Genomic DNA, 57,671 nt, shown 5'->3' on the forward strand with positions numbered 1-57,671 from the left:
AAAGGACGTTTGGAAGGAAAGCCTGGAAATCCATAAACGTATTTCTTATGTGCCGGGAGATGTCGCGCTCTGGGGAAGTCTGACCGGGGGAGAAATTATTGATTTGTTTATGAAGCTGCATGGGGGCGGAGATAAGCAAAAACGTGATTATTTAATCAAACGTTTTGAACTGGATCCGAAGAAAAAGGCCAAGGGGTACTCCAAAGGAAACCGGCAAAAAGTTGGCTTAATCGCTGCTTTATCTGTGGAATCCGATTTATATATTTTTGATGAGCCGACTTCTGGTCTTGATCCCTTGATGGAAGCGGTCTTTCAGGAAGAAGTAGAAAAAATCAAGGAAGCAGGAAAGTCCATTTTACTGTCTTCTCATATTTTGAGTGAGGTAGAGCGTTTAGCTGACAGGGTCGTTATTATTCGTCAGGGGGAGATTGTAGAGTCCGGGACATTAGATGAATTAAGGCATTTGACTCGCTCTGCTGTCACCTTATCAACCGAAGGAGATGTTTCGCAAATGGAATTTGTAGAGGGTATCCATGATTTTACACAGAAAGATAACGAAGCGACATTTTCTGCTGATAATAAATACATCAATGCTATTTTAACGGAGGCAACGAAGCTTGGTGTGAAAAAGTTTGAAGCGGTACCGCCGACACTTGAGGATTTATTTATGCGGCATTATGAGGGATAAAAGCTGACAGGGAGGTGAAAGGCAATGAAGGAAAAATTTGCACGTTGGGATACCTTGTTTTTACAGTATCTAAAGCGTGATTGGAAAAAGATTATTTTTTGGATTTTGGGAGTAGGTTTATTTTCAGGAGGCTTTGTTCCTGCGTTTGAAGAAATAGCAAAGGGGCAAGGGTTAATAGGAATGTATGAAACACTGCAAAACCCTGCGATGATCTCCATGGTCGGTCCCACACCAATTGAAACGGCAGCGGAATATACATTAGGAGCGATGTATGCACATGAGATGTTATTATTCTGCGGATTATTTGCGATGATTATGTCTGTTCTGCATATTGTAGGTCACACACGTAAAGAGGAAGATCTCGGGCTGACGGAGCTTGTACGCTCTTTTCAAATTGGTAGACAGGCAAATTCGCTTGCAGCAATGGCAGAAGTGATTGTTATTAATGTATTATTGGCGCTTTTTATTAGCGGTCTGTTAATGATTTTTAATGTTGATACGGTTTCTGTCCACGGCTCCATTCTATTTGGAACGTCGATTGGGGTAGCCGGCGTGATTGGAGCAGTCATTGGACTGGTGATGGCGCAAATCATGCCGGCTTCATCCAGTGCCACAGGCTCAAGCTTAGGTTTGGTCGGGCTGCTCTATATTATTCGTGCTGGAACGGATGTATCGAATGTGGATTTATCCATGTTCAATCCGCTCGGCTGGACGTATTTGACTTATCCATTTACAGAGAACAACTGGCTCCCGATTATTTTTGCCCTGATTTTTAGTGCAGTGATGGTAAGCCTTGCTTTTGCACTGGAAGGCGGGCGTGATATGGGTGCGGGTTACTTGCCTGAGAGAGAAGGCAGAGAGCATGCAAGACGGTCTCTATTATCGGTGCAGGGATTGTTTGCCAAACTGAATAAGGGAGTTATTATTGGCTGGCTGATTGGCTTTGCAGTGATGGGCGCAGCGTACGGCTCCATTTATGGGGATATGCAGACATTTCTGGAAAGTAATGAAATGATGGCGCAAATGTTTGCACAGTCAGGCGTTTCTATTGAAGAATCTTTTACAGGAACAATTATGATGGTCATGATTGTTTTGGTATCTATTCTGCCAATCGTTATTGTGAATAAGCTTTTTGCGGAAGAGAGCCGTTTGCATTTAAGCCAGCTTCACGCTACAAAAGTCACGCGCGGTCAATTTTACTGGACGACAATCGGGTTAGCAATTTTGTCCGGGTTAATTGGAACCTTGCTTGCTGCCGGAGGTCTTGGAGGTACGGCTATCTCCGTTATGGGCGACCATGGTGCGCTCAGCATCGGCGATTTTCTGGCTGCGGGCTATAACTTCTTTCCATCCGTCTTATTCTTTATCGGACTTGCAGCTTTAGCACTTGGATGGGCACCGAAGTTAGGGAAAATAATTTATGCGTATCTTGGTTATTCCTTTATCCTGAATTATTTTGGAGGTATTTTGGATTTACCGGGCTGGTTCTCGAAAACAGCCATCCAAAGCTGGATTCCGCAAATGCCGATGGACCGTTTTGATGCTCCAGTTTTTATGGTTATAACGGGCATTAGTATTGCTTTAATGATAATTGGTTACCTCGGCTATAATAGGCGGGATATGATAGAAGGAGCTTAACCTCTAAAAAATTCATTTAATCTTTGAAAGTCAATTTGTTCCATATGCGGATGGGATAGATTGGCTTTTTCCTGTTTTGTAAAGTTTCTGTAAATTTTTTAGATGATAGATTGAACTGGTTGCGCTTTAATGGTAAATTAATAACGAAATTCGATATCAGGGTTCGATATCAATACTTCAGGGGATGAATCAAATTGGAAGAAAAAATATTAAGAAAGTTATTTTTGGGATTTATTCAAATCCATATACTGCATCATGCAATGGAACACCCGATTTTTGGTGTATGGATGCTGGATGAATTAAGGGAGCATGGATACAAGATAAGTCCAGGAACCTTATATCCGATTCTTCACTCGATGGAAAAGGATGGACTATTGAGTATGGAAGAACGTAATGCAGGCGGGAAAATAAGAAAATATTATACGGCTACCGATAAAGGGCGGACCGTGCTGGAGGAAGCTCGAGAGAAAGCATATGAACTGTTTAAAGAAATTAAAGACTGACAGGGAAGGGTGTACTGGGTGAATCATATTACAACATCAAAAGAGAAATTCAAACTACTATTCGAAATTCTGCTTATTTCTACACGGCTGGGATTGACATCTTTTGGCGGACCGATTGCGCATCTTGGATATTTTCATGAGGCATATGTCCGGAAAAGAAAATGGATGGATGAAAAAAGTTACAGCGACTTAGTTGCACTGTGTCAGTTTTTACCTGGGCCAGCAAGCAGCCAAGTTGGTATTGGTATTGGTGTCATGCGCGGAGGCATCCTCGGGGGGATAATATCTTTTATTGGCTTTACGCTGCCTTCTGTCATAGCGTTGATTATTTTTGCTTTGATCTTACAAGGTTCAGCTATGGAAGAGACTGGGTGGATTCAAGGGTTAAAAATCGTAGCAGTTGTTGTTGTAGCGCATGCGATTTTAGGAATGGCTCAAAAATTGACACCGGATTTAAAGCGCAAATCCATTGCGCTGTTCGCGTTAGTTATCACTTTATTATGGCAAACAGCCTTTACTCAAGTTGGCGTTATTTTATTAGCAGGCCTCATTGGTTATTTGGTATATAAAAATCATGCTGAGAACGAAGAATCGAAATTCGTTTTTCCGATTTCTCGAAAGCTGGGGGGCATTTGTTTATCGCTTTTTTTCGGATTGCTTATTTTGCTTCCGATTTTAAAAGAAGTGACATCTCTGAATTGGATTGCTATGTTTGATAGTTTTTACCGCTCTGGTTCACTTGTTTTCGGCGGCGGACATGTTGTTTTGCCGTTGCTGGAGCGTGAATTTGTACTGACAGGCTGGATGGACGAGACCTCCTTTTTGGCCGGCTATGGGGCGGCACAGGCTGTGCCTGGACCATTATTTACATTTGCTGCATATATTGGCGCTGTTATTAACGGATGGACAGGCGGGGTGTTGGCAACTGCAGCTATCTTTTTGCCGGCATTCTTATTGATTTTAGGTGCGCTGCCATTTTGGAATCAAATCCGTCAAAATCAAAAAATGAAGGGAGCTTTGATGGGAGTAAATGCAGCTGTCGTAGGGATTTTAATTTCGGCTTTTTATCATCCTATTTGGACAAGTGCTATCCTGGGTCCGATTGATTTTGCTTTTGCGGCTATCCTATTTAGTATGCTGGTCTATTGGAAGCTGCCCCCTTGGGTGATTGTTGTGTCCGGGGCGGTTGGAGGCGCATTCCTATCGCATCTATAATGTCCGCAGGAATTTTTAATCCGTATAATTAAAAGTGAAAAAGAAAAAACACATCAAGCATGTCAGCTTGATGTGTTTTGCTGTTTACCTTGACCCCACCAGCCTGCTTTCTTGTAAATCATAATTACAATAGCAGCGCCAAGCAAGAGAACAATTGGAATTACCCAGGTAAACCCAAGTGCGAAAAGAATCGGAGCAAAGGTAACAATAATAATATCAACAGGTGCAACTCCAACATACCCCAGTGCATAGTCTTCCGGTGTCCGGCTTTTCAGTTCCGGATCAACAATTCGTAAAAGGGCAAGTCCCATCGCCACAGTACCTGTACTCCATCCCCAGCCGAAAATAGATTTCTCCAGCCAAAAATCTCTAAATATATTTGGACCGACAAAACGGAAGAGAATATATGCCCAAAGTATTCCAAAGGCAAACAATAAAATCAGCGGCAATGCATAATCCATCACGACCGTAATATTGATTGAAGCAATACCAAAAGCAACCAGGAAATCAGTAGCTGTTCCGCCGATACGCTCCATTACTCGCCCGTCAATATATTTATCAGCCTTTAACTGCCGGCTGATGCCCTGAAAGACTAAGCCCAAAATGAAGGCGACGCTGAATAGCGGTATGGACACAGCTGGTATCCATTCTGTCAATAAATTGGTTAACCAGTAAGATATGCCAATTAAAAAAGCGATAATTGCCAGATGGAGAACAAGCGGGTCAATCGAATTGGATGATACCGTTTCTTGTCCCATTGCAGAACGTTTGGAAGCCGGCATTAAACCAGATTTTAGTTCAGAAGGGAGATCCCTAAAGCTTGAAATAAATGTGGTATGTCCGTTTTCCGTACTGCGTTTAATAAGAAAAAGACCTCCTAAAACAGCAACCAGAATTCCTACAGTAGCAGAGGTCATGCCAAGATCCATTGCTTCTTCCCAGCCGGCATGTGCTAACCCTTCTCCTATAGCAGCTGCAGTACCATGCCCTCCTAGGAAACCTGCTCCTAAAATAAGTCCAAAACCATCAGGCAAGTCCCTGAAGATAGGGTTTAATAGAAGTAAAGCAAATAGGACGCCTGCTCCCCACATGGATAATGTTAAGATAATGGAGTAGGAGAACATATCACGAACGCGGTGAAATACCTCTGATAATCGCACTTTCGCAGCGCCGATTGGAATCGCTCCAAAAATAACTGCAATCAGCAATGTAGGGTAGCTGCTGAATTGCTCTGAAAAGGGCAGAATACCAACCCCGCTGGGACCAAATGCAAGTCCGAGAAATCCGGCAATCATGCTGGCCGGCAAGAATAGCGATTGAATCCATTTCACTTTTGCCCGTAGGATTGTTCCTGCTAATAGTAATCCTGAAATAATACTAATATCTATCATTAATGACCAAATTGTAAAGTTTTCCATTTCTAATAAAATTCCTCCTTCATTGATGTATATTGAAAAAATAGTTAGGGTTTTGTGCGAAATGTTCGCAAAAAGATGGCTAATTTTTTGGGGGCAGAGAAATAATGTACAGATTTATTATTGTACCATATAAGCAGATTTTTTCCATAGCTAACAGAAAAGAAATAATCTTGATTAAAAGGTAATAAATGGTTTGGATAGGATGTGGTTTTGTCTATGAAGTAAAAAGAAGAGGGTATTATTTAATTAGTGAGTACAGTTAAACAACCGTAACAACGCTTGCTTCAAAGTAGCGGGTGAAATAAATACAATTAGGCGGGTTAACGACTTGAATCACTCAACTGACAGGTCTTTACGATGGGACGAGGAATACCAATAGTTTTCGTCAGGACTGAAATCCCTCGTTCCAACGAAAACTATTGATTTTTTTTTTGGAACATAACCTTGAACCGCTTATTGGGTATACATTTCATACAACTGATCCAGTTTTTCTTCTAATTGTTCAAAACGGACAAAACGGTCCTCCCGGATATATTCTTTGCCGTCTATAATCAAAAGCATGATTGGGACAGTAAAAATCAAGAACTTTTCTGCTACTTCTTCCACCTTGGAAGCATCAATATGTCCCAGGTGGATAAGAGGGTAGTCATCCAGCATTTCGGTTAGCTTTGGCAAAATGGCATGGCATACACTGCAATCCGGTCTGGAAACGAAAAGGAAGCTTAACGCATGATTATTCAAAAATTCTTCAGCCATTTCTATGGTAGTCAGTTCGTATACCTTTTTCATTCTGCGCCTCCTTTGTAACGCTATTTAGGACTTATACGTTTTCTAATATAATTCAATCAGGTTGATAAAACAAATGCTTTATTCAGTATATAATAAATTTCAATTTTTACGTTTCTATATTTCAATATTAATGGGCGATTTGGCCGCCATCAATCACATAGGTTTGAGCCATCACAAAGCTCGCTTTATCGGATGACAAGTAGAGCACGGTTTCTGCAATTTCATCTGGTGTTGCTGCCCGGTCTGCAGGAACGTTTCCTATCATTTCCTCACGTATTTCGGGATCTTCTAATTTTTCCTTAGCTAGTGGTGTTGCAGTTACTCCGGGTGCTACAGCATTAACGCGTATGCCTTTATCCGCATATTCAATTCCGGCAGCCTTTGTTAACCCGACAACACCGTGTTTAGCAGCAACGTAAGGGGACATATCGGGATCAGCAATCAATCCGGCAACAGAAGCCGTATTGACAATACTTCCGCCGCCTGCTTTAACCATATATTCGAGCTCATACTTCAAGCAAAGGAAAACGCCTTTTAAGTCAACGGCAACCGTTTGGTCAAAATCTTCTTCTGTAGTATCAATAAAAGAAGCAATTTTAGGCAGAATCCCTGCATTGTTAAAGGCACAATCTATTTTCCCAAAGTGACCGGCTGTTTTTTCTACAAGTGATTTTACCTGATCAGCATTGCTCACATCTGTTTTAAAGAAAACCGCATCTCCGCCATTGGCTTTAATTTGTTGAACGACTTTATCGCTATCTTCGTTTATATCGCCAATCGCTATTTTTGCTCCGCGTTCAGCAAATTTTACCGCCGTCGCTTCTCCAATCCCGGAAGCTGCTCCGGTAATTAATACAACCTTGCCTTCAAAATCTTTTTCCTGAGCCATACGTATCCTCCTCAAAAATTCGTTAATCCTTTATAAATTCCCGTTTTTCTTTAAAGTTATGCATCGTTAAATGAAAGACTGTACATGACATGCAAAACGCTTCCCCTGTAAAGACGGAGGAAGCGTTTTGTAATGCTGATATAGGATTTTTCGCAAAGAATTAATTCTTTATTTTTTAGTAAGTTTTTTAATCTCTTCTTTGCTTAATTTTGTGATCTCTGCGATTTGGTTGAACGGCATTCCTATTGCTATCAATTCTAAAGCTATTTCTTGATTTCGCTTTTTTATCCCTTCCTCTATTCCTTCCTGCTTTCCTTTCTCCAATCCTCTCTCAAAATAAGAATTCGGCAGCTGCAAAACCATGTCTTTTTCCTCCTCCGGTAAGTTCTCCATTTGCTCCATCATTTGTGCTTCCTCCTCTTTGTTTAGTTTTAAATAAGTCTCGAAATAACCATACAGGAATTCCATTTGTGCCGGGTTGATTTTCATCCGGGTGATCATGCGCAGAAACTCCAGCTTTACCTGAACCCGCTCATGCGCTTCATACCCCATTTGACTGAGCAATGCTGCGGCGGCCGGGTTGTCTGATTGAATATATGCTCTCCAGTCTTTCTTGATTAAGTGTAATTGTAAAAAGTTAAATTGAAGTACGTCTTGGGTGGGGGTATCGATTCTGAATTGCGTCGGTTCTTCTTTTTCCCTATTATAACTCAAAACAGCGATGGGTTGAATGGGTTTGCGGTGTTTGGCGTAAAGGTAAGAAAAATAGAGAAACATTCTTTCAGGGAAGTCCGCTTCATGCGTTGATTGTGCTTCGGTATGAATATGCAGGATTTTGTCTTCGTGATTCAGCTTTACTTCGGCGAGGACATCTATTTCCTTCTTGCGGCCATTGATATAGTCCAGATATACTTCTTGCTCAAGGAAGGACACGTTGGAGAAGTCAATGTGAGGGTGGAGATTGGGGAAAAACGCTTCGATAAACTCTTCAAAAAACTCTTGTATCAGCTTTTTCGTCAGCCGATCATGCTTCATGTAGTCTGCTTCTTCTTCGTAAATAACCGGGAATGTAAACAATAGGACACTTCCTTTCTTTGAATTGTCTTTATTTTACCAATCATTTACAAATAAAGCTATATAAATTGAAATTAATAGCTACCGCTACAGAAAAACACTACGCTTTCCGTGGGCTTGAGCTCAGCCTCCTTTAAAGAAGACTTGCTGATTGGCAAGCCATCAGGCGCAGACAGAAGCAAAGTCGCACTTATGCCCCGCGGGTAGAAAAAAAGAAGTTCGCTTTTTTTCTGCGGGGTCTTCCCTCCGCGCTTTCCCACGACGGACAGGACGTCCTAGTGTCGGTCGTTGGTCACAGGACGTGACCGTTCTTAGCCGACCAGGAGTCTCCGTGTTTTTCTTCCGGGACTGGGACTGCGGTTACTCGCCCCACCGAAAACCATTGCGATTACTCGCCCCATCAAAAACCGTCGCTGGTTACTGTTTTCAATCATTATTTCGTGATTTTTATAAGAAAAATAAAGTGAATTTCTTACTTCAATTTATATAGTCTTATTTTAGATGATTTTCAGCTAAACTGTAATAAACCTTCATTTTATCAGTACTCTCGCAAGTCCCGTAAAATGAAGGTTTTCATTATATAAAACACCTATAGTTTTTATTTTATTATAGATAACGGTTTGGAAAATTACTATGCAAGTTTCATTGCAGGCCATTATATTTTCCGCTCCAACAGCATCGCAGTCAATTCATACAAGGTCTTTTTATAATCCCCGACCGGCAGTTTGTTTAAGGATTTTAATGCCTTGTCTGTATACTTCAGAGCAAGCCACCTGGATTTTTCTATGCCTTTTGTTTTTTCGACAATAGCTAATATCTCCATTAATTCTTCATCTGTTAAATCAGCTTTCTTATCTAAATAAGGATGTAATTGCTCTGGCTGTTCACGTAATGCGTAAATCAGCGGCAGGGTATACACGCCTTGACGAATATCCGCAAGCGTAGGTTTTCGCATGGTGTTGAAATCACCTTTAAAGTCTAGTATGTCATCGATAATCTGAAAGGCCATGCCAATATAGTGCCCCATATTCCAGGCGAGCATGGTCTGCCTTCGTGTTGCTTGACTGGTCACTGCTCCTGAATAGCAGCTGACAGCAAAGAGCTGCGCGGTTTTTCCGGAAATACGCGTTAAATAATCTTTGATGCTGGTTCCCTTTTGGTAGCGCGCATGGAGCTGATCCAGTTCCCCTGTGAGAATCTTTTCCATACTGCGCGCATTAAACTCAAGATGTGCTAATGTGCGCGCGTACTTAGATAAAATAGTAAAGCAGACACAAAATAAATAATCACCGGAATAGATGGCAAATTGATTGCCCTGCTGGGTATGGATGGTTGGATTTCCGTGGCGGAAGTCTGCTTCATCAATGACATCATCATGGATCAGAGTGGCCATATGCAAGGTTTCCAGTGCTGCGGCAACGGCTATCGACCTTTCTTTTTCCTGATGTGTTACGTCCCCAATCTGGGAACATAGAAGCGTATAGGCAGGACGCAATAATTTTCCTCCTGAATAGACCAAATCCTTAATTGTAGCTTCGATTTGTTTATCGTGGATTTGCAGGTGAGATTCAATCACCTGTAAAACGGATTGTAAATCAGATTGTAAACGGGGATAAGGTTCCCACATTGGATGAACAGGAATAGTTGGAATCGCCATCATGATAACCTCCATTTAACGAGCATAAGGATTTTTCTGTAGCCAAAGCTATGATACTTGATTGGGTTGCGTATATTTCATTTCTTGCAGGTCCCGGTAATAGTCCAGTTTTTCTACGTGATTTAATAAATAATTAGCTGCCAGACCCATGGCAATGCCTGATAAAATCCCGAAAAAAGATAAAACTGGGAGGTAGAGAAGTACCGTCCATGTTTGGGCAATCCAGCTGGCAATCGTTAATTGTCCAATATTATGCATAATAGCGCCGGCTACGCTGACTCCAATCAAGCTGATTCGGGATGGTCCGAGCTTTTTTACTCCACACATGCCGATAAAGCTTAATATGGCGCCGGCCGCACTATACATAAAAGAGGAGAGTGTACCTCCCAAGAGGGTAGCAAGGATAATCCGTATCATCACAACCTTAGACGCATCTTTTGTAGAGAGCGTGTATAACGCCATGCACGTAATAATATTCGCTAAACCGATTTTTGCACCTGGAGCGATGGCAAAAGGGGAGGGGATGGCTCTTTCTACTAAACTGATAATGACTGCCTGCGCAGCTAATAATGCAATGTATACAAGACGCTGGTTATTTGTCATCGCCAGACCCTCCCAATCTATTTCCGAACGTGTATATAAGCTGCTCAAAATCGATTTAAGAGCTGATAATCATATCTTCTGTTTCCCCGCTGTCTGATTGAATCTCGACTACAAGCTTATGAGGCAGGCAGACAATCGTCTGTCCCGGCATGGAAATATAGCCGGTTCGCACACAGATTTGGTCAGAGCAGGTAGCACTTTTGATATGAATGCGTTCATTGTCTACTTCAATAATGTTATTGTCATGATCGGATACCTCAATCTCAATTTCTCTGGTTTCGGTATTCCCTGTCAGCTGGATTTCTTCTACAATTTCATTATCTACTGTAATCACCGCAACGTTTACTGAATCTTCTTCAGCATATTGTGACTGCTGTAAAACAAAGATGCCAATAGGGAGAAAAGATAGAAGAACCAACAGGATAACAAGAATAACATCCCAAGGTTTCAGCATATGATAGAAATCCTTCATGCCCATCCCCCCCTTATAGCTCATTCAGTAAATATTGACTCATCTCCCCGGCAAAAGCCGGGCTGCCCGATGTTTTTATTCACGATCTTTATAGATAGCCTGCTCTTTTCCATACCAGAATCTTCCCAGTGTTCTTTGCAGCCATGGAACAGCCCAGTAATCTAAACCAATGGAACGTCCGGAACCATTCATTAAGGCGATAGAAGCAGGGAGTGCCCAGATTTGATCCCAGCCGAGCATTGCGGATAAAGTAAACATCATCAGGAATCCGGCACTTGCAGCACTGGCAAGCCAAGTGAAAAGGCCGAATACAATAGCAAGGCCGATGAATAACTCAATGAAAGCCATAACCTTCTGCATAAAGATAGCTACTTCCGGTGTCGGCAGCATAATCTGCATAAACCATTCAAAAATACCTGGCATATCACTTAAAATAGGAGTGGCCCATTCTGCACCGCCATCTACCGCTTCACTTGCACTGCTGGTGGTTGTTTGCAGCCATTCAAATGGCATGTTCACGCTGTTCCCGGTCAGCCAGGAATCTTCTCCGAGTCCCTGAAATAATCGAGAAATACCTGCAGAGCCTGAGGTGACTTCACCCCAAACAGATTCTCCCCAAATTTTAGAGGCTGCTTCATCGAGCCAAAAACCGCCGACAAATAATCGCAATGGCAAGCTCCACAAAACATTTCCATATCTGGTAATTGTATCTCTGAAAATGTTGCGCTTATCCTTGGTTTGGAAAAATTCATGCATAATATAATGAAACATATAATAGCCGCTTCGTATCCCGAAGAAATAATACAGGTTAACCAAGTGCTTCATCAGATTAGCCAGCCAGCCGCTTAAACGCAGCCCCATTAAATTCGCCACACCATATCTGGCTCCGATGGAAACCATCGTGCCATGGTATTTCCCTTCAAATGCTTCTTTTTGGCCATTATCGATTTCCGCAATAATGGATTTAGCTGCTGTCACACCTGTCTGTTCGGCCGCTTCGACAATTTGCGGCGTCGGCTTGCCTTCCTCTTCTTCAAAATAGGCTAAGTCGCCGATAACATAGACGTTCTCCAAGTTTTCTGCTTCCATATATTCATTTACTTTCAGACGTCCTGCTCTGGCAGTCGGGATACCGTAATCTTCTGTATCCGAATTTGCCTTGACCCCGGCTGTCCAAATCAATGTGTGTGTGGAAAGGGTTTCACCTGATTTAAATACGACGGCGTCTTCTTTCACCTCCACGATTGGTGAATTTTTAAGCAATGTCACGCCTTTTTTATTTAAATACTTTTCTGCTTTATCTGCACTTTTTCGGTCCAGCATATTTAAAATAGAGGAGGCCGCTTCGACTACATACAGCTGAATTTCTTCTTCGTCCAGTTTATTTTCCTTTGCTAAACGGTATTTCCACTCGATAAGCTCTCCAATCATTTCAATACCGGTAAAGCCGGAACCGCAAACTGTAAAGGTGAGCATGGCACGGCGTTTTTCCGGGTCATGTTCTAATGCTGCCCGTTTGACGACATCCTCTAAATGATGCCGGATGCGAATCGCATCTTCCCAGGACCAGAGGGTAAAGCCGTTCTCTTTTACACCTGGTGTACCAAAGTCGTTTGCTTCGCCGCCCATCCCGAGAATAAGGTAGTCATAAGCGAATTCACCGTGTTCCGTGGTGACGGTCTTCGTATCATGATCGACGTTGGTAACATTGTCTGTGACGAGTTTCACTTTGGTGCGGTTAAATAATTTTCGTAAATCAAATTGAATAGCAGATGGTTCTACCCGGTGTGCAGCTACTTCATGTAATTCTGTCATCATGGTGTGATAGGAATGTCGATCTATCAGAGTAATAGAAACAGAATCATCACGTTTGTATTTTTTGGCCAGCTTCTTAGCTGCATGCACCCCTGCGTAGCCGGCGCCAATAATAACAATATTTTTCTCCGCCATTGTATTCACTCCTTTGTAATCAAAATAGATAATGTTAACTTTGTGAACTGTTGAACAATTTTATTCTAACATATTCATAAAAAAAGTCTATAGATTTGATAAATAGTTCACAAATTAAAAATAAAATATCAAATAATCAGGTGTGTCATTTTCATGACAAAATCCCTGGTAATAATAGATTTGTTTGTGTTTTTTATAGACATGATACGAAATAAATTATACAATAAACATGTAATATTTGTGAAATTATTCACAATTAAAATTATGTAAATATTTGTGAATTAAATCACATGAGAGTAATTATTATGGTGTTTATTAACATTCACAAGGGCGAGGGAGGTATGAAAATGAAGAAACAAATTGGTATCTCACTGATGCTGCTGATGCTGATTATTGCAGGCTGTTCTAAAAATGCCGATTCATCAAGCGATGCATCATCATTAATCAGCAATCCATATAGTGAGACAGAATTTTTACTGGGAACAGTTATCACGATAAAGGTGTATGACAAGGATAAAGAGTCGGCGTTAGATAAGGTGTTTGACCGAATTGAAGTATTGGAACAGCAAATGACTGCCAATGAAGCTGGGTCGGAAGTGGCTGAAATCAATGAACAGGCCGGAAAAGACCCTGTCGAGGTGTCAGAGGATGTATGGCAGGTGATTAAGCAAGGAAAGGATTACAGTGAATTGGCAGAGGGCTCCTTTGATATTGCTGTCGGTCCATTAACCAGCCTTTGGAATATCGGGATGGATGATGCAAGAAAACCGTTGCAGGAGGAAATTGATGACATACTGCCGTTGATTGATTATGAAAAAATAGAACTCGATGAAGCAGAGCAAAGCGTGATGCTGACAGAATCCAGTATGCGGTTAGACCTGGGAGCAATTGCGAAGGGTTATATTGCTGATGAAGTCATAGAACTGTTAGAGGAGGAAGGGGTCACCACTGCTGTGGTTGATTTAGGAGGCAATATATATGTTATGGGGAACCAGACATCAGGTGATCCCTGGGTTGTTGGTGTTCAAAATCCATTCTTGCCAATGGGAGAAACTGTTGGCAGATTGACTGCTTCGAATCAGTCTATCGTTACTTCTGGTATTTATGAACGTTTTTTAGAAGTGGGGGGTGAAATCTATCATCATTTATTAAATCCGCAGACTGGCTATCCGTTTGAAGGAGAGCTTGCCAGTGTTTCGGTTATCAGTGAGCATTCAATTGACGGGGATGCACTTTCGACACTGCTATATTCAAAAGGGTTAGAGGAAGGATTGGACTTTATTCAACAGATGCAGGATGCAGAAGCCATCTTTGTGACAAAGGACAAAAATGTTTATATCACCGATGGATTAGCCGGCAATTTTGAACTGACAGATGAGGAATTTACGTTAATAGAATAGGTGAGGGGAGCGGGCTATGATGACACTGTCTACGTTTTTAAAGCTGGTAGAAATTCGCACAAAGTTAGCTAGTTTATTTCCGTTTTTAATTGGACTATTATTTGTTATCTATCGTTATGATATGTTTGAACCGCTAAACACAGCTATTTTCTTTAGTGCCATGCTGCTGTTTGATTTAACTACAACGGCTATCAATAATTACATGGATTATAAGAAGGCATTAAGTGATGACTATCGCAGACAATCCAATATTATCGGACAGGAAAATATCCCTGAAAAGAGAGTGGTGGCCACGATTATTACCATGCTGGCGATAGCTTCACTATTAGGGATTTGGCTGGTATTTCGTACGGATTTATTTGTGCTGGTTATTGGCATGCTTTGTTTTGCGATTGGTATCTTTTATACATTTGGACCGATTCCGTTGTCCCGTATGCCGCTTGGAGAGGTGTTTTCCGGTGTGACGATGGGATTTGGCATTACGTTTCTAGCTATCTATGTCAATGCCGCTAATCAGGGAATAGCCCATTTAGGCTGGACCGGACGCATGATTACCTTTGAAATGGATGTCCTGCTGCTGCTGGAGATTTTCCTGGTCTCGCTCCCCTGTATACTGACCATTGCGAATATCATGCTGGCAAATAATATCTGTGATCTGGAAGAGGATATTGCCAATAAGCGTTTTACCCTGCCTTATTATATCGGCAGAAAGCATGCTTTGTTATTATTCCATCTGCTTTATGTACTCACATTTGCAGCGATTGTAACTGCTGTGCTGCTTCAGGTGCTGCCTGTCTATGCCTTGCTTGTATGCCTGGTGCTGATTCCAATCACGAAAAGCATCAGACGGTTTAGACAAAAGCAGAGTAAGCTGGAAACTTTTCCGTTATCTTTGAAAAATATGATGCTCGTAAATGGAACGATGGCGATTACCTTGCTTGTATCCGTCATTTTGTAATCTTAGAGAGAGGGGTGGAGAAATGTCAACGCCTTGTGTCAACGTAGAAAATGTCTTTTTTCATTATAATCTGCAAAAGCAGGAGGAAACGATAGCAGACCTTTCCTTTACCGCAGAACAAGGAGAGTGGCTGGCTGTTGTCGGGCATAATGGTTCGGGAAAATCAACCTTAGCCAGTTTGCTGGTTGGTCTGCGCGCGCCCTCCTCAGGAAGCATTTATATTAATGGAATCGAGCTGACAGAGGAATCCAAGTGGGAGCTTCGCAGTCATATCGGATTAGTATTTCAAAACCCGGAAAACCAATTTATTGGAACAACCGTAAAAGACGACGTGGCATTCGCCTTGGAAAATCAGAACATGCCTTATCATGAAATGAAGCAGCGGGTAAATCGTGCGTTGGAAATGGTTGGAATGAGCCGCTATGCAGATCATGACCCTTCCCGTTTATCTGGAGGACAGAAGCAGCGCGTCGCTATTGCCGGACTTTTAGCGTTACAGCCTGCCATTATTGTATTAGACGAGGCCATGGTGATGCTTGACCCTAAAAGCAGACAGGAATTCATGCGTTTTTTACATGATTTGCGAAAACAGCAGCAGCTGACCATTATTTCGATAACCCATGATATGAATGAAGCGGAAGCCGCGGATAGAATGCTGGTTTTAAAGAAAGGCAGAGTGAAGGAAATAGACAGACCTGCCCAGATCTTTCAAAGAGAGGATTGGCTGGATGTTCCTTTTATAGAAGCATTGAGAAGAAAATTAAAAGAACGGGGCAGTGCCGTACCTGACCAATATATGACAGAGCAGGAAATGATGCGATGGCTATGCAGATAAATTTACAGGAAGTAACCGCAGATTATCAAGCAGGTCCGATTCGCAGCCCGGAGATATTAAAGTCAATTAGTACAACGATAAAGTCAGGCTCCTTTACAGCTGTAGTCGGCCAGACCGGTTCCGGAAAATCAAGCTTATTGAAGCTGATGAATGGATTGCTCCTTCCGAAAAAAGGGGAGGTAGCTGTCGGCGAACTAACAATTACGCTGGAAAATGCGAAGCAATCCGTAAAAGAAGCACGGCGAAAAGTGGGGATGGTTTTTCAATTCCCAGAATCCCAGCTGTTTGCAGAAACGGTGGAAAAAGATATTATGTTCGGACCGATGAATTTTGGAGTGCCTGAAGCAGAGGCGAAGGAGATTGCTCTAGAGGTTATTGGGCGTGTCGGTTTAGATGCATCTATTTTGTCGAAGTCACCATTCTCTTTGTCCGGCGGTCAAAAACGGTATGTGGCGATGGCGGGAATATTGGCCATGCGTCCAGATATTCTTGTTTTAGATGAACCTGGTGCCGGGCTGGATCCAAAAGGGAAGAAAGAAGTGATGGACCTGATCCATGCCTGGCATAAAGAGCGCGGGTTAACAACGTTGCTGGTTACCCATGATATGGATGATGCAGCTTATTATGCAGACGAAGTTATCGTGATGGAGGAAGGCAGAATAGTTTTTCAGGGGGAGCATGAGCATTTATTTGCCGATGTATCTGCGGTTCATCAATGGGGACTGGAATTGCCGCAGGCCAGAAAGCTGCAGGTAAAGCTGGAGCAGGAAGCGGGCGTTACCTTGCCACAGGTTTGTCTGACGCTGGATCAGCTGGCAGATGCTTTAATAGAGGCGGGATTAGCATGAACAAATTAATCTTAGGACGTTATTACCCTGGCGATTCACTGCTTCATCGTATTGATCCCAGAGCTAAACTAATCGCAGGGATTTCTTTTATTTTTATCTTATTTATTGCCAACAATTGGCTCACCTATCTGGTGCTGTGGCTTTTTACCTTTACGATGATGAAGATTTCCGGAGTCTCCCTCCGCATCTATATTCGCGGTGTCCGGCCGCTGATATGGCTGATTTTATTTACCGTGCTGTTACAGGTAATGTTTACGGCAGGGGGCGAAATATATATCGATTGGGGACCAATTACCATTTCATCCTTTGGTTTAATCAATGGGGTATACATTTTTAGCCGCTTTGCCATGATTATTTTTGTATCGACAGTCATTACTTTAACCACGAAGCCAATTGATTTGACAGATGCGATTAATTATCTGCTTCAACCTTTGAAACGGCTCAAACTGCCGGTCGACGAAATATCACTCATGCTGTCGATAGCGCTTCGTTTTATTCCCATTATACTGGACGAAACGCAGAAAGTGCTGGATGCACAGCGTGCCAGAGGGATTGTATTTGGCGAAGGGTCACTGCTCCAGCAGATGAAGAAAATCGTTCCGATGTTTGTTCCATTGTTCGTCAGCTCCCTGGTCAGGGCAGAGGATATGGCGAATGCGATGGAGGTAAGAGGCTACCAGTCCAATCAACCAAGATCCTCCTTTCGACGCTTGCATTGGCGGAAGGGAGATACGTTCACTCTTTTTGCCATGGTGCTGCTGTCGGTTATCCTGATCGTATTACGGACAGAGGGGCATCACTTTCATTGATAGATGGATTGGTGTCATTTTTAGAAAAGAAGGTTACACGAAAACGTCTCTTCTCTGATTTTTGAACAGGGAGGAGACAGTATGATGGAATAAAGAAAAAACGCAATAAGAACGGCCGATTTTTCTACTATTTAAAAAAGCGGACAAGCTTTGACTTGGCCGCTTTTTTAGCGAGGTATCTGTTTATTTAATTTGAATCGGGGAGGGGGAACAGGACGCATCCTGTTAGAGCCTTGCTATTTTTATTCGATTTCGCCTGTTACTTCTCCATCAATGGTTGCGGAGCTTTCTGCTTCTTCATTTGCAAATTGTAAATTTCCGTCAATGGTTGCTGTTTCATCCAGCATAAAGCCGTTTGCTTCGACAATTACGTCACCTTCCAGAGTACCGCCTTGAAAATTCAAGTTTTCACTCTGTACGGTCATGCTGGGAACGGTAATCGTAAATGAGTCTGTAATGTTATGGTCTTCATCTTGTGTATATGGAGCAATTTTACGATAAATATCACTGGATTCGTCGTCTTTATCATAGAATTCGCCGGCAACCACGACATCCTCATCTATGGCGATATCATCCAGTGTAGCGATAATCCAAGTTCCATCCTCGCTGACTGCGTTGACAAAGGCGTCGGGCTGATCAACAAGGGATGCGGTTGTGACGACATCTTCTTCTGTTTCCTCCGTATCGTTTGTTGCATTTTCGTCTGTCTGCTCCTCTTCGTCAGCACCGCATGCGGCCAAAAATCCCACTAACAATAGGGACAAAAAGGACATAAATATAAGCTTGAATCTCATCATAAAACCTCCTAAGTGTTGTCTTGTGATTATCTTCACAATAAGTATATCATAGAATATGGAGGTATTTCGTGAAGTATTTGTGAAATAATGAACATGATGAATAGAAAGTGTGACAAATTTAAATCAATAAAGTAAAAAGGGGTTGTATGTATAAGCTGCCTTCGTATAATGCTTCGTCCAAACGACTAAAAGGAGATGAATTGGAAAAGGAATGGCATCATAAATTTTGAATCTGTTATTTTGCAAAAACCATCCTCCCATGTTATTATACGTTTAAATATAAGTAAATTTATAAGAATTATATAATTAAAGTGAAGGAGTGCATATAATGAGTCATGTTCCATTCATTGTAACAACAGACTGGCTTGCGGAAAGATTGGATGATTCAAAACTGAGATTAGTAGATGCAACGACTTTTTTAAAATTGCCGGCAAGCGGTTATTATGATATTTGGTCAGGGAAAGAGGCGTATGAAAAAGGGCATATTCCAGGTGCTGTTTTTGCTGATTTATTAGAAGATTTATCCGATACGGATGCGGAGTATGCTTTTACCCTTCCGCCAAGAAAGGAGTTTATTAAAAAAATCACTGAATTAGGAGTCGGCGATGAAGACACGTATGTGGTCGTTTATGACCAAGGTGCGCAAGTAGATAGTCCTGTTGTGGCTTCGGATTGGGCATCCCGCTTGGCTTGGCAGCTGCGCTATGAGGGCTTGGAAAATGTCGCGGTGCTTGATGGCGGCTTTCCAAAGTGGAAAAAAGAAGGCAGACCGGTAACCACAGAGTCAGGCTCATATCCAAAAGCAAGCTTTAGCGGCGGGCGAAAACCCGAGCTGTTTGTTAACAAGGAAGAGGTAAAACAAGCGATAGATGATGACAATGTTATTATTATCAACAGCTTAAATGAAGCTGCTCATAAAGGCGAAGTGAATACGTATGGCCGTCCAGGACATATTCCAGGAAGTGTAAACGTCTTTTTCGGAGATCATTCTGACTCCGAAACATTGGAGCTTTACGATGATGAGATAATCCGGGAAACGTTTGAGAAAGCAGGAGCCCTTGATCCGGATAAGAAGGTGATTACCTATTGCGGCAGCGGGATTGCAGCAACTTGGAATTCAACGCTGTTAAACAAGCTTGGTCAGCATAATGTTGCCGTGTATGATGGCTCTCTGACGGAATGGGCAAGTGATCCTGACCTTCCGCTGGAAACAGATAAGTAAATAATGGAGAAAGATCGAAGCGCCCCTGCATAGAAGCTGCAGCAGAGGCGCTTTTTTAAGGTGATTTAATAAAGTTATCATTTCCTATTTAAAAAAATTGATATGCTTGGTTGATCTATATATTATCATTCGTTCTTCTTGTTTTGGCTAGTGACAATGATCAACACGGCTAAAGATGTAATAAAAGAAGCTGTAGCCATTATAAGTGTCATATTGATACCCCTCCTATAATAAAATCCCAAGTGCTTTCCAAAATAATCAACCCGTTTAATTGAGAATTATTATCATTTGTAGTATATTAGATACTAAAGGCAAATATAATGGAGGAGAATATATTATGCAAATATACTGGACGAAAATAAATAAAATTATTGATGAAACACCTGAGGTTAAAACATATATGCTTGACTGCCCGGAAGGTTTTACGTGGGAAGAAGGTTCCCACACCCACTTCGCACTGGAAGGGTTTAATGCCGGAGAGAAACCGAACCGCAGTCTGATTCGCCACATGTCGATTACTACATTACCGCATGAAAATTCCATCGGCATCACAACACGTATTAAAGAGCAATGTTCTGAGTTTAAAACGATTTTAAGAAATATGGAAGTCGGTCAAGAGGTTGCTATATTTAAAACGCATTCGAATGTACCGCTTAAAAGAGAAGATAAAAATGTTTACTTGCTGTCGGCAGGTGTCGGTTTGGCAACCTTCAGGCCGCTTGTACTGGATTATCTCGAACGTGCTGATAACGTTAATCAAATTCATTCTCTGAACATCGATTCAACAAAGGATTTCTTATTCACGCCTATTTTTGAATCCGCACCTGATAAAAAATTCACGTCGCAGTTTGTTGATAATCGGAAAGACTACTATGAAGAAGTGAAAAACCTTGCAGCTGATAAAGAGGGCCTCTTCTATGTTGTCGGCAGTGACGAATTTCTTCAGCAGAATATTGACGTGCTTTTAGAGCAGGGAATCAAGCCGGAGCAGATTATGCTTGATAAACATAAACAACAGCTGCCAGCGTTTTTAACACTGAATGTATCCATGTAAGCAAGTCACTTCTAGTTGGTAAATAAAAAAGAGCGGCCGTTTTCAGCCGTTTCGCTGAGCTAATAAATGAATTGGTTTATTACGAAGGAAAGTGTATCCTGATGTATCGCCCACTGTTTTTACACATCCTTCGAAGAATACAGAAGATAGAAAAGTTAAACCCATACTCGCCAGTTTTTATAAACGACAGGAGAAAATTTCGGCTAAAAACCCCTCTAATGGACAAAATAAAATGAAACAAAGCAGGAGGGGTATAAATGCAGAAAAATCAGGATAAGAAATTTACAGCGGCTGGGACAAATATTGAAGCCGTAAAAAAGGCAAACCAAAACTCAGGTATGTCTTATAATGAAGTCAAAGAATTCCTAGCTAAAACAACGGGAGGTCACGGGACAGAAATATACAGTGATACCAATTTGGAAGAAGTAAGCGTGCAGAATCAGCAATCTCCTAAAAACAGTAAATAACAAGGGAGCATCTGCTTTTTAGCAGGTGCTTTTCAGTTTCTTCTGCTATAATAATAAATCAATGAAAATCAAGTAAAATAGCAACATCTTATTCTTTGTTTTAAAAAGATAAAGGAGGGTATCTTCAAGGTTTATCTCTCAAATGTTTGATATTTTCATAAAAAGGGAAAAGAGGTATTAATTCATCTCGCTGCTTCACCACAAATATAAAGAAAAATCAGAAATAATGTATGTGAAAATAATCGTTTAAGGATATATTCATTTGTCTTTTTCTCGATGAGAGCGGTGAAAAGGTTAACTGTTTAAAATGGAAAATAAACACTTTTGCATCATGAATTTATCACGGAGAACCGTCCGTATAACTCCCTCCTCAAAATAAAAAGAGAATAAATTTATTTAGGCGGGAGTTCAGGTGAGCTAATTCCCTGAATCGCTCAGGCTAATTCAGTGGGAGAATGTAGGAAACAGACTTCATTCTCCCACTGAATGAAGTTTCGTTTTATCATTTTTTTCAAAAAAATGATATGATAATTCTACGGTAATTGGAACAGGAGGAAACAACATGAGAGAAACAATCGATAAAAATGCCTCATTGCGAAATGATGTCAATATGCTTGGAAACATATTAGGAGAAGTTTTGAAGTTACATGGAGGTACAGCATTATTTGATAAGGTAGAATCGATTCGGGAAATGACGAAAAGTATCCGAAATGAGTATGATGAAGATACATATCAAACGTTAAAAAGAGAAATCAGCAATTTAAAACCGCCTTTACGTCAGCAGGTCATCCGTGCTTTTTCTATCTATTTTCATTTGATTAATATTGCGGAGCAAAATCACCGGATCAGGCGCAAACGCCAGTATCTGCTGGATGAGGAAAGCAGCCAGTCTTTTTCTATTGAAAAAGCCGTATCCAAAGTGAAAGAAAGCAACCTTACCAATGAAGGAATTCAAGGGATACTTAATGAATTATCCATTGAACTGGTTATGACAGCGCACCCGACAGAGGCAACGAAGCGGACGGTGCTGGAAATACAGAAGCGCATATCGGCGCATTTACGGACATTGGACAATCCGCAGACTTCACAAAGAGAGAAGGCGGATGTGGAAGAAAGTCTGTTTAATGAAATCACTGCTTTATGGCACACCAATGAGCTGAGGCAAAGGAAGCCGGGAGTATTGGATGAAGTAAAAAATGGTCTTTATTATTTTGACCAGACATTATTTGAAACCCTACCCGATGTCTTTCAAGAAATGGAAACACAGCTGCAGAAACAAATTCCAGAGGGAAATTGGGAAGTACCAAATTTCATTCATTTTGGTTCCTGGATTGGAGGAGACAGGGATGGCAATCCGAATGTAACTCCAGAAATCACTTGGCAGACATTGGAGATGCAGAGGGAATTGATTTTGAAAAAATACGAAGCTTCTATCGTTGAGCTGATGAGACGATTTAGCCAATCAAGTCAACGAATATCTATTAATCAGCAATTTATTGATAGAATGGAAAAAGAAGAGACCAGCTATTTAAATGAGAACGATAAATGGCCAATCAAGTCAGAAGTATATCGACGTAAATTTGCCATTATTCTAAAACGTTTGCGTGAAACAGGGAAAACGTCACAGGGTTATGATTCTCCAGAAGAACTGGTTCATGACCTTAAAGAAATCAAAGAAAGTGCCGAAGCACATTTGCCAAAGACGAAAAAGCTGAAAACGATTCGAAAGGTCATCCGGCAAGTAGAGATGTTTGGTTTTCACTTAGCCACATTGGATGTACGAAATCATAGTGGAGAGCATGAAACGGCTGTTCATGAGATTTTAACGGCTGTTCATGTTACAGATGACTATGCTGCGCTTGGTGAAGAAGAGAAACAAAAAGTATTGTGTGAGGTTTTGAATGATCCGAGACCTCTGCTGCTTTTCGATGGCGGTTATTCTAAAGAAACACAGGATATTTTGAAAGTCTTCAAAACGATAAAAAATGCACATGAGGAATTTGGAAAACGAGCAATTGAAGTCTATTTAATCAGCATGTCAGAATCGCCGAGCGATCTCTTGGAAGTGTTGGTACTTGCTAAAGAAACCGGGATTTATCGTCTTTATCCAGATGGAACGGCGGAAAGTGATCTTGATGTCGCTCCATTACTGGAAACAATCGATGATTTGATTGCAGGTCCGGATATTATGAAGACATTGTTTGAAACAGAGGTATATCAGAAACAATTAAAAGCACGCGGGCAACATCAGGAAATTATGCTTGGCTATTCAGATGGAAGCAAAGACGGCGGTACGTTAAGCGCTAACTGGAACCTGTTTAAAGCACAGGAGGAAATCCATAATATAGCAAGACAATACCAAATCCGTCTGAAATTCTTCCATGGCCGCGGTGGTTCGCTTGGCCGTGGAGGCGGTTCATTGAGTACCAGCATCCTTTCCCAGCCTGCGGAGACTCTAGAAGATGGTGTGAAAATTACGGAGCAGGGAGAAGTGCTTTCTTCCAGATATCTTCTTGAAGATATTGCTTACCGAAATTTAGAGCAGGCAGCCTCTGCTTTATTTACAAGGTCCGCCAAGGTTTCAAATACACCGGATCAAGAAGAACTGCGTCAAAAAGAATGGGAAATCACAATGGAATCTATTTCCCAAAAATCATTGAAAAAATATCAATCGCTGGTGTTTGGCGACCCGGATTTTCTAGCGTTTTTTAATCAGGCAACTCCTTTGACGGAATTGGGTGCTTTAAATATTGGATCGCGGCCGATGAGCAGGAAGAACAGCCAGCGTTTTGAAGACTTACGGGCTATTCCATGGGTATTTGCGTGGACACAATCCAGGTACATGCTGCCTGCATGGTATGCAGCGGGCACAGGTCTGCAATCTTTCATTGAGGAAGATGCGAGTCATTTAGAAGCTTTACGAGCAATGTATAAAGAATGGCCTTTCTTCAAAGTGACGATTAATAATTTACAAATGGCATTGATGAAAGCAGATATGAAAACTGCTGAAGAATATCTGGAATTAGTTGAGGATTCGGAGACTGCAAAACGGATATATGAAGATATTGCAGATGAATATGAACGTACAAAAAAGGCGCTGCTGGACATTTCCGGCAATGAGGAACTGCTAAGCCACACGCCAAATATTCAAGGTTCTGTTCATCTTCGTAATCCATATGTCGATCCGCTTAATTTCCTGCAGGTGGATTTAATCCATAAATTAAGAGAAACAGATAATCCTCCTGAAGATCTGGTGACCGAGGTGTTACTGACAATCAATGGGGTAGCTGCAGGATTAGTGAATACAGGCTGATGAAAGAACGGAAATAATTTTAAAATGAAAAAGCCAATTGGTTACCCGTTTTATAACCAATTGGCTTTTTCCTGTGGGATGTGTGGTTTAAATCATGGAGAATCGTTATTCAACCTTCTGTTAAGTGAAGTATAATCCATAACAGGGGAACATCATCCAGAAAATATGACAAGTGTCATATCAAATTACTGACAACTGTATCTAACATTTCATTGCTCGATTCCTTATACTGAAATCATAGTAAGTTTATAAGGGCGGGGATACCAATGAGCAAACAAAAGCAAGCACAGCTTAGAAAAGACGTTATGCCATTCGCAACATCTAAAACGAAAACGAGTATTGTTCAACTATTGAATACGATACCTCCATTTTTTATCCTGTGGATTTTAGCTTATCAAAGTTTAGCTGTTTCCATTTGGTTAAGTTTGTTATGCAGCATTGCTGCCGCGGGCTTCATGGTCCGAACGTTTATTATCTTTCATGATTGCGCGCATCAATCTTTTTTCAAAAAAACGAAATTAAATCGACTGCTTGGCACCATTACCGGCGTAATTACTCATTTTCCCTTTGAAAAGTGGAAAAGAGAACATGCGATTCATCATGCGACAAGCGGCAACTTAGATCAGCGAGGCACCGGTGATATCTGGATTATGACTGTAGAGGAATATGAAAAGGCAACAAAATGGGAGAGACTGCAATATCGCTTATATCGCAATCCAATTATTTTATTTGGTTTAGGACCATTTTCGCTATTTCTCTATAGTAATCGGATTAATCGTAAAGATGCGAAAAAAAAGGAACGAAAGAATACCTATATTATTAATATCTCATTAATTGTGATTTACTGTCTTATAGGCTTTCTGCTTGGCTGGCAGGCGCTTGTATTCGTGCAGCTGCCGATTGCTTATATTGCAGGTTTCTTAGGAATCTGGTTATTCTATGTTCAGCATCAGTTCGAGGATTCTTATTTTGAGAATGAGTCAGAATGGGATTATGTGAAAGCAGCGGTAGATGGCAGCTCCTACTATAAGCTGCCGAAATGGTTAGAATGGATGACGGGAAGTATTGGTTATCACCATGTGCACCATTTAGCACCCAAAGTCCCTAATTACCATTTGGAGCAAGCACACCGCGAAACGCCGCCATTACACAATGCGACTATCATTACGTTAAAAACGAGTTTGAAATCAATCAAATTCCGTCTCTATGATGAAGAACAGAAAACATTTATCAGCTTCCGCGAAATGAAGCATCGTTTAAATTAACCAAAAAATCAAGGGATAACGACAGCAAAGTCAACTTCTACGATTCGCTCATAACTGGCTTGGCTGCACACCCCCTGCACGTTTTAGGGGGTTCTTTATCGTTCACGAGATATATTTGGTATAATAACGTCAAGCGGGAAAATAGGGGGACAAATCGTGCGTCAATGGTATTATATTTTTCCAAGAAACACAGGATTAAGCATATATATTTGGGTTATTTTTTGTGTGTTGCCGTTTTACTTTATTTTTCGCTCTACTTCGATTTGGGAGATCGGTGTTGGCGTATTGTTAACATTACTTTTCTTTGCGATTTACTGGTTTACCTTTAACTCCCTTGAACCGTTTATGTATATCGGGTTAACGATGGAATTTATTATTAATACGGTGATGACAATTCTATATGGATACGTTTATTTTGCTTTATTTACTGCATTTTTTGTTGGGAATGTTCGTGGCAAAGCAGGGTTTATCACGATGTATGTGATACACATGGTCGTGATTATAGGTTCCATCACGGCAGGATTTTTCTTTAATTATTCCCTGTTTCTAAATCAGCTGCCATTCTTGATTATGACCATATTAGGAGTTATTCTGATACCTATTAATCGTTATAATCGTTTGAAACAGGAGGAGCTGGAGGAACAATTGGAAGATGCTAACCGCAAAATTGCTGAACTTGCAATTGTAGAAGAGCGGCATCGAATAGCCCGTGATTTACATGATACCTTAGGTCAGAAATTATCGATGATCGGTCTGAAAAGTGAACTTGTGGGGAAACTGCTGGAGAAAGACCCTGCAAAAGCGAAAAAAGAGCTGCAGGATGTGCAGAATACAGCCAGACATGCATTAAAAGAAGTGCGGGAAATGGTGTCGGATATGAAAAATGTTCGCTTGGAAGAAGAGCTTGCGCATGTCGAACAATTAATGGAAGTCGCACAAATCAAGCATGAAATTATAATTAAAGTAGATCAATCATCGTTGCCAATGTTAATGGAAACAGTATTAAGTATGTGCTTGAAAGAAGCAGTAACGAATGTCGTAAAGCATAGTCAGGCAGATCACTGTTCCGTGGAATTTTCAGAAACAGAAAAGGAAATAAGACTGCAGGTAGAGGACGATGGGATAGGGAAGAATAGTGTTCCTGAATTTGGAAATGGCCTTCAAGGGATGAGAGAGCGTTTATCCTTTATCAACGGGACATTAGCTATCACTGCACATTCGAAAGGGTTTAAAGTAGATATGACGGTGCCAAAGATATTAAGGCAAATGGAGGAGGTTTGAATTTGATTCGGATTGTAATTGCAGAAGATCAACAGTTATTGTTAGGAGCTTTAGGCGCGCTCCTGGATTTAGAAGAAGATATGACCGTGGTAGGAAAAGCAGGTAATGGGGAAGAACTGTTGGCATTAGTCAAGCAAGAGCGCCCTGATATCTGCTTAATGGATATTGAGATGCCAGTTATGACAGGTCTGGATGCTGCAGAGTATCTAAGGGAGGATTCCTGCAAAATTATTATTCTGACCACCTTTGCAAGACCCGGCTACTTTGAACGGGCTAGAAAGGCAGAAGTCGATGGTTACTTATTAAAAGATAGCCCCAGCGAGGATTTGGCCGACTCCATTCGTCAGATTATGAAGGGGAAGCGTTTGTATTCCTCCGAATTGATCGATCTTGCCTTTGCAGAAGAAAATCCCTTAACCAAACGGGAAATAGAGGTCCTGCAGCTGTTAACACAGGGGGGAACAACCAAGGCGATTGCAAAAGAATTACATTTATCCAATGGAACCGTTCGAAACTATATTTCAATTATCTTGGATAAACTAGAGGTGGATAACCGGATAGAAGCCATAGCGAGAGTGAAAGAAAAAGGCTGGTTAAGTTAGTGCTGTAAGGACATTACTTTCGGTTTGAAGAACGTTGGTATTTTTGAATTGCCAAGATTTTTGTTAAAACACGACTACTTTTACCGCAATCTAATTCAACAGTTTCTTATTATCACTTTGGAGCAGCAGATTTACTTCTTCTCACTTTTTTAAAAATAGTATATACTTATTCTCAACTGAAAGAATTGTATTCTTATCAGAATGAAGGAGATTCTACATAGAAAATGAGGGGGAGTAAATTTGAAGAAGATAATTGGATGGACGATACTGTTTTCCTTGTTAGTTATGATGGCAGCATGTGCAGATGACAGCGGTCCAGAAGATGAAACAGAAGCACCTGCCGAAGAAACGGCGGAAGAAACACAGCTGAAGGCAGGCTTAGCGTCAGAACCTGTATCGCTTGATCCGCATGCAGCAAATGATGGTAATTCGTTATATGTAATGAATACCTTGTATGATACATTGGTAGAACAGAATACAGACTTGGAAATACAGCCTGCACTGGCGGAAAGCCTGGAACAAATCGAGGATACGGTCTGGGAGGCGAAGCTGCGGGAAGACGTTACTTTCCACGATGGTTCTCCTTTTAATGCGGAAGTGGTAAAAGCAAATTTAGACCGTGTACGTGATACGGAAATAGGTTCTCCGCTTGGCTTTCTCTTTGACATGATTGAAAACGTTAAAGTGATCGACGAATACACGGTTCAAATTGAAACAGCATATCCGTTTTCCGCATTACCTGCCCATTTAGCACATCCAGGCGGGCATATGATCAGCCTGGAGGCGATTGAAGCAGATAATGAAGCAATTGCAAATGGAGAAGAACCTTTTTCTGTTGTAAATGAAAATCCGATAGGAACAGGTTATTTTAAATTTGAGGAACGTGCTGTCAGCGGGGAAATAACCGTAGTAAAGAACGAAGACTATTGGGGAGAGCAAGCTGGAATGGACTCTATTGCATTCCATTTTGTTCCGGAGGATTTAACTCGCATTGCGGAGCTTCAGACTGAGGACTCTGATTTTATTTATCCGGTAAATGCCAATAATGTGGAGGAAGTCGACAATAATGATGGCACACATGTGATGCAGTCTGATAGTGCCAGTATGACGTATCTAGGCTTTAACGTAGAGCGTGAGCCGTTTGATGATGAAAGAGTCCGTCAAGCGATTGCGATGACCTTAGATAAGGATGAAATTATTAATGGCGTTTTGAACGGAGTTGCTTTACCGGCAAAAGGGCCTCTTGCACCGACTGTATTTGGATATGATGAAAATATAGAGCCTATTGACAAAGATGTGGAAGAAGCCCAGTCTCTGATGGAGGATGCCGGCTATGCAGATGGCTTAGAGGTAACCCTGATGGCTTATGATACAAATACAGGCGATATCGCACAAGTCATCCAATCGCAGCTGAATGAAATCGGAATAGACGTGGACATTCAAATGACAGAAACAGCTACTTATTTAGAAGATACTGCAAACGGAAGCGTTGACATGTTTTTAGGAAGCTGGGGAACGGTAACGCTGGATGCGGATTACGGTTTATACCCCATGTTTCATTCTGATAATGCTGGTGCGCCGGGGAATCGTTCCTTCTATGCAAATGAAGAAGTGGACGGGTTGCTGGAAGATGCCAGACAAGAGGGCGATGAAGCAGAAAGGCTATCTCTCTATGCAGATGCACAGCAAATGATTGTAGATGAGGCGCCGATCGTGCCGATTTATCATTCTGTTCTTTTATCCGGCTTGCGTGATGAAGTAAATGGATACTATCAATTTCCAAGCAGCTTCCCATTCTTTAGAGATGTCACAATTGAAGCAGAATAATTAATAAAGAAGCAGTTCTATAAAAGGAGCTGCTTCTTTATTTATGCGTTTAAGCACTCTTTTTACATGCCTCTGCACATTGGAAGCAGGCATCCGCACATTTCTGACAATGCGCATGGCTATGTTTTTTACATTCATCTCCGCATGCTTCACAAATGTTAGCACAAACCGAAGCAAGTTCCTTGGCAAAAGGCGTATCTCTGCATAGAGCTTGTGCCAGATAGGAACAAATTTCGGCGCACTCTCTATCCAAACGGATGCATTCGGCCATCATTTTAATATCTTCTTCTTTTAGACATGCATCGTAGCAATGATTACATGCAACAATACAGTTTTGCAGTGCGTCAATGAGCTGCTGATGTTGTTGATGGGACATGAATAAACTCCTCCAAAGTGTATGTTTTTAGCTTGCAAGTTATAACATTCCCGAGAAGGCAGTGATTCATTCTTTTTCTGTTGGAGTTTATCGCAAACAATTGCCTGTAAGAATAGAATGCTAAGGTGTTCATAAAAACATCAGTTATATATAAGACAATTTATTCATATACATACTGGTAACATGACTTAAGGGAAGTATAGTCTATAAAAATAAATGGTATACCTAAGAAGTGCTTAAACAAAGTACTTCGAAATTAATGTAAGGGTATATAATTAACTCGGGATGAACCTTCGTACTAACCTTATTAATTTAGCAGTTTTTTCATTTTTAGTAGATAGACAACAGGCATGTTCTTCTGTTTTCCATAGGTAACCTAGAATTTTTAGGTTCTTCACAGATGTTTGTTTTCTAGTTATGATGACCACATATTATATAATAGCAGTCTTTTTACATAAGCTTGAAAGGAGGAGCTTCGAAAATATATTTTACATGTGTGATTGTAAATAAGGGGGGAGTCACATTTCAGAGAATAAGGATGACAAACAGGGGAAGGTAAGTGAAAACCAGCAATAAGTGGATGTATCTCGACGTCAATTTATTAAAACAGCAGGAATGACAACGGGTGGGATTGTTGGCTAAGTACTCCTTTTTCAGCATAATAGTGGCGGAGCAATTATGGGAGATGACCCGGAAACATCCTTTGTGAATAGCTATTTACAAATGTGGAATATGGATAATTTATTTGTATGTGGATCGAGTGCTTTTCCACACTTTGGAGTAACCAATCCTACCACCACAGCTGCAGCTTTAACCTATCGTGCAACAGAAGGAACGATTGATTTTCTAAAAAATGGCGGGCAGCTTGTGGAAGCGAAAAATTAAAAGAAAAAGGTTTAATGTAAAAAATCCATTAAGAGCTGGAGGCGATTTTTAATGGGGTTAGCAAACATAGGAATTCCTGGATTAATCCTTATTGTTGTTCTGGCATTAATCATTTTTGGACCGAAAAAATTACCGGAGATTGGTAAAGCGGCTGGAGAAACATTAAGAGAATTTAAGAGCACGGCGAATGATATTATGGAGGATAAGTCCGAGAATGTAGAGCAAAAAGATAAATCGTGATTACAAAAAATAAACTCCAAAATGTCTTTGGAGTTTATTTTTGTGAAGGGAAAAGAAACGGAATTAGTTTAATTTTACGCCTTGCAGCCGTTTACGTGCCGAATTATGCTGTGCTGTGATAGGAATATGCTTTTTCGCATTTCCCATGCCGAATAAGGGCATATTTCGATAGACAGATTCATAACTCCCGGCTTTTATCTGATAGGTTTCATGATAGAAGCCGACAGCATCATTTTCCCCAACTTTCTTGTTGAAATTCTGCCATGCTTTCAAATGTTTTTTTCCTTTGGCATAAGCGAGCAAATCCTCTGTAGAACGCCAGTATTGAACCATGATGGTAGTGCGCAGACCAAAATAGCTTTCCATGGAAAGAAACCCTAATTCCTCCTGGTTTTCATACAATTCTCTAATCATACCGGGCATGGCTGTAAACACAGGTCCCCACTTCCGGACCGCGAGCCGTTTATTGATACGCATCCCAATAATAAAAACAACAACATCCTGATCATTTTCCGTAGTATACCTGCCAGAGTAGATTTTTTTACCCATGGATGATTCCTCCTTAAAAATTAGAGTTCCTTAATTGTGGCGTCACACCATGCGATAGCAGCTTCCGTCACACGTTTTCCATAATCTAAAGTAAACAGCCAATATTTTGCATCCTGATGATTCGTGTTATGGCGGGAAATACCTTCTTCAATTCCTTCATATGTTTGATACAGCTTCTCTAGCTTTTGCTTATAATCCGCTAACAGATAGAGACTTTGTTCCTTTGTCTGATGCCTGCCAAAAAACAGCTTCAGCAATACTTCATTCCGCTCGACTGGCAATTGCGTTAACGGCTGCTCCAGCCAATTTTTTAAAACATCTTTGCCTTTCTCTGTCAGAAAATATTCCTTGCGCTCCGGTTTTCCTTCTTGTACTAATGTTTGAACGGTAGCTAAACCTTCTTCTTCCAGCCGCTTTAATGTCGGATAGATTTGTCCATAGCTAATTTTCCAAAAATGATTCAGGCTATTATCAATAAACTGTTTTATTTCGTAGCCTGAACGACAGTTTGTGGTTAAAATGCCAAGTATGGCGTATGTGCTGTCATTATATTTTTGCATTTGTCTCACCTTATATCTTTTTGATATATATATCATTTAGATATATAATAAATGAATTTGGGCTGGAAGTAAAGAGTGGAATAATAGTTTTATGTTTTTTCAATTAGTTCGGTTCGTATATACCTTCTAATATGAAAAAGCTAACCAGCAGGGCATCACCTTATTGAAAAAGCTTCTGCCGTGCTGGTTAAAGAGAGAAAGATATAATTAAAACATACATCAAGAACAAGTCACTTGATTTTAATAACAATTTTACCTTTTGCCCTGCCTGATTCGGAATATTCCATTGCTTTTTGTACATCTTCAAAAGGAATAACCCGATCAATGAATGGTTTGATTTTTTCAGCCTCGATAAGTTCTTTGATTTTATTTAATTGCTCGCCGCTGGGCTTCATGAATAAAAAGTTATATTGCACTTGATATTGCTTTTCTAATTTTGTTAATTTCCTTGAAATCAATCTAAAAGCGATTGTTTTCCAAAAAGGATAATTATTCTCTTTTCCAAAGCGGCCATTTGGGAGGTCGGAGATTGATACAATTTTTCCGCCGGCTTTCAGGATTTGAAACGAATTAACTAGAGCATCGCCGCCTAAGGTATCATATACGTAATCATAATCAGCTAATACTTCTTCAAAATTTTCTTCCCGATAATTTATGACCTTATCTGCACCCAGGCTCTCTACTAAATCTTTCCCGGCACTACTTGCGGTTGTAGCGACGTAAGCTCCCATCTCTTTAGCTAATTGAATCGCAAAGGTTCCAATTCCGCCAGAGCCTGCCTGAATCAAAATTTTGTCTTTCGGCTTAAGATTTAATATCTCATGAAATGCCTGATAGGTAGTTAACCCGACTAATGGTACGGACGCTGCTTCTTCAAATGTTACGTTTTCTGGTTTGAGTGCAATATCATCTTCATGAATAGCAATATATTCAGCAAAAGTACCGATCCTTGATTTTCTTGGACGTCCATAAACAGAATCCCCAGCTTTAAATTTCGTTACATTTTTCCCGGTTTTGAGGACTGTTCCGGAAAAATCATTTCCAAGAATCAATGGCATTTTATAGTTGATGAGCGGCTTTAATTTTCCGTCTCTAATTTTGAAATCAACCGGATTAATACTCGCAGCGTGAATTTCTACTAATACATCATCATAAGATATTTCAGGAATAGGAATATTCTCCAATTGCATATTTTTTTGTCCATATTTATGAATAAGCATTGCTTTCATTTGTTTTTTCATTTGATAAATCTCCTTATCAGAATAATGGTTTAAACATTTAAACTTTTGAACTAATAATGTATGATAGCTTGATTTTTAAAAAATGTCAACTAATCAAATGAAAAGTAACTTCAAAGATCATTTTCTAATTATGCACAACGAATCCATGCTATTGACGTAATAAAAATTTAATGGTTTAATAATTTGAACGATTGATTATTCAAATGAAACGAGGATGTATATGAAAACAAATAAAATAGAGAATTTAAAAAATGAATTTGATGAAGTAAAGGATTTTCTTATCGCTTTAGGGGATGAAAAAAGACAAATTATCATTGTTGCTTTATTGAATGACCATGCTTGCAATGGATGCCAAGGGCTTCGTGTAATTGATTTAACAGAAGCAACGAAGCTGTCACGACCAGCTGTATCACATCATTTAAAGATTTTGAAACAAATTGGAATCGTTGATATCCGCCGGGAGGGAACAAAGAATTATTACTATCTTTGCAATGCAGTGCCGGAAATGAAAAAGCTGAGGGATTTGCTGGATAATGTTATGTCGGTCATGGCAGAAGGGAAAGAGGAAGTGTGAAACGAATTTTTTGTGCTGACCGATTAGCTTGAATATAGCGAGGATATTAGGACGGCAATATGTTGAGCAATTGTAGAAGCTGGATTATGTGAATTTAAAGGGTCTATTCTAATTGACCCTCGCAGTCTAGAGGGACTGATGGGGCCGTGTTTTCTATTAGTATAAAGACGATGAGTGTATTGGTTTATCAATATAACTCATATTAAACATATATACAGCAAGCAAAGTCGCTCAGTTATTTTCTTCTACCTCAATCATTATTTTAATTACGTAATTTGCACTTACATTCAAGCTGCTTCCATCCATTAGGTAGAGATACTCTTCAAAGCTGTCACCACAAATACGATATCCTGTCTCCTTCAAATAATCTTTTATTTGTTCATATGTTTGATACGTATGCATATAGCTTCCTTTATGATAGCCAATGACATATTTTCCAGCTTTTTTCTCAAATGTCTTTGTTAAATGAAGCTGGTTCTCACGTAAATAGAAATAGGAATAATTTAAATAATCTCCTGTTTCTATTTGTTCGTGGCGAATAAGAGCACCCCAATTTTCCACATTGATTTCGCCTTGTTTTACATATTTCATAAACGATATAACCATTTTTGTGATGTCTTTATGAGAATAATTTAAAATATTTTCACTTAATACAATCTGTTCTACCTTCATATCCTCGATAGTAAATTGATCAAGGTCTAATTGTGATGCTTCTTCCATTTGCCTTTTCTGATTTTTAATGAGGTGCTGGATACGCTGCATTTTCCGTATTTTTATATCCACCAGTTTTTCTTTTTCCGTTAATAAATCAGTAATCTTCTTTGTGTTTTTGGAATGTAAAAAGTCTTTGATTTCCGCCAAAGACATTCCGATTTCTTTTAACATATCAATCACGCTATAAGCCTCAGCTTGTTGAATCGTGTAATAACGGTATCCATTTTCATTTTTGTATTCCGGTTCTAACAGACCAATTTCATCATAATGGAATAGCGTTTGCTTTTTGACCTCACATAAATCTGCAAATTCTCCAGTTGTCATCATTTTTTTGGAAGAATCCATTTCATCACCAACTTTACGCTTGAGTATACGGTAACCATATACTTTATATTATACTATAGGAATAAAGAAAATGTAGTGTAAAGAAAGAGGAGAGTATAATTTATGTTTAATTATTTGAGCTTAGCGGCTACTGCATGGTTTATTGGGTTCTTTCCAATGTTTGAAATATATATTGCAATTCCAGCTACGATGGTGATGGGATTAGATGCGGTTTCTTCCATTATCTGGTCCAGTTTTGGGAATTTTCTTCCGGTCCCGTTCATTGCTTTTTTCTATCAGCTTCTTGCAAAATCAGAACGTATTAAGAAATGGCTGGATAAATTAGCAAACAGCAAATATAAATATCGTATCGAAAAGCAAGGACCATTAGTTGTTGTGTTGCTGACACCGATCATTGGTTCATGGGCTGTTGCAGTGATTGCCAATGGAATAGGGATGAATAAAGTGAAGTTATTCATATCCGCTGGTGCAAGTATTTTGGTATATGGGATTGTTATTGCAGTTTTGACATATTATGGTGTCGCTTTTGTAGGCTGATAAAATGCAGCAGAAATATAAATCCACCTATGCAGCCGGAGTAGGTGGATTTATATTTGTGCTGCTTATTTCAAGTCTATTGTTCACAGTACCATTAATTCTAGAAAAAGACTACATGAAGCATCATCGGCTGACAAAAAAGCTGATACAAGAGTTTTTTGAAGAGTTTATCGAAGCATTTTTCCCCAATCTCCACCCTCACATTGATTTCTCCAAGGCCATCTTCCCCGCAGTGTAACTGGCTGGGACTGCGGTTACTCGTCCCACCGAAGTGCTTTTGTAAGACTTCCACATCAAAAATAAGAAAATCTGTTATTTCAAAGTGGAAGGTCTAACAGCCAGTAACGGCCCGATTGGTTCAACTAACAGCGGTTTTGATGGGGCGAGTAATCGCAGTCCCATTCAGAATACCGCTGAATGAAGTTTCACTTTATCGAACAAGAAGTGTATCTGGACTACATCAATGGCCGCAAGAAAGAAATTGACGTTCTCGCAGCAGTAAAGCTGAATCACGAAGACAAAATACTCCATATTCATACCGAAGCGCAATCAACTCATGAAGCAAATTTTCCCGAAAGAATGTTTCTCTATTTTTCTTACCTTTACGCCAAAGACCGCAAACCGATTCAACCCATTGCTGTTTTGAGTTATAATAGGAAAAAAGAAGAACCGACACAATTCAGAATCGATCCCCCCACCCAAGACGTCCTTCAATTTAACTTTTTACAATTACACTTAATCAAGAAAAACTGGAAAGCATATATTCAATCAGACAACCCGGCCGCCGCAGTCTTGCTCAGTCAAATGGGATATGAAGAGCATGAGCGGGTTCAGGTGAAGCTGGAGTTTCTGCGCATGATCACCCGGATGCAAATCAACCCGGCACAAATGATGGAGCAAATGGAGAACTTGCCGGAGGAGGAAAAAGACATGGTTTTGCAGCTGCCGAATTCTTATTTTGAGAGAGGAAAAGAGGAAGGGATAGAAAAAGGCATAGAGAAAGGAAAGCAAGAAATCGTTTTAAAATTGATAAAAAAGGGCATGTCTATCAGCGAAGTAGCAGAAATTACAGAGTACAGCGAAGCAGAGATTAAAAAGCTTGCAGGCAAGCAAGGAAAAGAAGAATAAGTAATCCGCATGCTATAGTATAAAAAAAGTGAGCAGGTTATATTTCAAACTGCCCACTTTTTATACTGAAATAAAAAGCAACTTCCACCAGCCAAATGAATTGCTTTTCATCTCTGTCTAATTCAATATTTATACATTAGAAATCAGCTTCGATGCATTTCCGCTGTGAATAACGGATAAATGATGCAGCGCTCTGGTACAGCCAACATATAATAATTTTGCGGTTTGCTCTGTCACTGGATAACGCGTTTCATCAACATCGACCATTAATACCGTATCAAATTCCAGTCCTTTAGATACATATACAGGCAATAAGGAAATGCCTCCTTCGTACGACTTATCCTCGGTAGTAATCATGGTTAACTCTGGAATCTTTTCTTTTAGCTTTGGATAAACCGCATTACAATCAGCTTCCGATCTTAGAATAACTGCAATGGTCTTCATCTCTTTATTTTTCATATCATGTATCCAGCTTGTGATTTTCTCTAATTTTTCCTCTGTATCTACTTGTTGGATCTGTACCTCCTCACCGCTTCGAAATACCGGTTCTGCATAGGCCGGACGATTGGCAAGATGACGGAGAATGGTGTTGGAAAACGCAATAATCTCATAAGTGGAGCGGTAGCTTTTTGTCATTTGGAAGAATTTCGAGCGGGATGTGCCGAAAAGGTCAATAAAGTTTTCCCACTCGTCAATTCCTTCGTTGCTGTGAATACCTTGTGCTAAATCTCCTAATATCGTAAATGACGCTGTTTTAGTCCGTGCATGCAATACAGAAACCTGATAGGGTGAAAAATCCTGTGCTTCATCAATCACCACATGATCAAATCGCTCGTCTCTTTCAATTCCATACCAATAATCATGAATATCGAGCAGGGGAGCCAGGTCATCTAAAGTTATTTTATCCTTAGGCGGCAAAAGGTCCGTTCTTCCCAACTTTTTTAAGATTTGTGCATACAGTTCATAAGGTTTTCTTTTTTTCCATTTCCGTAAATATCTTCTTAATTCCTTTTTGCCGTCTTTACGGGCTTGCTCCTGTTCTTTTTTCTCTTCATACATCTTTGCTTCTATTTCAATCCAGCGTGTTAATTTTGCTTTAAGCCTATCATATTTTTTAGTGGCTGGATTTCCTTTAAAATCAGCTTCAATCCAAGTGTTAATTTGTTCTAAGGGAACACCTTTTTTATTTTCCCAGGGAATAAAATCTTCTTCCGGAATCCAATCCTTTTCTAGTTGCGATAACTGCTCCCTGATTTGCTGCTGGAATTCTAAAGAGCCTTTCCAATTATTCTGTTCTGCTGTGCCGGATTCAAAAAAAGCCTTCCTTCTTTCACTGAGAGATTCCAGCTTACATTTCGGATCATCGATGATGGAGGTCATGACCCACTTTGGAAAGGTGGTCTGGACAATATCTCCGACCCCTAATTCCGGTAATACTTGTGAAATATAATCAAGAAAGATGGTATTCGGTGCAAAAATAATCATCCGGTGCGCCGTTAATTGCTCCCGGTATTCATATAATAAATAAGCTAATCGGTGCAGTGCCACAGTGGTTTTTCCGCTTCCGGCAACACCTTGGATGATAACAGCCTTGTTTAAAGGATAACGGATGATTTCATTCTGCTCTCCTTGGATGGTCGCAACAATATCACGAAGTCTGTTATCCTTTTGGTCTTCCAGCTTATATAATAAGAATTCATCTCCTCCGGAAGCCTCCTGCTCTCCACGAATATAGCGGTCTACCACTCTTTGCATCTCCTGATTGTAAGTGACGATATTTCTTTTTAAATAAATTTCACCTTCTACGATGCCGTCTGGTGAAAGATAATAGACGTCATCCTCACTCCCGCTAAAGCCATAGAACAGGCTGGCTATCGGGGCACGCCAATCCGTAATCAGAACATCTCCGGTGTGCTCATCAAAAACACCGGCTTTCCCGATATAGGTGGCTTTCACTTCCTCCTTTTCTTCTTCTTTAAAATCAAGACGGGCAAAATAGGGTTCCTTTTTAGCAATCGTCAGAGATTCTCTTACACGCTGTCGGCTGCCTTCCAATACGTTTTCTGTGAAATCATCGCCGATATATTCCGGTATTTCGGCTAAACGTTCATATTGCTTGTTGATAATTGATAAGGTTTCATGTAATTCCTTTTTTTCTTCCTCAAATGCCATTGCGAATCCCCCTTAACTGAATGTCTTGTTCATTTTAGCAATGAAATTAAGAAAAAAATAGACTTATATATTTCGTTGATGTATACTATTAAATACAGTCATGCCAAAAAATAAAATTACATATAATGGAAAAACACTTGAAGAAGCGAATCCTTTTTCAAGTGTTTTTTTGGAATAAAAATGTAAATCTAATTCAAGCAGAGAAGCTTTGTGGATAACAGTGAATTATTCGAAGTGGTTTCATTTTCCTATGATGTGAATTATATCGACTTCCATCTTGATAAAGCACATGGATTCCTTTATAGTAAATTCATCATTACGAAATTTCATCCTGCAGTAAAAAGGAGGAAATCATCATGTTGTATGATTGCGCAGTTATTGGAGGAGGACCTGCCGGATTAAATGCATCACTTGTTTTAGGCAGGGGTAGAAAAGAAATTATTTTATTTGATGACGATACACCTCGTAATGCCATAACACAGGAATCTCATAATTTTATTACCAGAGATGGGATTCATCCAGCAGCATTTAAAAAAGCGGCTTATGAAGATTTAAATAAATATCCAACGGTTTCCGTTGAAAGAAATCAAGTGGTTGATATTGTTCCTGCTGCCTCTTATTTTCAGATTCAAACAGGGAGAGGGCAGGTCTTTGATGCGCAAAGAATTATTTTGGCAACGGGATTAAAAGATATTCTTCCTGAGATAGAAGGTATCCAACAATTTTACGGAACAAGTCTTTTCGGATGCCCGTACTGTGATGGGTGGGAGCTGAAAGATCTTCCATTGGTTTATATTGCTGCATATCCACATGCTTTTAACAGTGTGAAAATGGTTTCGAATTGGAGCAAGGATATTGTTGTTTGCACAAATGGGAAGGATAGTATATCTCCAGAGGAAAAAGCTATCCTAGCACAAAAGAATATTCCGGTTTTAGAAGACGAAATTTTGCGGCTGCAAGGAGAAGGCGGGCAATTAAAAAGCATTCAATTTAAGAATGGGAAGGAACTCCGTCGCGAAGCCGGGTTTATTTCGTATAAATTACAGCAGGCTGCACCATTTGCCGGGCGTCTGGGTTTAGAATCCAATGGCGCGGGGGGAATTAGAATAGATCCCTATGGACGCACAAGCAGGAAAGGTGTATATGCTGCAGGAGATAATGCTGGCGGTCTGCCTCAACAGATTGTAGCTGCGGCTGAAGGAAGCAAAGCGGCGATAAGTGTACTCAGTGATTACGTGGCAGAAAACTTTTAAATAATTTATTGTTTACATACACCCTTTTATCATTAAAAGAGGGTGTATTTTTGAGGAAGGAAATGATAAAATAACTTCCTTATTATTAGAGAATATTGAAGGAGTTTATTGGATGGAAGGGAATAAATTATTATCATCATTATGTTATTTTAGTATCTTTTTTGCGCCATTTTTATTTCCGATTTTGGTATGGATTCTTGGAGATGAGGAAACAAAAGGGCACGCGAAGAAAGCCTTATGGACACATCTTATTCCAATTATCGCAACCATTATTGCAGGAATCATTATCTTTTCAATTGGCATCGGACAAGTTTGGACAGATGAAGTAAGCGGCAGATTATTTATTGCAATGATAATTGCGATAGCTATTTGCTTTATCATTGATATTTATTATTTTATCTGGAATATTGTTAAAGGGATTAAGGTACTAAGCTCTTAATAACGAATTTAGAAATGAAATATAAAAATAAGTAGAATCTATAGATGATGGGATATTTTTCTATAGGTTCTTTTATTTTACATATAGTACAGATTGAAGTAAAAAAGAATCTCATCAGCTTCTGCTTGAATCAAAGAATGGATAAGAAAGAATCTCCTTACTTGATAAATCGTAATCATTACGATATAGTTAATAAAAATTACGCAAAACAGAACCTGCGTAACGAAGGAGGAGATTATATTGGTATATGATTGTGCTGTTATCGGGGGAGGCCCTGCCGGGTTAAATGCATCTCTTGTTTTAGGCAGAGGAAAAAAAGAAGTGATTTTATTGGATGATGATGCCCCGCGCAATGCTGTCACACAGGAATCTCATAATTTTATTACCAGAGATGGTGTAAAACCAGCTGAGTTTCGGGAAGCGGCCCATGCAGATTTAAAAAAGTATCCGAATATAGTGATTCAAAAAGACCGGGTGACCGATATAGATTCGGCTGCTTCTCCTTTTCGCATTCACACAGAAGCAGGGAAGGATTACGAAGCAAAAACCATTATTCTGGCAACAGGACTGAAGGATGTATTGCCTGATATCCAAGGAATCCATGATTTTTATGGAAAGAGCCTGTTTGCCTGCCCTTTCTGTGATGGGTGGGAGCTAAAAGACATTCCGCTGGTTTATATTGCTGATGGAGAATTTTCTTTTCATGGTATAAAAATGATTTCCAATTGGAATAAAGATATAGTCATTTGCACAAATGGCAAAGAAAGCTTCTCCGCTGAAGAAAGAGATATTTTGAAGCAAAAGCAATTCGAGGTTATTGATGATGAAATTTTACGATTGCAAGGAGAAAATGAGCAATTAAAAGCAATTTTATTTAAGAATGGAAACGAATTGTATAAAGAAGCAGGTTTTATATCTTATAAAATGGAGCAGGCTGCCCCTTTTGCTGAGCGCCTGGGTTTAGAGCTGAACGAGATGGGTGGAATTAAAACAGATTCGCAAGGCCGGACAAGTATCAAAGGGATTTATGCCGGCGGAGATAATGCATCTGGTCCGCCGCAGCTGATTATTGCTGCAAGTGAAGGGAGTAAAGCGGCGATAGGGGTGATTAGTGATTTTGTGGAGGAAACATTTTAAATCATAAATTGATAAGTGAAACCTTATTCAGCAGGGATTTTCTTTTTAACCCTCGCGGAATGAGGTTTCACTTTATTCGCAGCTATTTTAATAAATTACGCAGTTTTAAATGTTCCTTTTCTAACACCCTTTTCCCTTCTTTTTGCAAAACATACTCCACAGTTTCTCTATCGGAGCTCACCGGCAATCTGAAATCCAAGCGATAACGTTCATTTCCTTTCCCCGTGATGATTACCCAGTCTTTTTCCGCTGCCTTTTCAATAGCATACTGTATAGCTAAGGTGCGATCTGAAATAACCTGTCCTTCGTTTAGTTCATTGAGCTCTTGGAGCATAGCAGCAGAGGGGACGCCATTTAAGTCATCAAATGTAAGAATGATTTCATCCGCCAGTTTTTTAGAAACAGTTATCATTTTATTTCTTTTACTGGAATCTCTGTCTCCTCTAAAACCAAAAACATGAAAAACTTTTTCGGCGCCCTCGATTTTAGCAGTGGTAAGACAATTAGAAAAAGCTTCTGCAGTATGGGCATAATCTACAACAATTGTTGTCCCATTTGAACGCTTGAATAGTTCAAATCTTCCGGGAACACCAGAGAATGTACGTAATGATTTCATGATTTGCTGAATGGGGACGCCTATTTGCGAGGCTGTCAAGAATGCCATCGCCGCATTATACGTATTATGCTGTCCCAGGATAGTTAATTGAAGGGGAAGGTTACATCCTTTATAGGAGATTTCAGAAAAACCAGGGGTTATTTTATTTATCTTTAGCGCATCGCTTTCTTTATTCCCTAAAGTAATTAAGGAGAAATTACGGGATGGAAGTATGCTGCTAAGCTTTGCTCCCCATTCATTATAGTTGTTGATAATCGCATACCCATGGTCTTTTAATGCTTCAAACATTTTGGCTTTGGTTAAGAAATAATCTTCCATCGTGTGATGATAATCAAGGTGGTCGTGATCTAAATTGGTAAACAGACCAAAATCAAATTCAATTCCATGTATCCTGCCCTGCGCTATTCCATGTGAAGAAACCTCCATAATAACAAATTCGTCCTTACTTATTGCCAGGTGCTTTTGCAGGCTCAGCGCATCGGGTGTTGTATTCAGCGAAGGATACGTTTCCCCATTGATTATCGTGTTTACGGATCCAAACATGGCACATGTATGACCAGAATCCTCTAAAATATGTTTTATCATATAAGCTGTCGTGGTTTTCCCGTTTGTACCGGTGATACCAATTATTTTTTTGTCTTTTGCGGGGTTTCCGTAAAATTCAGAAGCTATTTCAGCTAAAGCCAGACGGCTGTCAGGAACTCGAATATATGGTACGGATAACTCTTGGAGGTCTTCTTCTCCTATAATACAAACCGCACCGGCCTTGATTGCCTGATTAATAAAATCATGACCATTAAAACTGTATCCCTTTATAGCGATGAATAAGTCATTTTTATCTGCAGATTTGGAATTTGTTGTTATTTTATTGATTATCATATTTGGTATACTCATCGGTTTACTAATATTTTTCAATAGTTGTTGTAAATTCATGTGTTGTCACCTCTTAAACATAGGGAATGATACGGGAGAATGTAATATTACCTTAGGTTTTGCCATTTGAAGATAATTTATTATAATGATGGGCAGGTAATTTGCCATCGAGAAGAAATAAATTCGTCATGGGAAATCCCGATAGAAGAGAGGCTGTAAAAATTTCAAAGTATTTGCTTTAAAATATGGCGATTCTTCTAGTAAGGAAAGCTTATAACGCAGATGCGTTAATAATTTATTATCATTATATGTAGGAAGAGAAGAGCAAAGGCAAATTCAAAGTAAATATATTTCTTCTCTTCCAGAACCAATGGATGTCACCCTTTTAAATAGCTGTTTGGGCGTTAGTATAACCACTGATCATTTAAAAAATTCTCTGTGAAAAATGGCTGATTGTCATCATTAAAATCGACACCAACTCCTAATTCAGTAAAGTTATCCTGCAATATATTCTCACGGTGCCCTTCGGAATTCATTAAACCCTGATGAGCAAAAACGCTGCTGAATTGCCCATAGGCCAGGTTCTCGTTAGAAAAATAACTGCCTCATATCTTATAAAGGGATTTTTTATAAAACAGGGTTTATTTATACAAGGAAAGAGGTATTAAATAGATGAAAAAGCGTACCAATATTAAAAAGAAATTTCTGAAAACATTAAAACGGATTGGTTAACTTGATATGTACTTACTTGAGCTTTACAATCTGAAATGGGAATAATCAGCAGAATGAATTATTTTAAATTTGTTGCTCAATCAGCTGACAAAGTATTTCAAGAAAGATATCATATTGATAATATACTTGAAATAGAACAAGGAGGGGAAAAGTGGCAGACAAAAAAAATAAGAAAAAACGAGCCCCGCTCTCTATACGTATGAATATCCTCTTTTTTGCCATCTTCCTATTATTTTCTGCGCTCGTACTTCAGTTAGGTGTTGTTCAGATTTTAAATGGAGAATCGTATCAAGATGAAATTCAGAGGACGAATTTAGATACAACGAATGTACCCGTACCCCGGGGGAAAATCTATGATACCAATGGAGAACTTATTGTAGATAATGAAGCAATGTATTCTATTACGTACACACCTTCGAATGATGTGCAAGCAGAGGAGCGTCTGGAAGTAGCTGAAAAGCTGGCGCAATATATCGATATGGGTGATGAACAAACCATCGATCGAATAACAGACAGAGATAGAAGAGAATATTATCTATTGCATCATGAGGAAGAGATAGAAGAGCGGCTAGAGACGGTCAATACAGAAGAAATGGAGAATTCCGAGGTATATGATGCCACGCTGGAATTAATCACAGATGAAGAAATTTCCGATTTTACAGATGATGAATTAGAGATTATTGCGATAAAAAAAGAATTGGATAGTGCCTATGCTTTAACCCCGCAGGTTGTCAAAAATGAAGATGTCACAGCCGAGGAATATGCAGCTGTAGCGGAAAATTTAGATGAACTGCCTGGAATCAATGCCAGTACAGATTGGGACCGCGTTTATCCAAATGGAGACACGTTAACTAGTATTCTAGGCAACGTCTCCAGTCAGGAAGAAGGTATTCCTGAAGAGGATTTGAATGCTTACTTAACAATGGGATACAGCAGAAACGATCGTGTTGGTACAAGTGGACTTGAGGAGCAATATGAAGATTTCCTTCGCGGTCGTAAGGAACAAATCCAATATACGACAAGCCAAAATGGATCGATTATCGGTTCAGAAACGATTGTGGACGGCGAACGGGGAAAAGATTTAGTATTAACGACAGATTTAGAATTTCAGCAGGAAGTGGATGATATTTTATTAGATGAATTTCAATCCATGAAAGCAAGCAGCCCATATGAAAATCGGTTTGCAACCAATGCCTATGCTGTTGTTATGAATCCGAAAACGGGAGAACTGTTAGCCACTTCTGGTGTAGAATATGATACCGAGAATGATGAATATAATAATAATGCCGGGTTTACAGCGTTGGCTAACGCGCATGAGCCTGGTTCCAGTATTAAAGGGGCAACAATTCTGGCAGGTTATGATTCCGAAGTTATTTCTCCCGGGGAAACGTTTAACGATGCACCGATGCGGCTGGCAGGATCGGAAGTGAAAAGGTCGGTTCAAGATATGGGAACGGTAAATGATTTAACTGCACTGGAAAGGTCCTCTAACGTTTATATGTTCTATGTTGCCTTGCGGTTAGGGGGAGACTATCGTCATCCGATGCCGCGAAATGCCAATTTAGATATAAACATGGGTGAAACGTTGCAAACCCTGCAAAATTATTTTAATCAATTCGGACTCGGTTCGACTACAGGAGTGGACTTTCCATATGAGAGTACTGGATTAAGAGGACAGGTTCCTGATAATCCAGGGAATCTGCTTGATTTTGTCATCGGGCAGTATGATACGTATACGACCATGCAGCTTGCTCAGTATGTATCCACGATTGCGAATGATGGCTATCGTGTTCAGCCTCATTTCTTAAAGGAAGCCCGTGATCCAGTTGCTTCCATGGATGAGCTTGGCCCATTGTATTATTCGTCCAATACAACGACGATGAACCGAATTGAGATGACAGATGATGAAATTAGTCGTGTGCAGGACGGGTTTCGTCTTTCCTATCAAGGGTCACAAGGAACAGGTAATGATTATTTCGATGATAAATCATATAACCCGGCAGGAAAAACAGGGACAGCAGAGTCAGCGGAATTTGTTGATGGAGAGCGGTTTGACCTCAATAATTTAACCTTAGTCGGCTATGCACCATTTGATGATCCGGAAATTGCTTTTGCAGTAGTTGTACCGCATGTTGGAATTGGTGAAGGAGATCAGATTAACTTAAAAGTTGGGGAACGTGTTTTAGATTCCTATTTTGAAGTCAAAGAAGATCACGACGAAGAAGCTGAGGATTCTGATGGTGATAATGATAATGAAGAGGAAGAATAATCAACGTTTACTATCTCCTATATTGTATGGATGAAGATAAAAAAACTATATTAGAAATTATAGTAAACCGTGATGTGAACTAACCACATCACGGTTTATAAATGATTAGGATTAGCTTTCTAACCCTTGAGCTAAAGCAAATGCAAAATCATCTCCAGAAGAGTACCGCATGATTACAATATTTTTGCATCTGTATTGTGTAAAATCTTTTTCTAGGTTGGAAAAACGTTATCGAATGATTTTTGGTACTGCTGCTTTGAGTGAATTAGTACGAATATTATGTGATTTGTGAGAGGGATTTGAAGATAAGAATTATTAAATACTTTTTAACGGTTGCTTTAGAAACAAGTATCACGAAAGCTGCCAAAAATTAAAAATTATACAGCCGACATTAACGAGATAACAGCAACAAGCCGCCGGAGGTATTCTTTTCTATAAAAAAACAGATTCATAAATAATCATGATACTGTTTTTACAGTGTCGGGCATCTCTCCATTTTTGTCGTATAAGGGGTATATTTCTCATTTGCTTGGTTAAATTACATAGAAGAATTATTAAATTAAATAAAATGATAAAAGGGCTGATAAAATTGAGAAATGTTTTTTTTACAATAGGGCTTACGCTTATTCTATACTTCTCAATAGGGTTGCCTAAAGCAGGAGCAGAAATTATTGAGGGAGACACGACGACGGATGAAATAGAACACAATTGGGAAATATCAAGCACTAATTATGAAATAATCCACGTTGACACACATGAATATACTTATTGGAAAAATTTCCTCAGGGAAACACGCACCTGTGATGTTTTTCATAAAATAAAAACCGTCGTGTATTATTGTGATATCCATGGCCATACAAAGTCAGAGTCACATTTAGTGGAAGTAATTCATAGCGAGAAACATGCATAGAGAGAGAATCGGATTACTATGAAAAGGTTAATCCGATTCTTTTTTTCTGCACTTATTCCTAATTGGGAGAGATTGCTGTTAAAATAGATGGTTGTTTAAAAAAGACATGGGAATCAAAAATTTATATAGAAATAGGAGTGGCCGTATCCTATCCTTCGTCGGAATTCAAGCATTTCCAAGGTTGAGCGAAGGAGAATCCGAACAGCAGGTTAGGATGATGAAATTGCTGATGCGGTATTACGGCTAAGCAGTTAATCCTCAAGCTTTGTTATCGTGCAGTCTATTGCTGCGAACGGCGGCGTTACAATGAAATAAAGCAGCTTATCAATCATGGATATCTGACTCTACTTGGGGGCTGGTGTCCATGGTTTTTTACTTTGACGATTCTAATGTTCGCAGCTGGAACAGGAACCTTCTATTAATTATTGTACAAATTTTTTATTACAGGTAGGGTTAACCTTTGAGGCTATCAGATAAAAAAACTAAAACGTAATAATTACTGTTTACATATTTAATAAAATAGTTTATAATAAATTCCATTCGTAATCGTTACGATTTAAATTTATTAAGAAATACAAAATAAAGAGTACTATTGAAAGGAGAAAGTGTAAAATGGCTAAAAAGTCAAAAGTTGCAAAAGAGAAAAAACGCCAGCAAATGGTTGCACAATATGCAGAGCTAAGAAGAGAGCTAAAAGCAAAAGGAGATTATGAAGCGCTTCGTAAACTGCCTCGGGATTCTTCACCAACCCGTTTGAAAAGCCGTTGTGAGGTTACAGGCAGACCACGCGGATATATGCGTAAATTCAACATGTCCCGTATTGCTTTTAGAGAATATGCGCATAAAGGACAAGTTCCTGGCGTGAAGAAAGCCAGCTGGTAATCAAATCATGCAGTTATCTAAGCAGCAGTATCATCTAAGCTGACGCTGTATTTTCATGTACCACACGATATAAGATAGGAAAGAAAACAGCTTTTAACGGATACTTGGCGGAAAGCTGTTTTTTCTTTCATGGATAAGGAGGAAACGCATTGTCACAAGAAAGCCCCATCCCTGTAACGATTCTAACTGGGTTTTTAGGAGCCGGGAAAACAACATTGTTAAATAAACTGCTGCACGATATGCCCAATGAGAAGGCTGCTGTGATCATTAATGAGTTTGGTGATACATCGATTGATAGCCAATTAGTGATACGAACAAAGGAAGAAATCGTTGAAATTAACAGCGGCTGTATCTGTTGTAATGTACGCGGTGATTTGATCAGCTTGCTAACTGATTTAATGAAGCAGAAAGAAAAGGTGGACCGGGTTGTCATAGAAACAACGGGCATGGCGAATCCGGCTCCAGTTATTCAAACGTTTTTGATGGATGAGCAGATGGCTGATACCTTTGAAATCGACAGCGTAATCACGATGGTCGATGCGAAGCATATCGAGCAGCATTTGCAGGAAGAGGAGCCGGAGCAGCAGATTGCATTTGCCGATATTTTGCTTGTGAACAAGACCGATTTGATTACAGAAGACGAAAGAAAGCAGCTGGAAGCACAGTTAACGCATATGAATCCAAATGCCCATCAGTTTTATACGACATATGGAAACGTAGATACCAAAGAATTAATCGGAAAAAAATCGTTTGATTTAGATTATGCCTTAAACATTGATCCCGAACTGCTGACAGAACCGCATCACCATCATCATAATCATCACGTGACATCCTTTGTATTTCAAGATGAACGCCCGCTTGATTTGGACAAAGTGAATAAATGGTTTGCTTACTTAGTTCGTATCAAAGGAGAAAGCCTCTACCGTTATAAAGGAGTGCTTTCCATTAAACAAATGGAGCAAAAAGTGGTGTTTCAAGGAGTGCATATGCTGTTTGCAGGTACAGAAGGTGATGTATGGACAAAGGATGAAAAGCGCAAAAGCGAGGTTGTTATTATTGGAAAGCATCTTGACCATCAAGAGTTGGAAAAAGGCTTTCAATATTGCCTTGCTTAATTTTTGAATATAAAACCGTAATCATTACGATTTGAGGAGGGTAACCATGAAAGGAATATATGATGTCGTTATTGTAGGGGCAGGCCCTTCAGGTATTGGTGTTGCGGCAATACTCAAGCAAATGAATGCATCCTGTCTGATTTTAGAAAAAGATGATGTTGGTGCTTCTTTTCAAAGCTGGCCGGAGGAAATGCGCTTTATTACGCCATCATTCCCGGCGCAAGGATTTGGTCAAACCGATTTAAACGCCATCGTTCCGAAAACGTCACCGGCTTATACCCTTGATATGGAGCATCCCACAGGACCAGCTTATGCGAAATATTTGGAGGTAGTGGCAAATCATTTTGCCATTTCAATCAAAAAAGGGGTTCAGGTGAATCACATAGATAAAAAAGACACCGTTTTTTCTATAAATACGTCAGACGGAATTTATCAAAGCCGCTATGTTGTCTGGACTGGGGGAGAATACCAATTTCCTGATGTAACGCCGTTCCCCGGTGCGGATTTGGGAATCCACAACAGTATGATTTCATCCTGGCAGGAGCTCGATGGAGATGATTTTCTTATCATTGGCGGTTATGAAAGCGGCATGGATGCTGCCTATCAATTAGGGCAGCTTGGTAAAAAGACGAGAGTGATTGCCAGAACGAATACATGGGAAGTGGAGAGCAGTGATCCAAGTATTGCGCTGTCCACCTATACTTACAATCGGGTTCGCCCCTTATTCGATGCGGGTTTATTAACTGTAACAGGTAATACAACTGTCGCAAAGATAGAAGAAAATTCTTCAGGCTACGATGTCTATACGAAGGATGGAAAAGTATATTTTACAAAGGCGAGACCTATTCTGGCAACAGGCTTTACTGGCAGCACGAAGCAAATAGAGAATTTAGTGTCACGCGGGAAGCATAACGAAGTACTTGTGAATGAGCAGGATGAATCAACAGCAGTGAGCGGACTGTTTTTGGCAGGTCCAGAATTGCGGCATGGCAGTCATATCTTCTGTTATATTTATAAATTCCGCCAGCGGTTTGCGGTAATCGCAGAAACGATTGGAAGACAGCTGGATTTGGATTTATCCATTTTGGAAGAGTATAGACAAGAAAACTTCTATCTGGATGACCTTTCCATGTGCGGGGAGATGTGCCAATGCTAGAGCAGGCTCAAGCCTTTTCCCTTACGCAGGAGGAGGTGGTGCTGATTGGCAGTGAATCGGTTGGGAAGTCGGGTTTGTTCCGTGCGCTGACAGGTGAAAAAAGTGCTGTTGCCAGGAATGTAAAAGGGTCCACGATTGCTGCTTTGAAAGCTTCCTGTCAATTACATCCCGATGTCCGTCTAACAGATCTTCCCGGGCTGCAATTTGATATGGACAGCCAGAATACACAGCTTACCCTGGACCATTTTCAGGATGATAAAACGATTTTATTAGTTGTGAAAGCCACTAATTTAAAGGAAGAATTGACCGAGCTGCAGGACGAACTAAATTTGAAAGGCAAAAGGATTGCAGTTGTTGCAACACATCGAGATAAGTATTTACCACCCGAGTCTGAACAAAATCGAATAAAGGAATTAGTACAGGTTCCCGTTATCTGGGTAAATACAAGAAAAATGGATGAGCAGGATCAGGAAGCAGTGATTGCGGGTGTTAAACAGGCTGAAGTCTGGGGAGCTTCTAAAAGTATTCTAAGCTTCCTTCCTGATTCGGGCGATACAGCTAATCAATTAATTCCGGCATTCCGTATGCCGATTGCCGGACCAATCCTGGCTTGCTTCTTTATTTTAGGAATGTTTGCTGTCCCTGTCATGGGTGCTTATTTATTTGTCAGCTGGCTTGAGCCGATAGCTGATCAATATGTTCTTGACCCGATTACAGGCTGGATCAATCAGGCTCCTTCTTTTTTGGCGGAGGTATTAACAGGTGATTACGGCTTGATTACGCTAGGCTCTTATTCCTTTCTGTGGGCTTTTCCTGTTGTACTGCTGATCAGTGTGATGACAAGTCTTACCGAGGAGACAGGTATACAGGAGCATGTCACACGTGCACTGGATCCATGGCTTCGTAAAATTGGTTTGACGGGAAGGGACCTGCTTCCGGTTATCACGGGGTTCGGGTGTAATGTTGTGGCGGTTTTCCAAAGCCGGGGCTGCAGCAGCTGCACCCGCACGAGCTGTGTTTCACTGATTGCATTCGGCTCGGCATGCAGTTATCAAATCGGAGCAACGCTGTCTATCTTTAGTGCGGCACATGTCCCGCTGTTATTTATTCCATATCTATTTATCTTATTTATCGTTGGAGCGATCCATACAAGAATTTGGAATCGGAATGAGGCAGATAATTTAACGCGTATTGCTCCGCTTCCTTATATTCAAAAAATAAACTGGCAGGCATTTGCATGGAAGGTAGCCAGTTCGGTTAAACAATTTTTACTGCAGGCAATGCCGATATTTTTAATAATATGTCTGGCGGCATCTGTGCTCCAGGCTATGAATATATTATCTCTTCTCCATTGGCTTGCGATGCCGATACTTTATTTATTTTCCTTACCTGTAGATGCGGCGCCGGGGCTGATATTTTCTTTCATTCGAAAAGACGGTCTGCTTATCTTAAATGAAGGGCAGGGCAGCTTATTGATGGAGATGCCGCTCAGCCAGATTTTTATTCTTGTCTATCTGGCATCGACACTCTCCGCCTGTCTGGTGACATTATTTACAATTGGGAAGGAACTCGGCTGGAGGACTTCCCTGTCTATTGGCGGAAAGCAAATGCTGACCAGTGTTGTCAGTGCAGCAATTCTTGCTGGAGGATTACATTTCATATTTTAAAAAGAGGAGGATGAATACATGAAGAAGATTCCTGTTACGGTATTAAGCGGGTATTTAGGTTCTGGAAAAACAACGTTATTAAATCATGTCTTACATAACCGGGAAGGGTTAAAGGTGGCGGTCATCGTCAATGACATGAGTGAAGTCAATATTGATAGTGAGCTGGTCCAATCCCAAGGAGGATTTTCACGGACAGAGGAAAAGCTGGTTGAAATGTCTAATGGCTGCATCTGCTGCACACTGCGGGAGGATTTATTAGTGGAAGTGGAAAAACTGGTGAAACAGGGAGAATTCGATCATATCCTAATTGAATCTTCCGGGATTAGTGAACCGATTCCGGTAGCCCAAACCTTCTCTTATATTGATGAAACGATGGATATTGATTTAACCCAATATTGCCGATTGGATACCATGGTTACCGTTGTTGACGCGAACCGCTTCTGGCACGATTTCGGTTCAGGCGATTCGCTTCTTGACCGGAAACAGGCGGTCAGTGATGTAGATGAACGAAATATTGCTGATTTATTAATTGACCAAATTGAATTCTGTAATGTGCTTATTCTCAATAAAACGGATTTAGTCAAAGCAGAGGATTTAGAAAAGCTGGAGAAGGTGATTCGTACCTTACAGCCGGAAGCAAAAATCATCCGCACGCAGCATTGTAAGGTCGATTTACAGGAAATTGTCAATACGAATTTGTTTGATTTTGAGAAGGCAAGTGAGTCAGCCGGCTGGTTACAGGAATTAAATGCAGGCGTGGAAAATCATACGCCGGAAACCGAAGAATACGGGATCAGTTCCTTTGTATACCGGTCCAGATTGCCATTTCATACGGAACGGCTGGTAAGCTGGTATCAGGATTTGCCAAGAGAAATTGTCCGCATGAAAGGCGTTGTCTGGTGTGCGACACATAATAATCTAGCCTTATTGCTATCGCAGGCAGGCCCTTCTGTCGAGGTGGAGCCGTTAGCTTATTGGGTCGATTCGCTGCCAAAAGCCCAGCAAAGGGAAATATTCGAGAATAATCCGGAGGTCAGAGAGCTGTGGGATCCGCAATTCGGAGACCGCCATACCAAGCTGGTATTCATTGGCATGGACTTGGATAAGGAGCAGATAACGGAGGATTTAGAACGCTGCTTGTTGAGTGAAACAGAAATGGATGAGGACTGGACCGCGTTTAGAAATCCATTTCCATGGCAGCTATCGGGAAGTGCGAAGGCATGATTTTATCCGGACAAACGATAAAACAGTATGTTGATGATAAGCAGTTAACAATTACCCCTTTTCAGGAATTAAGTGTTCAGCCAGCTTCGATTGATTTGCGGCTGGGGAAAGATTTTTTAGTTGTTGATGACTTGTCTACGCCTTATTTATCGGTTGATCAACCAGCAGATTATCGGAAAATCAAGATAGCAGAGCAAGAAATCATCACGATTCCGCCGCAAAGTTTTCTATTGGGAACAACATTGGAACAAATTGGTCTCCCAGAACAGTTAACTGCCTTTGTGGAAGGAAGAAGCTCGATCGGTCGGCTCGGTGTTTTTATTCAAAATGCAGGCTGGATCGATCCGGGATTTTCTGGACAAATTACACTGGAATTGTTTAATGCAAATCGCGTGCCTGTTCAGCTGCAGGCCGGAATGCGAGTTTGCCAGCTGGTTATTGCCAAAGTGGATCAAAAAACGGAAGGGTATAGTGGAAAGTACTTGTATCAGCAAGGGACGACACCGAGCCGTGTTTATTTGGACAAGGAAAGAACGTGAATCTTTCATTGGCGGAGAGGAAGCTTCTTTATATATAGAAAAAAATATAGGAATAAAGACGTTTAGTTGGCTGTAATGCTGTCATTTCCAGAATGACGGTTACAGCCAGTTCATCTGTAAGAAAGGTGTGAAATAAAGTGAGCAAGAAAATACCAGTAACGGTGTTAAGCGGATTTCTAGGTGCAGGGAAAACAACCCTGCTGAATCATCTGCTTCAAAATCAGCAAGGATTGAAAATAGCCGTTATCGTGAATGATATGAGTGAAATAAATGTGGATGCCAAATTGGTAAAAGAAGGCGGCTTTATCCGTACGGAAGAAAATATGGTAGAAATGACTAATGGCTGTATTTGCTGCACATTAAGAGAAGACTTAATTGTAGAGCTGGAAAAATTAGCAAAACTTGATATCGATTATGTGTTGATTGAATCAAGCGGTGTGTCGGAACCTATTCCAGTTGCGCAAAGCTTTGTCTATGCGGATGATGAATTGGGAATCGACTTAAATGCCTTTTTTCAGCTTGATACGATGGTAACGGTCATCGATGGACATCAGTTTTGGAAGGATTATCAATCAGAGGATTTATTGATGGACCGCGGGATGGAAGTCGCTGAGGACGATGAAAGAGGCATTGTCGATTTACTGGTAGACCAGATTGAATTTGCCAATGTGATTATTTTAAATAAAACAGATCAGATGATGGAGGAAGAGATTACTTCATTAAAGAGCTTACTTTATAAATTAAACCCGGATGCGAAATTTATCACAGCGGCCTTCGGGAAAGTAGACCCGTTACAGGTGCTTCAAACCGGTCAGTTTGATTTTGAAGAAGCAAAGCATGGCGCCGGCTGGATAAAGGAATTGAATGAGGAGCATATTCCGGAAACAGAAGAATATGGAATCAGCTCCTTTGTCTATCGAAGCAGAAAACCGTTTCATCCCGAGCGTTTTCAAGGTTGGCTGGAAAATTGGCCGAAGGAAATCCTCCGGGCGAAAGGCTTCTTTTGGTTAGTCACCAGAAATAATGTAGCAGGGTTTTTGTCTCAGGCAGGTTCAATGATGACACTGGAAGGAGCCGGCAGATGGCTGGCAAGCTATTCGGAAGCAGAACAGGAAGCATTAAAAGTGCAGGACCCCGCTTTGTTTGAGGACTGGGATGAGCAGGCCGGGGATCGGATGACAGAGCTTGTTTTGATTGGCAGTGAGATGGATAAGGAAGGGATTGCGGCGTCATTGGATGCTTGTTTAGTGACGGAGGAGGAAGCGGAACAGGATATTTCTGCTTTTGTGGATGATTTACCTGCTTTTCCTGTGGTTTAAAGAAATTTATTATATTAAAATTCAAGTATAAGAGGGGAAGAATGCATAAATTATGTATTCTTCCCCTCTTATACTATAGGAAAACAAGAAGTTTAAGTGGAGAAATTAATGATAATAAATATTTTTACAAATAAAAGTGCAAAGTAAAAAAAGGTGATTCATTCAAGTAAAATATACTTATATGTTATCCTAAAGAAAACGAACAGTTTAAATAAAGGAGGCGATCCGATGACAGATAAACAGAATCAAGGCTGGAGCTTAGAAAATACCTACCAGCAATTGCCCAAGCTTTTCTTTACGAATGTAAAACCAGCAAAAGCAGATGCCCCTGTGCTAGCCGTGTACAATGAAAAGCTCGCAGCAGAATTAGGGTTGGATAGTTCCGCCTTGAAGCACGAAGCGGAAATCTTCGCAGGCAATAAGCTTCCAGAGGGAAGTAATCCAATCGCTCAAGCTTATGCAGGACATCAATTTGGTTCTTTTACGATGCTTGGAGACGGTCGTGCTGTATTATTTGGAGAGCAAGTGACTCCGAAGGGTGAGCGCTATGATATTCAGCTGAAAGGCTCTGGCAGAACGCCTTATTCCCGCGGCGGGGATGGACGGGCGGTCCTTGGACCGATGCTGAGAGAATATCTAATCAGCGAAGCAATGCATGGATTGGGCATTCCGACAAGCCGCAGTTTAGCGGTAGCAACCACCGGGGGAACGGTATTTCGTGAAGCTCCGCTGCCCGGCGCTGTTTTGACAAGAGTGGCAGAAAGCCATATTCGGGTTGGAACGTTTCAATATGCAAGGCAGTGGGGGAATAAAAAGGATTTACAAGCGTTGGCAGACTATAGCATGAAGCGGCATTATCCAGAGATTGCAGAGGATGAAAATCGTTATTTGACATTCTTGTATAAGGTGGCAGACAAGCAGGCCGAGCTGATTGCGGATTGGCAGTTAAAAGGCTTTATCCATGGTGTGATGAATACAGATAATGTTGCTATCAGCGGAGAGACGATTGATTATGGTCCATGTGCTTTTATGGATCAATATGATCGGAAAACAGTTTTTAGTTCGATTGATCAGCAAGGGCGTTATGCTTACGGCAATCAGCCGGGAATTGGTGCTTGGAATATGGCGCGCTTTGCAGAATCCTTGTTAGTTCTGATGGATGAGGATGAAGAAGAAGCGATTCCAAAGGCAAAAGAGGCTGTGGAAACCTATGTGCAGTCAGTAGAAGCCTATTGGTTAGACGGTATGAGGAAGAAGCTGGGGATTATCGGTCAAAGTGTTGATCATAAAACATTGATTCGAAGCTTGTTGGATTTGATGGAGAAATATCATGCAGACTTTACCAATACCTTCCGTGCTTTAACGCTGCAGCAGCTTGATGCTGATTCCGTTCTTTTCCAATCCACTGCTTTTAAAGAGTGGCATCAGGCATGGCAGGATAAGCTTGAAAGTCAGACGGCATCTTTAGAAGAAGCTTATCAATTAATGAAACGGCATAATCCATCGATTATTCCCCGAAATTATTTGGTGGAAGAGGTGTTGGCTGCGGCTGTGACAGAAGGCGATTACGAACCTTTTCATGCTTTATTAACAGCATTGGAAGATCCTTATGCGTATACAGAGGAGCAGGAGAAATATGCTGTTGATCCGCCGGAACAGGATTTTCAGACGTTTTGTGGTACGTGATGATATACTTTGGAATTGTAAGAATGGAACAGAAAGAAGCCCAAGAAATTATCAACATAATCTCTTGGGCTTATTTTTAGGGCTGCTCCATCTGATAGGGGAAGTATTTTCTATTTTTAACAATAGTTATGTTATTGGTTCCATTCATGTCGAGTTATTGGTAAGCTGTTAACAGAAGATAATTAGCAAAACAGTCTAAAAATCCCTTAATACGTTTCAACCATAGCATAATGGCAAAGGAAGTGACAAAATGGAAGAAAGATATACAAGAACCTATGCTGAAAAGCTAGATGCGGAGGATACATTAAGGTCCTTCCGAAATGAATTTTATCTCGAAAATGAATACGTTTACATGGATGGGAATTCCTTAGGTTTGATGAGCAAAAGAGCAGAGCAGTCCGTCTATGATTTGCTTGCTTCCTGGAAAAAGCATGCGATTGATGGATGGACGCAAGGAGAGAACGCCTGGTACTACTTATCGGAATCGCTTGGTGAAAAAATGGCCGTGCTTGTTGGTGCCCAAAAAGAGGAGGTTGTCGTAACTGGTTCAACAACCGTAAATCTGCATCAGCTTGTGTCCACATTTTATAAACCAAAAGGAAGCAAAACAAAAATTTTAGCAGATGCATTAAACTTTCCCAGTGATATTTATGCTTTAAAAGCACAGCTGAAGTTAAAAGGGTATGATGAATCCCACCTTATTCAAGTACAGAGTGAGGATGGGCACATACTGGATGAAGAGACCATTATAGATGCAATGACAGAAGAGATTGCATTAATTGTATTGCCGAGCGTCCTGTACCGGAGCGGACAAATCTTAGATATGGAAAAGCTGACAACAGCAGCGCATGAGCGCGGTATAAAAATTGGTTTTGATTTATGTCATTCGATTGGGGCTGTCCCGCATCAACTGCATGATTGGGACGTTGACTTTGCGTTTTGGTGTACCTATAAACATT

At 40.3% G+C, this 57,671-nt stretch carries 52 protein-coding genes and 2 pseudogenes (2 of these 54 only partly in view); 37 read left to right on the top strand and 17 right to left on the bottom strand.

Features of this window, described 5'->3' with window-relative positions; translation table 11 throughout:
* The 4 genes from ACW0TQ_RS09020 to ACW0TQ_RS09035 all read left to right on the top strand — a co-directional run.
* Positions 1-688 carry the 3' portion of an ABC transporter ATP-binding protein gene (locus tag ACW0TQ_RS09020; RefSeq protein WP_042532740.1) on the top strand. The gene continues 194 nt to the left of window position 1, outside the view, so 688 of the gene's 882 nt are visible here — the last part of the coding sequence; its start codon lies beyond the left edge, outside the window; the stop codon is at positions 686-688.
* A 24-nt stretch (positions 689-712) separates the two neighbouring features.
* Positions 713-2,326, top strand: a complete 1,614-nt coding sequence (locus ACW0TQ_RS09025) for an ABC transporter permease (protein WP_455725586.1) — start codon at positions 713-715, stop codon at positions 2,324-2,326.
* A 194-nt stretch (positions 2,327-2,520) separates the two neighbouring features.
* Entirely contained in the window at positions 2,521-2,829 is a 309-nt protein-coding gene (locus ACW0TQ_RS09030; protein ID WP_042532745.1) for a PadR family transcriptional regulator, read from the top strand.
* 18 nt (positions 2,830-2,847) lie between these two features.
* Positions 2,848-4,044: a chromate transporter gene (locus ACW0TQ_RS09035; protein ID WP_455725587.1), complete on the top strand. Its 1,197-nt coding sequence runs from the start codon at positions 2,848-2,850 to the stop codon at positions 4,042-4,044.
* A 62-nt stretch (positions 4,045-4,106) separates the two neighbouring features.
* Here the strand turns inward: ACW0TQ_RS09035 and ACW0TQ_RS09040 are convergent, their stop codons facing one another.
* The 8 genes from ACW0TQ_RS09040 to ACW0TQ_RS09075 form a co-directional block, all read right to left on the bottom strand.
* The gene (locus ACW0TQ_RS09040) at positions 4,107-5,462 is read right to left on the bottom strand and encodes a sodium/glutamate symporter family protein (RefSeq protein ID WP_368901827.1); all 1,356 of its coding nucleotides are present in this window, start codon (positions 5,460-5,462) and stop codon (positions 4,107-4,109) included.
* A 453-nt stretch (positions 5,463-5,915) separates the two neighbouring features.
* On the bottom strand, positions 5,916-6,251 hold the full coding sequence (locus tag ACW0TQ_RS09045) for a thioredoxin family protein (RefSeq protein WP_193063185.1): 336 nt from the start codon (positions 6,249-6,251) through the stop codon (positions 5,916-5,918).
* A gap of 127 nt (positions 6,252-6,378) precedes the next feature.
* Positions 6,379-7,140: an SDR family NAD(P)-dependent oxidoreductase gene (locus ACW0TQ_RS09050; protein ID WP_455725588.1), complete on the bottom strand. Its 762-nt coding sequence runs from the start codon at positions 7,138-7,140 to the stop codon at positions 6,379-6,381.
* A gap of 168 nt (positions 7,141-7,308) precedes the next feature.
* On the bottom strand, positions 7,309-8,217 hold the full coding sequence (locus tag ACW0TQ_RS09055) for an Rpn family recombination-promoting nuclease/putative transposase (protein WP_455725589.1): 909 nt from the start codon (positions 8,215-8,217) through the stop codon (positions 7,309-7,311).
* A 652-nt stretch (positions 8,218-8,869) separates the two neighbouring features.
* Complete coding sequence (locus tag ACW0TQ_RS09060) at positions 8,870-9,856, bottom strand: polyprenyl synthetase family protein (RefSeq protein WP_289584868.1); 987 nt, start codon at positions 9,854-9,856, stop codon at positions 8,870-8,872.
* A gap of 63 nt (positions 9,857-9,919) precedes the next feature.
* Complete coding sequence (locus ACW0TQ_RS09065) at positions 9,920-10,474, bottom strand: Gx transporter family protein (protein ID WP_042532755.1); 555 nt, start codon at positions 10,472-10,474, stop codon at positions 9,920-9,922.
* A 55-nt stretch (positions 10,475-10,529) separates the two neighbouring features.
* Complete coding sequence (locus tag ACW0TQ_RS09070) at positions 10,530-10,946, bottom strand: NusG domain II-containing protein (RefSeq protein ID WP_332094214.1); 417 nt, start codon at positions 10,944-10,946, stop codon at positions 10,530-10,532.
* Between the two features lie 75 nt (positions 10,947-11,021).
* Positions 11,022-12,896, bottom strand: a complete 1,875-nt coding sequence (locus ACW0TQ_RS09075; RefSeq protein WP_332094213.1) for an FAD-dependent oxidoreductase — start codon at positions 12,894-12,896, stop codon at positions 11,022-11,024.
* Between the two features lie 347 nt (positions 12,897-13,243).
* On the opposite strand from ACW0TQ_RS09075, the gene ACW0TQ_RS09080 reads away from it, so the two are divergent.
* Genes ACW0TQ_RS09080 through ACW0TQ_RS09100 form a run of 5 tightly spaced genes read left to right on the top strand, consistent with a single transcriptional unit; the run spans position 13,244 to position 17,746 of the window.
* On the top strand, positions 13,244-14,296 hold the full coding sequence (locus ACW0TQ_RS09080; protein ID WP_193065353.1) for an FAD:protein FMN transferase: 1,053 nt from the start codon (positions 13,244-13,246) through the stop codon (positions 14,294-14,296).
* Positions 14,297-14,315: 19 nt separating this feature from the next.
* On the top strand, positions 14,316-15,254 hold the full coding sequence (menA, locus tag ACW0TQ_RS09085; protein WP_455725649.1) for a 1,4-dihydroxy-2-naphthoate polyprenyltransferase: 939 nt from the start codon (positions 14,316-14,318) through the stop codon (positions 15,252-15,254).
* A gap of 22 nt (positions 15,255-15,276) precedes the next feature.
* The gene (locus ACW0TQ_RS09090; RefSeq protein ID WP_193065354.1) at positions 15,277-16,089 is read left to right on the top strand and encodes an energy-coupling factor transporter ATPase; all 813 of its coding nucleotides are present in this window, start codon (positions 15,277-15,279) and stop codon (positions 16,087-16,089) included.
* Positions 16,080-16,937 carry an energy-coupling factor transporter ATPase gene (locus ACW0TQ_RS09095; RefSeq protein ID WP_256706293.1) on the top strand — a complete coding sequence of 286 codons (858 nt, stop codon included), beginning with the start codon at positions 16,080-16,082 and terminating at the stop codon, positions 16,935-16,937. The genes ACW0TQ_RS09090 and ACW0TQ_RS09095 overlap by 10 nt, the downstream gene beginning before the upstream one ends.
* Complete coding sequence (locus ACW0TQ_RS09100; RefSeq protein ID WP_332094211.1) at positions 16,934-17,746, top strand: energy-coupling factor transporter transmembrane component T family protein; 813 nt, start codon at positions 16,934-16,936, stop codon at positions 17,744-17,746. The genes ACW0TQ_RS09095 and ACW0TQ_RS09100 overlap by 4 nt, the downstream gene beginning before the upstream one ends.
* Before the next feature lie 242 nt (positions 17,747-17,988).
* On the opposite strand, the gene ACW0TQ_RS09105 is transcribed toward ACW0TQ_RS09100, so the two are convergent.
* Positions 17,989-18,543: a hypothetical protein gene (locus ACW0TQ_RS09105; protein WP_042532767.1), complete on the bottom strand. Its 555-nt coding sequence runs from the start codon at positions 18,541-18,543 to the stop codon at positions 17,989-17,991.
* 328 nt (positions 18,544-18,871) lie between these two features.
* Between ACW0TQ_RS09105 and ACW0TQ_RS09110 the strand changes: the two genes are divergently transcribed.
* The 8 genes from ACW0TQ_RS09110 to ACW0TQ_RS09145 all read left to right on the top strand — a co-directional run bounded on the left by ACW0TQ_RS09110 (position 18,872) and on the right by ACW0TQ_RS09145 (position 29,574).
* Positions 18,872-19,765 carry a sulfurtransferase gene (locus ACW0TQ_RS09110; RefSeq protein ID WP_042532768.1) on the top strand — a complete coding sequence of 298 codons (894 nt, stop codon included), beginning with the start codon at positions 18,872-18,874 and terminating at the stop codon, positions 19,763-19,765.
* A gap of 337 nt (positions 19,766-20,102) precedes the next feature.
* Complete coding sequence (locus ACW0TQ_RS09115; RefSeq protein WP_042532769.1) at positions 20,103-20,819, top strand: FAD-dependent oxidoreductase; 717 nt, start codon at positions 20,103-20,105, stop codon at positions 20,817-20,819.
* Between the two features lie 257 nt (positions 20,820-21,076).
* On the top strand, positions 21,077-21,286 hold the full coding sequence (locus ACW0TQ_RS09120; RefSeq protein WP_042532770.1) for a gamma-type small acid-soluble spore protein: 210 nt from the start codon (positions 21,077-21,079) through the stop codon (positions 21,284-21,286).
* Positions 21,287-21,848: 562 nt separating this feature from the next.
* Positions 21,849-24,599 carry a phosphoenolpyruvate carboxylase gene (gene ppc, locus ACW0TQ_RS09125; RefSeq protein ID WP_332094209.1) on the top strand — a complete coding sequence of 917 codons (2,751 nt, stop codon included), beginning with the start codon at positions 21,849-21,851 and terminating at the stop codon, positions 24,597-24,599.
* A 266-nt stretch (positions 24,600-24,865) separates the two neighbouring features.
* Positions 24,866-25,864 carry a Delta(5) desaturase DesA gene (gene desA, locus ACW0TQ_RS09130; RefSeq protein ID WP_455725590.1) on the top strand — a complete coding sequence of 333 codons (999 nt, stop codon included), beginning with the start codon at positions 24,866-24,868 and terminating at the stop codon, positions 25,862-25,864.
* 156 nt (positions 25,865-26,020) lie between these two features.
* Complete coding sequence (locus ACW0TQ_RS09135; RefSeq protein ID WP_042532775.1) at positions 26,021-27,145, top strand: sensor histidine kinase; 1,125 nt, start codon at positions 26,021-26,023, stop codon at positions 27,143-27,145.
* A 2-nt stretch (positions 27,146-27,147) separates the two neighbouring features.
* The gene (locus ACW0TQ_RS09140) at positions 27,148-27,747 is read left to right on the top strand and encodes a response regulator transcription factor (RefSeq protein ID WP_193065357.1); all 600 of its coding nucleotides are present in this window, start codon (positions 27,148-27,150) and stop codon (positions 27,745-27,747) included.
* Between the two features lie 285 nt (positions 27,748-28,032).
* Positions 28,033-29,574 (top strand): glutathione ABC transporter substrate-binding protein, encoded by a 1,542-nt coding sequence (locus ACW0TQ_RS09145; RefSeq protein ID WP_455725650.1) that lies wholly within the window; start codon positions 28,033-28,035, stop codon positions 29,572-29,574.
* A 49-nt stretch (positions 29,575-29,623) separates the two neighbouring features.
* On the opposite strand, the gene ACW0TQ_RS09150 is transcribed toward ACW0TQ_RS09145, so the two are convergent.
* Positions 29,624-29,950 carry a four-helix bundle copper-binding protein gene (locus ACW0TQ_RS09150; protein ID WP_042532781.1) on the bottom strand — a complete coding sequence of 109 codons (327 nt, stop codon included), beginning with the start codon at positions 29,948-29,950 and terminating at the stop codon, positions 29,624-29,626.
* Between the two features lie 576 nt (positions 29,951-30,526).
* Here ACW0TQ_RS09150 and ACW0TQ_RS09155 point away from each other — a divergent pair.
* The 3 genes and pseudogenes from ACW0TQ_RS09155 to ACW0TQ_RS09165 all read left to right on the top strand — a co-directional run bounded on the left by ACW0TQ_RS09155 (position 30,527) and on the right by ACW0TQ_RS09165 (position 31,075).
* Positions 30,527-30,592, top strand: a complete 66-nt coding sequence (locus ACW0TQ_RS09155; protein ID WP_084613032.1) for a twin-arginine translocation signal domain-containing protein — start codon at positions 30,527-30,529, stop codon at positions 30,590-30,592.
* Positions 30,593-30,613: 21 nt separating this feature from the next.
* A pseudogene (locus ACW0TQ_RS09160) lies at positions 30,614-30,835 on the top strand (GMC oxidoreductase); the annotation flags it as partial.
* A 51-nt stretch (positions 30,836-30,886) separates the two neighbouring features.
* Positions 30,887-31,075, top strand: coding sequence for a twin-arginine translocase TatA/TatE family subunit (locus ACW0TQ_RS09165; RefSeq protein WP_042532785.1), 189 nt, complete (start codon positions 30,887-30,889; stop codon positions 31,073-31,075).
* Positions 31,076-31,138: 63 nt separating this feature from the next.
* On the opposite strand, the gene ACW0TQ_RS09170 is transcribed toward ACW0TQ_RS09165, so the two are convergent.
* The 3 genes from ACW0TQ_RS09170 to ACW0TQ_RS09180 form a co-directional block, all read right to left on the bottom strand.
* Positions 31,139-31,624 (bottom strand): DUF4188 domain-containing protein, encoded by a 486-nt coding sequence (locus tag ACW0TQ_RS09170; RefSeq protein ID WP_332094207.1) that lies wholly within the window; start codon positions 31,622-31,624, stop codon positions 31,139-31,141.
* Between the two features lie 20 nt (positions 31,625-31,644).
* Entirely contained in the window at positions 31,645-32,184 is a 540-nt protein-coding gene (locus ACW0TQ_RS09175; protein ID WP_341172806.1) for a PadR family transcriptional regulator, read from the bottom strand.
* A gap of 230 nt (positions 32,185-32,414) precedes the next feature.
* On the bottom strand, positions 32,415-33,413 hold the full coding sequence (locus tag ACW0TQ_RS09180) for an NADP-dependent oxidoreductase (RefSeq protein ID WP_455725651.1): 999 nt from the start codon (positions 33,411-33,413) through the stop codon (positions 32,415-32,417).
* A gap of 232 nt (positions 33,414-33,645) precedes the next feature.
* Between ACW0TQ_RS09180 and ACW0TQ_RS09185 the strand changes: the two genes are divergently transcribed.
* The gene (locus ACW0TQ_RS09185; RefSeq protein WP_332094205.1) at positions 33,646-33,999 is read left to right on the top strand and encodes an ArsR/SmtB family transcription factor; all 354 of its coding nucleotides are present in this window, start codon (positions 33,646-33,648) and stop codon (positions 33,997-33,999) included.
* A 231-nt stretch (positions 34,000-34,230) separates the two neighbouring features.
* On the opposite strand, the gene ACW0TQ_RS09190 is transcribed toward ACW0TQ_RS09185, so the two are convergent.
* Positions 34,231-35,058, bottom strand: coding sequence for a MerR family transcriptional regulator (locus tag ACW0TQ_RS09190; protein WP_332094204.1), 828 nt, complete (start codon positions 35,056-35,058; stop codon positions 34,231-34,233).
* Positions 35,059-35,160: 102 nt separating this feature from the next.
* On the opposite strand from ACW0TQ_RS09190, the gene ACW0TQ_RS09195 reads away from it, so the two are divergent.
* From ACW0TQ_RS09195 to ACW0TQ_RS09205, 3 genes are all read left to right on the top strand, one after another.
* On the top strand, positions 35,161-35,595 hold the full coding sequence (locus tag ACW0TQ_RS09195) for a small multi-drug export protein (RefSeq protein ID WP_042532794.1): 435 nt from the start codon (positions 35,161-35,163) through the stop codon (positions 35,593-35,595).
* Between the two features lie 4 nt (positions 35,596-35,599).
* Entirely contained in the window at positions 35,600-35,833 is a 234-nt protein-coding gene (locus ACW0TQ_RS09200; protein ID WP_455725591.1) for a hypothetical protein, read from the top strand.
* A 179-nt stretch (positions 35,834-36,012) separates the two neighbouring features.
* Positions 36,013-36,723 carry an Rpn family recombination-promoting nuclease/putative transposase gene (locus ACW0TQ_RS09205; RefSeq protein WP_455725592.1) on the top strand — a complete coding sequence of 237 codons (711 nt, stop codon included), beginning with the start codon at positions 36,013-36,015 and terminating at the stop codon, positions 36,721-36,723.
* A gap of 129 nt (positions 36,724-36,852) precedes the next feature.
* On the opposite strand, the gene ACW0TQ_RS09210 is transcribed toward ACW0TQ_RS09205, so the two are convergent.
* The gene (locus tag ACW0TQ_RS09210; protein WP_455725593.1) at positions 36,853-38,895 is read right to left on the bottom strand and encodes a HelD family protein; all 2,043 of its coding nucleotides are present in this window, start codon (positions 38,893-38,895) and stop codon (positions 36,853-36,855) included.
* 356 nt (positions 38,896-39,251) lie between these two features.
* On the opposite strand from ACW0TQ_RS09210, the gene ACW0TQ_RS09215 reads away from it, so the two are divergent.
* The 3 genes from ACW0TQ_RS09215 to ACW0TQ_RS09225 all read left to right on the top strand — a co-directional run bounded on the left by ACW0TQ_RS09215 (position 39,252) and on the right by ACW0TQ_RS09225 (position 41,724).
* Positions 39,252-40,148 (top strand): NAD(P)/FAD-dependent oxidoreductase, encoded by an 897-nt coding sequence (locus ACW0TQ_RS09215; protein WP_042532800.1) that lies wholly within the window; start codon positions 39,252-39,254, stop codon positions 40,146-40,148.
* Between the two features lie 112 nt (positions 40,149-40,260).
* Positions 40,261-40,587 carry a magnetosome magnetite crystal formation protein family gene (locus ACW0TQ_RS09220; RefSeq protein ID WP_455725594.1) on the top strand — a complete coding sequence of 109 codons (327 nt, stop codon included), beginning with the start codon at positions 40,261-40,263 and terminating at the stop codon, positions 40,585-40,587.
* Positions 40,588-40,827: 240 nt separating this feature from the next.
* Entirely contained in the window at positions 40,828-41,724 is an 897-nt protein-coding gene (locus tag ACW0TQ_RS09225; RefSeq protein ID WP_042532806.1) for an NAD(P)/FAD-dependent oxidoreductase, read from the top strand.
* A gap of 82 nt (positions 41,725-41,806) precedes the next feature.
* Here the strand turns inward: ACW0TQ_RS09225 and ACW0TQ_RS09230 are convergent, their stop codons facing one another.
* A complete protein-coding gene (locus ACW0TQ_RS09230; protein ID WP_455725595.1) occupies positions 41,807-43,273 on the bottom strand; it encodes a UDP-N-acetylmuramoyl-L-alanyl-D-glutamate--2,6-diaminopimelate ligase in 1,467 nt (488 codons plus the stop codon).
* Between the two features lie 344 nt (positions 43,274-43,617).
* Positions 43,618-43,806, bottom strand: a pseudogene (locus tag ACW0TQ_RS09235) (CAP domain-containing protein); the annotation flags it as partial.
* 290 nt (positions 43,807-44,096) lie between these two features.
* On the opposite strand from ACW0TQ_RS09235, the gene ACW0TQ_RS09240 reads away from it, so the two are divergent.
* The 10 genes from ACW0TQ_RS09240 to kynU all read left to right on the top strand — a co-directional run.
* Positions 44,097-46,214: a peptidoglycan D,D-transpeptidase FtsI family protein gene (locus ACW0TQ_RS09240; RefSeq protein WP_455725596.1), complete on the top strand. Its 2,118-nt coding sequence runs from the start codon at positions 44,097-44,099 to the stop codon at positions 46,212-46,214.
* Between the two features lie 1,522 nt (positions 46,215-47,736).
* Positions 47,737-48,006, top strand: coding sequence for a 30S ribosomal protein S14 (rpsN, locus tag ACW0TQ_RS09245; RefSeq protein WP_040984215.1), 270 nt, complete (start codon positions 47,737-47,739; stop codon positions 48,004-48,006).
* Positions 48,007-48,155: 149 nt separating this feature from the next.
* A complete protein-coding gene (locus ACW0TQ_RS09250) occupies positions 48,156-49,121 on the top strand; it encodes a CobW family GTP-binding protein (RefSeq protein ID WP_193065017.1) in 966 nt (321 codons plus the stop codon).
* Positions 49,122-49,167: 46 nt separating this feature from the next.
* Positions 49,168-50,277: an NAD(P)/FAD-dependent oxidoreductase gene (locus ACW0TQ_RS09255; RefSeq protein WP_455725597.1), complete on the top strand. Its 1,110-nt coding sequence runs from the start codon at positions 49,168-49,170 to the stop codon at positions 50,275-50,277.
* Positions 50,271-51,944 carry a nucleoside recognition domain-containing protein gene (locus tag ACW0TQ_RS09260; RefSeq protein ID WP_256705971.1) on the top strand — a complete coding sequence of 558 codons (1,674 nt, stop codon included), beginning with the start codon at positions 50,271-50,273 and terminating at the stop codon, positions 51,942-51,944. The genes ACW0TQ_RS09255 and ACW0TQ_RS09260 overlap by 7 nt, the downstream gene beginning before the upstream one ends.
* Before the next feature lie 18 nt (positions 51,945-51,962).
* Positions 51,963-53,168 carry a GTP-binding protein gene (locus ACW0TQ_RS09265; RefSeq protein WP_042532814.1) on the top strand — a complete coding sequence of 402 codons (1,206 nt, stop codon included), beginning with the start codon at positions 51,963-51,965 and terminating at the stop codon, positions 53,166-53,168.
* Positions 53,165-53,707, top strand: a complete 543-nt coding sequence (gene dcd / locus ACW0TQ_RS09270) for a dCTP deaminase (RefSeq protein ID WP_193065013.1) — start codon at positions 53,165-53,167, stop codon at positions 53,705-53,707. The genes ACW0TQ_RS09265 and dcd overlap by 4 nt, the downstream gene beginning before the upstream one ends.
* Positions 53,708-53,844: 137 nt before the next feature.
* The gene (locus tag ACW0TQ_RS09275) at positions 53,845-55,026 is read left to right on the top strand and encodes a GTP-binding protein (protein ID WP_256705972.1); all 1,182 of its coding nucleotides are present in this window, start codon (positions 53,845-53,847) and stop codon (positions 55,024-55,026) included.
* 228 nt (positions 55,027-55,254) lie between these two features.
* A complete protein-coding gene (locus ACW0TQ_RS09280; RefSeq protein WP_256705973.1) occupies positions 55,255-56,712 on the top strand; it encodes a protein adenylyltransferase SelO in 1,458 nt (485 codons plus the stop codon).
* A gap of 250 nt (positions 56,713-56,962) precedes the next feature.
* Positions 56,963-57,671: the 5' portion of a kynureninase gene (gene kynU, locus ACW0TQ_RS09285; protein ID WP_212928242.1), read on the top strand. It continues 566 nt past the right edge of the window; 709 of the gene's 1,275 nt are visible here — the first part of the coding sequence; the start codon lies at positions 56,963-56,965; its stop codon lies off the right edge, out of view.

The sequence above is a fragment of the Oceanobacillus sp. M60 genome (assembly GCF_053839645.1).

Excerpts from the sequence above, each read along its gene's own strand:
- ACW0TQ_RS09050 (WP_455725588.1), bottom strand. The coding sequence starts at position 7,140 with ATGGCTCAGGAAAAAGATTTTGAAGGCAAGGTTGTATTAATTACCGGA.
- ACW0TQ_RS09215 (WP_042532800.1), top strand. The coding sequence starts at position 39,252 with ATGTTGTATGATTGCGCAGTTATTGGAGGAGGACCTGCCGGATTAAAT.
- dcd (WP_193065013.1), top strand. The coding sequence starts at position 53,165 with ATGATTTTATCCGGACAAACGATAAAACAGTATGTTGATGATAAGCAG.
- ACW0TQ_RS09175 (WP_341172806.1), bottom strand. The coding sequence starts at position 32,184 with ATGCAAAAATATAATGACAGCACATACGCCATACTTGGCATTTTAACC.
- ACW0TQ_RS09255 (WP_455725597.1), top strand. The coding sequence starts at position 49,168 with ATGAAAGGAATATATGATGTCGTTATTGTAGGGGCAGGCCCTTCAGGT.
- ACW0TQ_RS09120 (WP_042532770.1), top strand. The coding sequence starts at position 21,077 with ATGCAGAAAAATCAGGATAAGAAATTTACAGCGGCTGGGACAAATATT.
- ACW0TQ_RS09205 (WP_455725592.1), top strand. The coding sequence starts at position 36,013 with ATGAAGTTTCACTTTATCGAACAAGAAGTGTATCTGGACTACATCAAT.
- ACW0TQ_RS09045 (WP_193063185.1), bottom strand. The coding sequence starts at position 6,251 with ATGAAAAAGGTATACGAACTGACTACCATAGAAATGGCTGAAGAATTT.
- ACW0TQ_RS09105 (WP_042532767.1), bottom strand. The coding sequence starts at position 18,543 with ATGATGAGATTCAAGCTTATATTTATGTCCTTTTTGTCCCTATTGTTA.
- ACW0TQ_RS09230 (WP_455725595.1), bottom strand. The coding sequence starts at position 43,273 with ATGAATTTACAACAACTATTGAAAAATATTAGTAAACCGATGAGTATA.
- ACW0TQ_RS09110 (WP_042532768.1), top strand. The coding sequence starts at position 18,872 with ATGAGTCATGTTCCATTCATTGTAACAACAGACTGGCTTGCGGAAAGA.
- ACW0TQ_RS09180 (WP_455725651.1), bottom strand. The coding sequence starts at position 33,413 with ATGAAAGCAATGCTTATTCATAAATATGGACAAAAAAATATGCAATTG.
- ACW0TQ_RS09145 (WP_455725650.1), top strand. The coding sequence starts at position 28,033 with ATGATGGCAGCATGTGCAGATGACAGCGGTCCAGAAGATGAAACAGAA.
- ACW0TQ_RS09220 (WP_455725594.1), top strand. The coding sequence starts at position 40,261 with ATGGAAGGGAATAAATTATTATCATCATTATGTTATTTTAGTATCTTT.
- ppc (WP_332094209.1), top strand. The coding sequence starts at position 21,849 with ATGAGAGAAACAATCGATAAAAATGCCTCATTGCGAAATGATGTCAAT.
- ACW0TQ_RS09025 (WP_455725586.1), top strand. The coding sequence starts at position 713 with ATGAAGGAAAAATTTGCACGTTGGGATACCTTGTTTTTACAGTATCTA.
- ACW0TQ_RS09190 (WP_332094204.1), bottom strand. The coding sequence starts at position 35,058 with ATGGATTCTTCCAAAAAAATGATGACAACTGGAGAATTTGCAGATTTA.
- ACW0TQ_RS09210 (WP_455725593.1), bottom strand. The coding sequence starts at position 38,895 with ATGGCATTTGAGGAAGAAAAAAAGGAATTACATGAAACCTTATCAATT.
- desA (WP_455725590.1), top strand. The coding sequence starts at position 24,866 with ATGAGCAAACAAAAGCAAGCACAGCTTAGAAAAGACGTTATGCCATTC.
- menA (WP_455725649.1), top strand. The coding sequence starts at position 14,316 with ATGACACTGTCTACGTTTTTAAAGCTGGTAGAAATTCGCACAAAGTTA.
- ACW0TQ_RS09280 (WP_256705973.1), top strand. The coding sequence starts at position 55,255 with ATGACAGATAAACAGAATCAAGGCTGGAGCTTAGAAAATACCTACCAG.
- ACW0TQ_RS09065 (WP_042532755.1), bottom strand. The coding sequence starts at position 10,474 with ATGACAAATAACCAGCGTCTTGTATACATTGCATTATTAGCTGCGCAG.
- ACW0TQ_RS09260 (WP_256705971.1), top strand. The coding sequence starts at position 50,271 with ATGCTAGAGCAGGCTCAAGCCTTTTCCCTTACGCAGGAGGAGGTGGTG.
- ACW0TQ_RS09195 (WP_042532794.1), top strand. The coding sequence starts at position 35,161 with ATGTTTAATTATTTGAGCTTAGCGGCTACTGCATGGTTTATTGGGTTC.
- ACW0TQ_RS09095 (WP_256706293.1), top strand. The coding sequence starts at position 16,080 with ATGCAGATAAATTTACAGGAAGTAACCGCAGATTATCAAGCAGGTCCG.
- ACW0TQ_RS09165 (WP_042532785.1), top strand. The coding sequence starts at position 30,887 with ATGGGGTTAGCAAACATAGGAATTCCTGGATTAATCCTTATTGTTGTT.
- ACW0TQ_RS09080 (WP_193065353.1), top strand. The coding sequence starts at position 13,244 with ATGAAGAAACAAATTGGTATCTCACTGATGCTGCTGATGCTGATTATT.
- ACW0TQ_RS09075 (WP_332094213.1), bottom strand. The coding sequence starts at position 12,896 with ATGGCGGAGAAAAATATTGTTATTATTGGCGCCGGCTACGCAGGGGTG.
- ACW0TQ_RS09185 (WP_332094205.1), top strand. The coding sequence starts at position 33,646 with ATGAAAACAAATAAAATAGAGAATTTAAAAAATGAATTTGATGAAGTA.
- ACW0TQ_RS09200 (WP_455725591.1), top strand. The coding sequence starts at position 35,600 with ATGCAGCAGAAATATAAATCCACCTATGCAGCCGGAGTAGGTGGATTT.
- ACW0TQ_RS09265 (WP_042532814.1), top strand. The coding sequence starts at position 51,963 with ATGAAGAAGATTCCTGTTACGGTATTAAGCGGGTATTTAGGTTCTGGA.
- ACW0TQ_RS09070 (WP_332094214.1), bottom strand. The coding sequence starts at position 10,946 with ATGAAGGATTTCTATCATATGCTGAAACCTTGGGATGTTATTCTTGTT.
- ACW0TQ_RS09040 (WP_368901827.1), bottom strand. The coding sequence starts at position 5,462 with ATGGAAAACTTTACAATTTGGTCATTAATGATAGATATTAGTATTATT.
- ACW0TQ_RS09170 (WP_332094207.1), bottom strand. The coding sequence starts at position 31,624 with ATGGGTAAAAAAATCTACTCTGGCAGGTATACTACGGAAAATGATCAG.
- rpsN (WP_040984215.1), top strand. The coding sequence starts at position 47,737 with ATGGCTAAAAAGTCAAAAGTTGCAAAAGAGAAAAAACGCCAGCAAATG.
- ACW0TQ_RS09090 (WP_193065354.1), top strand. The coding sequence starts at position 15,277 with ATGTCAACGCCTTGTGTCAACGTAGAAAATGTCTTTTTTCATTATAAT.
- ACW0TQ_RS09100 (WP_332094211.1), top strand. The coding sequence starts at position 16,934 with ATGAACAAATTAATCTTAGGACGTTATTACCCTGGCGATTCACTGCTT.
- ACW0TQ_RS09115 (WP_042532769.1), top strand. The coding sequence starts at position 20,103 with ATGCAAATATACTGGACGAAAATAAATAAAATTATTGATGAAACACCT.
- ACW0TQ_RS09150 (WP_042532781.1), bottom strand. The coding sequence starts at position 29,950 with ATGTCCCATCAACAACATCAGCAGCTCATTGACGCACTGCAAAACTGT.